This window comes from Pectobacterium sp. CHL-2024 (genome assembly GCF_044751765.1).
Taxonomy (GTDB): Bacteria; Pseudomonadota; Gammaproteobacteria; order Enterobacterales; family Enterobacteriaceae; genus Pectobacterium; species Pectobacterium brasiliense.
The window spans coordinates 1-48,519 of the sequence record NZ_JBIXKO010000020.1 but is presented as its reverse complement, the minus strand read 5'-3'; the positions used below and the strand labels follow the sequence as shown (position 1 = coordinate 48,519).

General features: G+C 52.0%; 38 protein-coding genes and 2 pseudogenes. 22 read left to right on the top strand and 18 right to left on the bottom strand.

Annotated features, from left to right (window positions below; genetic code table 11):
- Positions 1 to 370 precede the first annotated feature (370 nt).
- Complete coding sequence (locus tag ACIPUG_RS19410; RefSeq protein WP_205536949.1) at positions 371 to 1,207, bottom strand: MipA/OmpV family protein; 837 nt, start codon at positions 1,205 to 1,207, stop codon at positions 371 to 373.
- Positions 1,208 to 1,410: 203 nt separating this feature from the next.
- Between ACIPUG_RS19410 and ACIPUG_RS19405 the strand changes: the two genes are divergently transcribed.
- Positions 1,411 to 2,088 carry a response regulator transcription factor gene (locus ACIPUG_RS19405; RefSeq protein WP_014915965.1) on the top strand — a complete coding sequence of 226 codons (678 nt, stop codon included), beginning with the start codon at positions 1,411 to 1,413 and terminating at the stop codon, positions 2,086 to 2,088.
- Positions 2,088 to 3,476, top strand: coding sequence for a sensor histidine kinase (locus ACIPUG_RS19400; RefSeq protein WP_400339823.1), 1,389 nt, complete (start codon positions 2,088 to 2,090; stop codon positions 3,474 to 3,476). Before ACIPUG_RS19405 ends, ACIPUG_RS19400 begins: the two co-directional genes overlap by 1 nt.
- A gap of 90 nt (positions 3,477 to 3,566) precedes the next feature.
- Here ACIPUG_RS19400 and ACIPUG_RS19395 read toward each other — a convergent pair.
- Positions 3,567 to 4,142, bottom strand: a pseudogene (locus ACIPUG_RS19395) (SMP-30/gluconolactonase/LRE family protein); the annotation flags it as partial.
- On the opposite strand from ACIPUG_RS19395, the pseudogene ACIPUG_RS19390 reads away from it, so the two are divergent.
- Positions 4,135 to 4,377 (top strand): annotated as a pseudogene (locus tag ACIPUG_RS19390) (helix-turn-helix domain-containing protein); the annotation flags it as partial. The pseudogenes ACIPUG_RS19395 and ACIPUG_RS19390 overlap by 8 nt on opposite strands.
- 193 nt (positions 4,378 to 4,570) lie before the next feature.
- Here the strand turns inward: ACIPUG_RS19390 and ACIPUG_RS19385 are convergent.
- On the bottom strand, positions 4,571 to 5,152 hold the full coding sequence (locus ACIPUG_RS19385; RefSeq protein ID WP_180788455.1) for a TetR/AcrR family transcriptional regulator: 582 nt from the start codon (positions 5,150 to 5,152) through the stop codon (positions 4,571 to 4,573).
- A gap of 213 nt (positions 5,153 to 5,365) precedes the next feature.
- Here ACIPUG_RS19385 and ACIPUG_RS19380 point away from each other — a divergent pair, with 213 nt between their 5' ends.
- The 4 genes from ACIPUG_RS19380 to ACIPUG_RS19365 all read left to right on the top strand — a co-directional run bounded on the left by ACIPUG_RS19380 (position 5,366) and on the right by ACIPUG_RS19365 (position 9,425).
- The gene (locus ACIPUG_RS19380) at positions 5,366 to 6,151 is read left to right on the top strand and encodes an SDR family NAD(P)-dependent oxidoreductase (RefSeq protein WP_400339825.1); all 786 of its coding nucleotides are present in this window, start codon (positions 5,366 to 5,368) and stop codon (positions 6,149 to 6,151) included.
- A 104-nt stretch (positions 6,152 to 6,255) separates the two neighbouring features.
- A complete protein-coding gene (locus ACIPUG_RS19375; protein ID WP_400339821.1) occupies positions 6,256 to 7,068 on the top strand; it encodes an oxidoreductase in 813 nt (270 codons plus the stop codon).
- 178 nt (positions 7,069 to 7,246) lie between these two features.
- Positions 7,247 to 8,239 carry an MDR family oxidoreductase gene (locus ACIPUG_RS19370; protein WP_400339819.1) on the top strand — a complete coding sequence of 331 codons (993 nt, stop codon included), beginning with the start codon at positions 7,247 to 7,249 and terminating at the stop codon, positions 8,237 to 8,239.
- Between the two features lie 184 nt (positions 8,240 to 8,423).
- Positions 8,424 to 9,425: an NADP-dependent oxidoreductase gene (locus ACIPUG_RS19365; protein WP_205593564.1), complete on the top strand. Its 1,002-nt coding sequence runs from the start codon at positions 8,424 to 8,426 to the stop codon at positions 9,423 to 9,425.
- Positions 9,426 to 9,649: 224 nt separating this feature from the next.
- On the opposite strand, the gene ACIPUG_RS19360 is transcribed toward ACIPUG_RS19365, so the two are convergent.
- From ACIPUG_RS19360 to ACIPUG_RS19340, 5 genes are all read right to left on the bottom strand, one after another.
- Positions 9,650 to 11,704: a hypothetical protein gene (locus ACIPUG_RS19360; RefSeq protein ID WP_400339817.1), complete on the bottom strand. Its 2,055-nt coding sequence runs from the start codon at positions 11,702 to 11,704 to the stop codon at positions 9,650 to 9,652.
- A 103-nt stretch (positions 11,705 to 11,807) separates the two neighbouring features.
- Positions 11,808 to 12,725, bottom strand: coding sequence for an aminotransferase class IV (locus ACIPUG_RS19355; RefSeq protein ID WP_400339816.1), 918 nt, complete (start codon positions 12,723 to 12,725; stop codon positions 11,808 to 11,810).
- A gap of 22 nt (positions 12,726 to 12,747) precedes the next feature.
- A complete protein-coding gene (locus ACIPUG_RS19350) occupies positions 12,748 to 13,560 on the bottom strand; it encodes an amino acid ABC transporter ATP-binding protein (RefSeq protein WP_400339813.1) in 813 nt (270 codons plus the stop codon).
- A gap of 23 nt (positions 13,561 to 13,583) precedes the next feature.
- Positions 13,584 to 14,249, bottom strand: a complete 666-nt coding sequence (locus ACIPUG_RS19345; RefSeq protein ID WP_400339800.1) for an amino acid ABC transporter permease — start codon at positions 14,247 to 14,249, stop codon at positions 13,584 to 13,586.
- 8 nt (positions 14,250 to 14,257) lie between these two features.
- Positions 14,258 to 14,935 carry an amino acid ABC transporter permease gene (locus ACIPUG_RS19340; protein WP_095994981.1) on the bottom strand — a complete coding sequence of 226 codons (678 nt, stop codon included), beginning with the start codon at positions 14,933 to 14,935 and terminating at the stop codon, positions 14,258 to 14,260.
- 150 nt (positions 14,936 to 15,085) lie between these two features.
- On the opposite strand from ACIPUG_RS19340, the gene ACIPUG_RS19335 reads away from it, so the two are divergent.
- Complete coding sequence (locus ACIPUG_RS19335; protein WP_400339798.1) at positions 15,086 to 16,495, top strand: MmgE/PrpD family protein; 1,410 nt, start codon at positions 15,086 to 15,088, stop codon at positions 16,493 to 16,495.
- A 36-nt stretch (positions 16,496 to 16,531) separates the two neighbouring features.
- On the opposite strand, the gene ACIPUG_RS19330 is transcribed toward ACIPUG_RS19335, so the two are convergent.
- The 3 genes from ACIPUG_RS19330 to ACIPUG_RS19320 all read right to left on the bottom strand — a co-directional run bounded on the left by ACIPUG_RS19330 (position 16,532) and on the right by ACIPUG_RS19320 (position 19,577).
- Entirely contained in the window at positions 16,532 to 17,365 is an 834-nt protein-coding gene (locus ACIPUG_RS19330) for a transporter substrate-binding domain-containing protein (protein WP_039285588.1), read from the bottom strand.
- Between the two features lie 317 nt (positions 17,366 to 17,682).
- Positions 17,683 to 18,882, bottom strand: a complete 1,200-nt coding sequence (locus ACIPUG_RS19325) for a sensor histidine kinase (RefSeq protein WP_400339795.1) — start codon at positions 18,880 to 18,882, stop codon at positions 17,683 to 17,685.
- 5 nt (positions 18,883 to 18,887) lie between these two features.
- A complete protein-coding gene (locus tag ACIPUG_RS19320; protein ID WP_014915954.1) occupies positions 18,888 to 19,577 on the bottom strand; it encodes a response regulator transcription factor in 690 nt (229 codons plus the stop codon).
- Between the two features lie 152 nt (positions 19,578 to 19,729).
- Here ACIPUG_RS19320 and ACIPUG_RS19315 point away from each other — a divergent pair, with 152 nt between their 5' ends.
- The 3 genes from ACIPUG_RS19315 to ACIPUG_RS19305 are packed head-to-tail and all read left to right on the top strand — an operon-like array spanning position 19,730 to position 24,734.
- The gene (locus tag ACIPUG_RS19315; RefSeq protein WP_400339793.1) at positions 19,730 to 20,545 is read left to right on the top strand and encodes a MipA/OmpV family protein; all 816 of its coding nucleotides are present in this window, start codon (positions 19,730 to 19,732) and stop codon (positions 20,543 to 20,545) included.
- Positions 20,546 to 20,571: 26 nt separating this feature from the next.
- On the top strand, positions 20,572 to 21,654 hold the full coding sequence (locus ACIPUG_RS19310) for an efflux RND transporter periplasmic adaptor subunit (protein WP_014915952.1): 1,083 nt from the start codon (positions 20,572 to 20,574) through the stop codon (positions 21,652 to 21,654).
- Positions 21,654 to 24,734 carry an efflux RND transporter permease subunit gene (locus ACIPUG_RS19305; RefSeq protein ID WP_400339789.1) on the top strand — a complete coding sequence of 1,027 codons (3,081 nt, stop codon included), beginning with the start codon at positions 21,654 to 21,656 and terminating at the stop codon, positions 24,732 to 24,734. The genes ACIPUG_RS19310 and ACIPUG_RS19305 overlap by 1 nt, the downstream gene beginning before the upstream one ends.
- A 57-nt stretch (positions 24,735 to 24,791) precedes the next feature.
- Here the strand turns inward: ACIPUG_RS19305 and ACIPUG_RS19300 are convergent, their stop codons facing one another.
- The 5 genes from ACIPUG_RS19300 to ACIPUG_RS19280 all read right to left on the bottom strand — a co-directional run bounded on the left by ACIPUG_RS19300 (position 24,792) and on the right by ACIPUG_RS19280 (position 32,929).
- Complete coding sequence (locus ACIPUG_RS19300) at positions 24,792 to 25,973, bottom strand: mandelate racemase/muconate lactonizing enzyme family protein (protein ID WP_014915950.1); 1,182 nt, start codon at positions 25,971 to 25,973, stop codon at positions 24,792 to 24,794.
- Positions 25,974 to 26,068: 95 nt separating this feature from the next.
- Positions 26,069 to 27,568, bottom strand: coding sequence for a SulP family inorganic anion transporter (locus tag ACIPUG_RS19295; RefSeq protein ID WP_039275435.1), 1,500 nt, complete (start codon positions 27,566 to 27,568; stop codon positions 26,069 to 26,071).
- 182 nt (positions 27,569 to 27,750) lie between these two features.
- Positions 27,751 to 29,550: a translation elongation factor 4 gene (gene lepA / locus ACIPUG_RS19290; RefSeq protein ID WP_400339786.1), complete on the bottom strand. Its 1,800-nt coding sequence runs from the start codon at positions 29,548 to 29,550 to the stop codon at positions 27,751 to 27,753.
- A gap of 274 nt (positions 29,551 to 29,824) precedes the next feature.
- Complete coding sequence (locus ACIPUG_RS19285) at positions 29,825 to 31,129, bottom strand: lytic murein transglycosylase (RefSeq protein WP_400339783.1); 1,305 nt, start codon at positions 31,127 to 31,129, stop codon at positions 29,825 to 29,827.
- 330 nt (positions 31,130 to 31,459) lie between these two features.
- On the bottom strand, positions 31,460 to 32,929 hold the full coding sequence (locus ACIPUG_RS19280; protein ID WP_400339780.1) for an efflux transporter outer membrane subunit: 1,470 nt from the start codon (positions 32,927 to 32,929) through the stop codon (positions 31,460 to 31,462).
- Between the two features lie 87 nt (positions 32,930 to 33,016).
- Here ACIPUG_RS19280 and ACIPUG_RS19275 point away from each other — a divergent pair, with 87 nt between their 5' ends.
- The 4 genes from ACIPUG_RS19275 (at position 33,017) to ACIPUG_RS19260 (ending at position 39,236) form a co-directional block, all read left to right on the top strand.
- Entirely contained in the window at positions 33,017 to 33,631 is a 615-nt protein-coding gene (locus ACIPUG_RS19275; RefSeq protein ID WP_039497414.1) for a TetR/AcrR family transcriptional regulator, read from the top strand.
- 76 nt (positions 33,632 to 33,707) lie between these two features.
- On the top strand, positions 33,708 to 34,817 hold the full coding sequence (locus ACIPUG_RS19270) for an efflux RND transporter periplasmic adaptor subunit (protein ID WP_100016608.1): 1,110 nt from the start codon (positions 33,708 to 33,710) through the stop codon (positions 34,815 to 34,817).
- Positions 34,814 to 37,903: an efflux RND transporter permease subunit gene (locus tag ACIPUG_RS19265; RefSeq protein ID WP_400339777.1), complete on the top strand. Its 3,090-nt coding sequence runs from the start codon at positions 34,814 to 34,816 to the stop codon at positions 37,901 to 37,903. The genes ACIPUG_RS19270 and ACIPUG_RS19265 overlap by 4 nt, the downstream gene beginning before the upstream one ends.
- A gap of 115 nt (positions 37,904 to 38,018) precedes the next feature.
- Positions 38,019 to 39,236, top strand: coding sequence for a multidrug effflux MFS transporter (locus tag ACIPUG_RS19260; RefSeq protein ID WP_400339774.1), 1,218 nt, complete (start codon positions 38,019 to 38,021; stop codon positions 39,234 to 39,236).
- Between the two features lie 70 nt (positions 39,237 to 39,306).
- Here the strand turns inward: ACIPUG_RS19260 and ACIPUG_RS19255 are convergent, their stop codons facing one another.
- Positions 39,307 to 40,479, bottom strand: a complete 1,173-nt coding sequence (locus ACIPUG_RS19255; RefSeq protein WP_400339772.1) for a dienelactone hydrolase family protein — start codon at positions 40,477 to 40,479, stop codon at positions 39,307 to 39,309.
- Positions 40,480 to 41,105: 626 nt separating this feature from the next.
- On the opposite strand from ACIPUG_RS19255, the gene ACIPUG_RS19250 reads away from it, so the two are divergent.
- The 7 genes from ACIPUG_RS19250 to ACIPUG_RS19220 all read left to right on the top strand — a co-directional run bounded on the left by ACIPUG_RS19250 (position 41,106) and on the right by ACIPUG_RS19220 (position 47,670).
- On the top strand, positions 41,106 to 41,972 hold the full coding sequence (locus ACIPUG_RS19250) for a DUF6387 family protein (RefSeq protein ID WP_400339771.1): 867 nt from the start codon (positions 41,106 to 41,108) through the stop codon (positions 41,970 to 41,972).
- A 78-nt stretch (positions 41,973 to 42,050) separates the two neighbouring features.
- On the top strand, positions 42,051 to 42,257 hold the full coding sequence (locus ACIPUG_RS19245) for an AlpA family transcriptional regulator (protein ID WP_015730146.1): 207 nt from the start codon (positions 42,051 to 42,053) through the stop codon (positions 42,255 to 42,257).
- Positions 42,258 to 42,626: 369 nt separating this feature from the next.
- Complete coding sequence (locus ACIPUG_RS19240; protein WP_400339769.1) at positions 42,627 to 43,832, top strand: tyrosine-type recombinase/integrase; 1,206 nt, start codon at positions 42,627 to 42,629, stop codon at positions 43,830 to 43,832.
- A 1-nt stretch (position 43,833) separates the two neighbouring features.
- Positions 43,834 to 45,144 (top strand): tyrosine-type recombinase/integrase, encoded by a 1,311-nt coding sequence (locus tag ACIPUG_RS19235; protein ID WP_350001191.1) that lies wholly within the window; start codon positions 43,834 to 43,836, stop codon positions 45,142 to 45,144.
- The gene (locus ACIPUG_RS19230) at positions 45,144 to 46,763 is read left to right on the top strand and encodes a DNA-binding protein (RefSeq protein WP_400339766.1); all 1,620 of its coding nucleotides are present in this window, start codon (positions 45,144 to 45,146) and stop codon (positions 46,761 to 46,763) included. Before ACIPUG_RS19235 ends, ACIPUG_RS19230 begins: the two co-directional genes overlap by 1 nt.
- Positions 46,764 to 47,162: a hypothetical protein gene (locus ACIPUG_RS19225; RefSeq protein ID WP_400339764.1), complete on the top strand. Its 399-nt coding sequence runs from the start codon at positions 46,764 to 46,766 to the stop codon at positions 47,160 to 47,162.
- 97 nt (positions 47,163 to 47,259) lie between these two features.
- A complete protein-coding gene (locus ACIPUG_RS19220; RefSeq protein WP_400339761.1) occupies positions 47,260 to 47,670 on the top strand; it encodes a hypothetical protein in 411 nt (136 codons plus the stop codon).
- A gap of 238 nt (positions 47,671 to 47,908) precedes the next feature.
- Here the strand turns inward: ACIPUG_RS19220 and ACIPUG_RS19215 are convergent, their stop codons facing one another.
- On the bottom strand, positions 47,909 to 48,244 hold the full coding sequence (locus ACIPUG_RS19215; RefSeq protein ID WP_400339759.1) for a hypothetical protein: 336 nt from the start codon (positions 48,242 to 48,244) through the stop codon (positions 47,909 to 47,911).
- Positions 48,245 to 48,519: the final 275 nt, after the last annotated feature.

The following is a 48,519-nucleotide window of genomic DNA, read 5'->3' as shown; positions in this document are numbered from 1 at the left end:
TAGACTATGAATCACCCGCAGAGCGTTTTAACCAATGTGTTGCATCCATCGGTTGAACTCACAGCCAAAAACAGACGCTGTGAACATCACGGTGAGTTAGATCTGATTTGCCAAAAGCGGATGGGGTGGTTTGACGGGAGACTAACACTTCCGACAGAAAGCGTGACTTCAGGTCATCAGATGAATCTATTCAGAAAACCTTCTTTTGATGGGAACCCTGAGATGAGGCAGATGCTCTGAGTAACAGGGCATAAGCAGGGCGAGTGGGTGAGCTGAGTACCGCCCCATCATCTGAACTGGGGCGGTTCGAATGTGTATTGATTGACGGTGTATAGCCACAATCTGCCTGAAAGCACATGTCTAACAACGATCAGAAGCTATATGTCACCTTCAGGCTTCCGGTAGGCGATGCCTTTCGTTGAACAATTGGGCTATTGCGCGCATCACCAGTCAACTGCGTAAAGCCTGCTGCGGCAATCATGCTCCAGTTTTGGTTGAACTTGTGCGTCCAGTCAGCATTCAGTGAATAGGCATAAATCCCAGATCCGACATCGTGTTGGGCAAACCCCGATGCGGCCGACTGGGATGCATTTACCCCGTAGTAAGTCTGCATGTACTCGCTCGTCCCCCAACTGCCGGTCAGCGCCAGCGTGACGGAATTTTTTGATGACGTATAGAGCGGGCTGATAATGCCAAAATGCAGAGCTTCACCATTGCTTCGTTGAGAAACCGGCACCTCAGCCTGCACTTGTAAATTAAGCCAGTCCGTCACCTTATACCCCAGACCAAGCACACCGACAGCCGATCCTTTGACGTCACCCATACCTCGCAAGTGGTCGCTACCGTAGCTGATCGAGTCGCTGTCCACGTCACGATCCTTACGGCCTGCGCGATAGCTCAGCGCAGCGCTGTAATCCAACTTACCGATGCTGTTACCGTAACCGATACCACGCGTGGTGCTGACGAAGAAACCATTTACCATAGAGTAATCAATCACCAGGGCAGTCGTGACGCGGCTTTCATCCGAACCCGAATAACGTGGCGCAACATCCACGCCTCCCCCCAGAGTCAACTCGTTGCCCTGTTTCTGTTCTGCTGCCAGCGTTGGGGTAGCCAGTAATGCCAGGACCGCGCCCGACAATAGTTTTTTCAGGGCACGCCCCGAGAGCGAATGGAGGAACTTATGATGCAGGTCGATGTTTCTCATTAAAGAAGTCCTTGTGGATTCAACTGATTACGATACAAGCGGTTTTAAACACCAGAACGCCCAGTTTGAATGCTCACCCTGAAGTTCTCATGAGCCAAAAATGAAGAAATACTGAAGCAAGTACTGGGCTGCAAATCTGATAGATTTCCTGATACCGTTTTTTCTTCAGACGTTCTTCATGCACTGTTGATAAAGTAACTATTGTGAACATTCTCCTAATTGAAGACGACCTCGATCTTGGCAATGGCGTACGTATTGCCCTTGAAGATCAAGGATTAGATGTTATATGGGTGCGCCGTAAAGTGGATGCGCTGCATCAACTCGATCTCTGCGTGCCAGAACTTGTATTGCTCGACCTCGGCCTGCCCGACGGTGATGGCATGAGCCTGATGGCGAGCCTGCGTCAGCAGTTCAAGGGAATCCCCGTTATCATCCTGACTGCCCGAGGTACTCTGCAAGATCGTCTGGCTGGGCTGGATGCCGGTGCAGACGACTATCTCGTCAAACCTTTTGTTCTCGCCGAATTGTTGGCCAGAGTGAGGGCACTTGCGCGGCGCAGTTACGGTTTTCAGAATGAGGTGATAGAAATTCGAGGATTATCTCTCCATGTGCCGACGCGACGCGTGACAGTAGGGGCTCGTAATGTTGATTTGACGGCAAGTGAATACGCGCTGCTTGAAACGTTAATGTTGCGCACTGACCGCGTGCTTACACGACGGTTTCTGGAAGAAAAGATATTCGGTGCAAAAGAAAACATGAGCAATCCTCTCGATGTGCATATGGGCAATTTGCGTCGCAAAATCGGCGAGGGCTATGTGCGAACGGTGAGGGGCGTAGGGTATGTCATTGATACCGTACCGATTCAGAAGGGGGCAGGTTGATGCGCAATTTTTGGCGCCACCTAAAAATCCCAACGCTCGTGCGGAGAATTATGATCGCCCAAATGCTATTGCTTACACTGCTTTGGTGTCTTTTTCTGACCTACATTTTATGGGAGAACTTGCGTAGCCCCTCTATGCTATTGGGCAACAAGACTTACGAAACCATTCTTACAATGGTTGATCGTATGGGGGATCGTCCGCAGGATCTAACCGATGTGCTGGAAAAGTTCAGCAAGGCGTTGCAGGAAGGTTATGGCGGGGGAGAAGATCCAGAGCTGTCAATCAGCCTAATCGTTCGGAAGAATAAAGAGGTAATTTATTCATCTGATGGCGCGCCAGCAGAGGTGACAAACACCCGATATGGGAAAATTCAGAGTATTCAGAGTGACGGCCGCACCTGGACTAGCCGTACGCTAAAGTCCGGGAACTCCGACGCGGAGGTAACGTTGGTCACCCCTGCCGGAGGCTGGAACTTCTTTATATACCTGAACTCGCGCGGATACTACATATTGCCGCTGCTGGTCTGCATTCCTTTTCTTCTTTTTCCTGCGTGGCTGTCAATCCGCATTGCAATGCGACCCTGGAACAAGGTGGTAAATGAAATTGCCTTACGCACTCCAGAAGATCTCTCTCCCTTAAAAGAAGTCCCAAAGCACAGGGAGCTTCGCCAAATGGTGGACGCTATTAATATATTTCTTGCCAGGGTGCGAGAAAGTGCTGAAAGGGAACGGGTTTTCATTGCAGATGCCGCTCATGAGCTGCGTACTCCTCTGGCTGCGATGCGAATCAATGTTGAGGCTTTGCAGTCCTATATAAGCAGCGATAATCAACAGGCGTTGCTTGCAGGGATTATTCGCAGCAATAGCCGTGCTGCTCGTCTCGTCAATCAACTTCTGCTGTTGATGCACAGCGAAGCGCGCATTGATACGGTTATGGAGCCTGTGCCGCTGACGACGCTCATACAAGAGCGAATGGCCGCGTTGGCACCGCTAGCGGCTGGGCGCAGGATTGAACTTGAATTTTACTCCCATGATGAAATCTGGATTACCGCTGTTAGGGAACGCCTGATGTCGCTGATTGACAACGTCATTGAAAATGCCGTGAAGTACAGTCCTGAAGGCGGGCGGGTTGAGGTAGATGTACGATCATTAGATAAATCCACGCAGTTACGTGTCTCAGATGCAGGGCCCAGTATTCCAGTTGAATTGAGGGAGCGCGTGTTCGATAGATTTTTTCGCGATCCCAATCAGATGCAAAGCGGGAGTGGGCTGGGACTGGCAATCGTCAAAGCGGTTGCGCAGCAACACAACAGCAACGTATACCTAAGTACGTCTGCAGAAGGCGGGCTCATGGTAACGGTTGACTTTCCACACCATAATTCCGTCTGAAAGAAAACACAATGTTGTCCTTTTCCTTATTACTTGAGAAATCAGTCGCTCATTGCGGATCCAGCATCAGTGCCTCATCCGCTTCCGCCTTCAACGCCTGGATGAGATTAAGCCAAAGCGGCTTTCTGGCAATCCGGCAAAAAATGGTGATCGGATACTGAACAGTGCACCGTCATATGTGGTTGGTTCAGTAAGTCCAACACGTGCACTGGTGCAAAAAAGCGTGTTCAGTGACGAACCGCCGAGCACCGGGCAGGTAGTCTGTATGGCAGGAGCAGACAGAATACTGTGCGTTTCTCCCTCTGGGCTGTAACGAACAACCCGACTGCCGCCCCATTCGGCGTTCCACAGATAACCCTGTGCATCAATGCAGGAACCATCAGGCGCGCCGCCGCCTTCGACTTCCGTAAAGATTCGCTGATTGTCGAGCGAAGGATAATCACAGCAAAAGATTCGTCCCTGCATGGAGTCGCTGTAATACATCGTGCCCCCATCCGGGCTAAAGCAGATGCTGTTAGGAATGGCAACAGCGGGCAGGTCGAGTGTTTCCGTTTCCAGACTGACAGAATTCAGCCTGTGAAATTTACCGATGGGCTCCACCGGATAGCCGTCGTGCATCGTGCTAAATACGAAGTTTCCTGCGCGATCGCAGCGGCCGTCATTAATGGACATGGCTGATATTGCTAATATGTCGGAACGTACTTTTCCCCGCCGTTTTTTACATAACACAGGTTTCAGCTTCAGAATGTGGAAACAGAGAGCCAGAATATATACATCATTAGATCTTCTATCTAATGATGTATCCGTTAAACAGATCGCCTGCCAACTCGACTTTTCCTGTCCTGCCGCGTTTTCTGCTGCATTTCGTTCAGTGATAGGAACAACCCCAAGCGAGTTCTAATCTAGCTTTGAGTGTTTCTACTTAATAGATTCACTCGCTGGGGACGCAAATTTTCGCTTTTGCTCAGGGTGGAATTGATGAACCTGCCGTCTGCCTGCTTCGTGCCTGAAAACGCCGAAGAGCATTGCCATATTGGCTGCTCCGAACATGTTCGCGACCAGCCTAGCGGCAGGCAGTACTGCTGACAGAAAAGTCACTCACATACTGGCGTGTTCAGTGATGCGAGGATCTTGTCGCGGCAAACCGCCAAAATTTCATCGGCCAGTGGCGAATCGTCCGGGCAGGCGCGCGACATGACGATGGCACCAAGTGCATGTGCCAGTATGTCAAGGTATCTGGCTCGCGCATCGTTAGCGTCTGTCGAGTCAGGTGACATGTTTGCTTTACTCAGTTCGGCCAGCACACGTTCTATACCGGCCGCAAAAGTCTCTCGAACCGCTTCCGGTTGGCGTGCCGCATCCCCACTTAGCGCCGCTATCGTGCAGCCTGTTGAGCGAGCATCACGATGCTCACGTGAGAGATAGCCCCGTACGAGCTCCGATATATCTGAGCCAGCCGACAGTTCTGCTGTTTGAGCGAGGCCGCACGCTGCCGATTCCACCATCAGGTCAGCCTTAGAGCGGAAATGTTTGTAGAAGCCGCCGTGAGTGAACCCCGCCTCTGCCATGAGGTCGGCAATGCCAACCCCATCGTAACCGCGTTCCCGAAACAGGGTAGATGCCGTTTCAACAATGTGCGCCCGGTTTGCCTGCGCCTGTGCCTTAGTGACCTTCATATCTGTTCCATTGTGAATTTATGCCTTAAGGAATGGCGTCACTATACATTGATTATGATCATAATCAAAACATTGACAGTTTAGATTATGATCGTCATCATTGAGTCCGCCTACAACACCAGACGCTGAAATGACACGACCGAGAAAATGTTTTTCAGCGTGTGCAGCGGCTGAACTTGCCAACTCAAATGACGTATTCAAAGGAATAACATGATGACCAAGCCTGCAACTGTCCTTATCACGGGGGCTTCCAGTGGTATTGGTGCCACCTATGCCGCGCGTTTCGCCCGCCGTGGTCACGATCTCGTGCTTGTCGCACGTGACGAAACGCGTCTGAACACATTGGCCGCACGTCTGAAAGAAGAGTTCGGTATTGCCGTCGAGGTATTGCCGGCTGACCTGACGCAGTCTGTCGATCTTGCCGCCATCGAAACCCGTCTACGGGATGACACCCGTATTAGCATTCTGATCAACAACGCGGGGATGGCTCAGTCGGGCAGTTTTGTGCAGCAAACAGCAGTGGATATTGAACACCTGATTGGGCTCAACACCACGGCACTAACACGACTCGCCGCTGCGGTTGCCCCGCGATTCGTGCAATCTGGCTGTGGCACCATCGTCAATATTGGTTCGGTCGTCGGCTTTGCTCCCGAGTTCGGTGCCTCAATCTACGGTGCCACCAAAGCCTTTGTACTCTTTTTGTCCCAGGGCCTGCATCTGGAGCTTTCCCCCCACGGTGTCTATGTACAAGCAGTCTTACCCGCAACGACCCGCACGGAAATCTGGGAGCGCGCCGGTATTGACATCAATACGCTGCCTGAAGTGATGGATGTCGATGAACTGGTTGATGCTGCGCTGGTGGGCTTTGATCGACGCGAGTTGGTCACTATTCCACCGCTTCATGTTGCTGAACGCTGGGATGCGTTGGATGCGGCGCGTCAGGGTCTGATGTCGGATATCCGGCAGGTGCATGCCGCAGAACGCTACCGGCCCCAATAAGCATCGAAAGCAATGCATTCACAAGACATCACTCGTCCGGCGCGCGGCGCAATCCGCCACCCGGATGTCGGATAGCAATTTGCAAAAATGATCAGGAGCATGGAATGAAAAAAGATAGGCGTGTTGCCCTCATTACCGGGGCTTCATCGGGTATCGGGAGGGCCACTGCCGAGAAGCTTGCAAAGGCTGGCTATCGGGTCTATGGCACAAGCAGACGGGGCACTCAGGCAGGTCTGCACGCATTTTCTCTGCTGGTGATGGATGTGACAGACGATGAATCTGTTAACGCCACCGTCGGTGAACTGTTGCAGCTGGAAGGGCGCATCGATCTGCTGGTCAATAATGCAGGCTTCGGCCTTGGTCCTGCGGCAGCGGAAGAGAGTTCTATCGCACAGGTACGTGCGCTGTTTGAAACGAACGTACTAGGGGTCGTCAGGATGACGAATGCCGTTTTACCCATCATGCGCAAGCAAGGCAGTGGTCGCATCTTGAATGTGGGATCGGGGTTGGGGATTATTCCGGCACCTTACAACGCACATTACTCGACGACTAAGCATGCAATTGAAGGGTATTCCGAATCTCTTGACCACGAAGTACGCGAGTTTGGGGTGCGCGTTGCGGTGATCCAACCGGGTGTCACACGGACGTCATTTGACTCAAGTGTCACCGCATCTGATAAGCCTCTGCCTGTCTATAATATGAGCCGCCAGAAATACCTTGTCGCCTATGAGAGCGCGCTATCGGTAGCGGATAGTGCCGATAGCGTGGCCGAAACCATCGTTCTGGCGGCAAACGATAAGACACCGCATCTACGCTATCCCTCGGGAAAGGTTGCTCGCCAAGGGGCATTTGCCCGGCGATTTCTTCCTCGTGGTTTCTTCGACAAGATGCTGCACAAGCAATTTGGTCTGGGGTAACTCATGCCATGAATGGGCCGCGATACGGACACAGGTGATCGGTAGCCTTGCCCGGCCCGGCATAATGTTGAGGGCCGCGTAAGCGTTTCTTGCCTGTACGACGAATTGAGCATCTCTAGCACGCTTTTGCCCTTCAACATGATGACTCATCTACGAAATTTGTACTCACGGAGTAAAAATGAACACAACTTTTAATGCGCTGCTGACTACCAAGGCAGGAGACGCAATTTCAACAGCCCTCGTTGATTTTGATGAAGCCGACCTCATGCCGGGTGACGTCAGTATCGCGATAGGCTATTCAACAGTGAACTACAAGGATGCGATGGCTATCAGTGGTCGTGCACCTATCATCCGTCAGTTTCCGCTGATTCCTGGCATTGACTTCTCTGGGGTTGTCGAGTCCTCGTCGCACGCAGGGTTCAACGTTGGTGACCGTGTCGTCGCCAACGGTTGGGGGCTTAGCCAGACCCACCATGGCGGCTTGGCGCAGAAGGCACGCGTCAATGGTGACTGGCTGGTCAAATTGCCCGATGTTTTTTCGACGTGTGATGCTATGGCGATTGGCACGGCTGGGTACACCGCGATGCTGTCCGTGCTCGCATTGGAGCATGCGGGCGTGACACCGGACAAGGGGGACGTGTTGGTGACGGGAGCGGGTGGCGGAGCGGGCTCGGTGGCTGTCATCCTATTGTCTAAACTGGGTTATCGGGTTGTGGCCTCGACCGGGCGTCTGGAGGAAGCCGGATACTTACGCGAATTGGGCGCTGCCGAAGTCATTGACCGTCGCACGCTGTCCGAGCCTGCTGCCCCAATCGGTAAAGAGCGTTGGGCCGGTGCGATCGACTCTGTGGGCAGCCACACTCTGGCCAATGTGCTGGCGCAAACGCGTTATCGCGGCGCAGTGGCGGCTTTCGGGCTCGCACAGGGAGCGGATCTACCCAGTTCTGTGCTGCCTTTTATTCTGCGCAACGTGACGCTGGCTGGTATCGACTCAGTCAACACGCCGCAGGACGTACGGTTGCAGGCTTGGGCACGCCTGGCCACCGATCTGGACCTGGGTAAACTTGTACACGCCACGCAGGTCATCGGCTTGACCGATGTGGTGGGGCTTGTTGAGCCTATGCTCCAGGGGCAGGTGCGTGGCCGCACCGTCGTGGACGTCAATGCCTGATCGGATAGCCTAAGGATTCAGGAGGGATTGTCCGGTAGCCGTCGGTACGGGCCGCGACCATCGGGCGACCCTTGAACCGCAAGGTCATTCTCTGATCCTGAGCCTCTCCAGCTCTGAGCAAGGGGGGATTTATCCAAACCTCCGCCACGTCACATCAGTTAGTCAATATAGGAAGTCGAATCATATGAAAGCACTCACATTCAAACGCTATGGTAAATCGCCCGAGATTGGCTTAGCCGAGGTTCCCTATCCCACGCTAAAGCCTGACGAACTGCTCGTTGAGGTTTACGCCGCGGGGTTGAATCCGATCGACAACATGATTCCAACGGGTATGTTCAAACCTATCCTTAAGTTCCCACTCCCAGCCACGATGGGAAGCGATTTGGCCGGGGTGGTGAAAGAGGTTGGGAGTCGCGTGACCCGTTTCAAACCCGGTGATGCTATTTTCGCCAGTCTGTTCGATCTCGGCTCAGGCTCACTCGCCGAATTCGCCGTCGTGCCAGAGAATGTGGCCGCACTAAAGCCGAGCAATTTGAACTTTGTGCAAGCCGCCTCGATCCCAATGGTCGGATTGACCTCCTGGCAAGCCCTAAAGGAGCGGACGAACGTTCAGAAAGGGCAAAAGGTATTTATCCCCGCAGGGGCTGGCGGTATTGGCACTTTCGCGATCCAGTTGGCAAAACATATTGGTGCAAAAGTTGCAACGACGACCAGCACGGGCAATGTTCAGATGGTAAGTAACCTGGGGGCGGATGAGATAATTGACTACAAGACGCAGGCGTTCGAGAACGTGTTGCACGGTTATGACATGGTGCTGGGTACTCTCAGGGGAGATGAGATCAAAAAATCCATCGGCATCCTTAAACCGGGAGGCAAGATCATTTCACTGATCGGGCCGCTGGATGCCGCGTTCGCGAGCGCTCGTCGACTGAACGTCGTTCTAAAATTTGTCTTCGGTTTGATGAGCCGCAAGATCATGCGTCTTGCGGGTAAGCGCGATATCACCTACTCATTTCTATTTGTGCGTTCCGATGGGCGTCAATTATCTGAGATTGGCAGCTTACTTGAGTCTGAACATATTCATCCTGTCATTGATAAGGTCTTTCCGTTCGACCAGGCCAAGGAAGCGCTTGAATATCTTGCTCAAGGACGTGCCAAGGGCAAGGTTGTCGTTCAGCTCAAATAAGCGTTTAACGTACAGCTGTTGAAGAGGGTTTAATCAACTAAAAGCCCTCTCCCTGAGCCGTTACTCCATGATAATGACGTTTTCACTTAGCACGGCTTTGCAGAATCCACCTTGATTGAAATCGCAGAGGTAGGCCATTTTCCTCGTATTGACCTGCTTCTGTCCGCTGACCAACCAGAGCGTGCAGAATCATCGATTACTGAGCGTTTCTCCTGTGTGGGATCTCATTGTTCATATTCCCATTTCGGAATCACGCAGCCTTTAGGGCCGGGGGCGGTCTGTTTTCCGTTCTCATCGAAACGGGTTTCACAGCCTGTGGTCAGTCTGCCGTCTTTCCAGATTCCGCTGCTTTTGACTTTGCCATCGGGGTAATAACAGGCGCTTTCACCCTGACGCAGCGCGCCCTGATAATCTTTGTACTCTTTGCCATCGACCACCAACGGTTTGAAACCCTGCGCGCGACTAATGCATTGCATCTGGCCGTTAGGGTAATAGCTGATTTGGGTGTAGCTGTCATCGGTGCCGATACGCGTTTCATCCTGACGCTGACCGTTCGCATACCAGGTATTATTGGTTTGCTGGCGGTTGAACAGGTAATCGGCTTCGGTGAGCGGCGTGCCGTCAGGGTTGAAGGTTTGCTGTTTACCGCAGTAGCCGCGACCGCTCATCGACAGAGGGCAGTAATTGCGTTCGGTAATTTTGACGCCAGTGGCGGTAAATTCCTGCATCAGTCCGACTTCATAACCGCGGTCATAGGTCGATACGGACTTCGGTTTTCCGTCAGGGAAATTATAGATATTCGGGCCGTCGAGTTCGCCATTTCGGTAGCCGCGATCGGCGCGCACAGTGGTGCCATCGTCATAATATTCGATTTCACGGCCCTCCAGTTTGCCCATGACATAGTCAGCCTGATAAACCATTTTTCCGGCAGCGTTGAACTTCTGGTACACACCGTGAGGAAGATTATCTTTATAATGAATGAGTTGTGTCAGACGACCTTGCTTATCACTCCAGCGCAGTTCTCCCTGCTTTACGCCAGCGATCAGTTCGACCTGCTGGATCTCGCCGTCAGCCGTCTTGAGTTTCCACATCCCGTTAGCCACGCCTTTCACAAACGGGCCTTCGCCGTTTTCGGTGATCCACATGCCTTCAGGTTGGTCATCAACATAATCGCCCTTCGAGCGCAGCACGCCCGCCAGACGGCGTTCGCTGGGGCCATGACGCTGGCCATTGAGGTAAGTATCGAAGCCACTTAGCTCTGGTGTATTGCCATCCATGCCGTCGGCGATCTCCCAGCGGCCTTCACGTTCATCGTTTTTCATCAATCCCGTTGCCGTTTCTTGCCCGTCGCTGATGGTCCACTGGCCCTGCTGTTGTCCCGCGACATAGCTACCTGAACTGGCGAAGTTCTCGCCGACGGTGGTCCATTTTCCGTCAGGAACGCCATGTAGGAAAAAACCTTTTACTAAGCCATATTGCGGCGAGTAATAGGCATAAGGCCCATTCTCGCTGCCGCTGAATTTAGCCGGGTCAGCTTGCCAACTGATGGCTGTCGCGCGAAATCCGGGTGTTGCGCTGTCTTCCACACGACGGAAGGTTACGGTAAGAAATAAACCGTCTTTTTCCGCGAAGGTTTTTTTATAGGCGTAGACGTTGTCTGCTGGCTGTTTCGCTGCATGAGACGGTGTGCCATCGTCAAGATACCAGCCGACAACGTCGCCCTGAGTAAAGTCGATGTTATCGAAATCGTGATTATCGAACTTAGGGTACTGCGCGCTGTAGTCATAAGGTGGAAGCTTGGCGAGGGCGCGTTTTATCGACGTTGCATTGAGATCCTTATTTTCGCGAACCAGCTTGTCCAGAACCGGCTGTAAACTCAGTACCGGAATATAGCTGCCATCTTCAATGTAACGCCAACCGCGCAGGGCGAACTTGCCGTGGCTTTTACTCAACACCAGCGTGATTTGACCCGCCTGGTCTACGTCGACATAAAACACGGATTCGATGGTGGAATCGGGGAAGGTACCGAGCAGGTGGGGAAGGTGATCGGCACTGTGATCCTCTTCGCTACAGAAGCAGTAATAGCCTTTGACCACCTGGTTTTCCTGAATGAAAACCAGAAGGGCGCTGCTGTCGCGTGCGCCCGAAATAATCGGATGCGCCAGCGTTTTACCCGCGTAAAAAGGGGGGGCGGTGTCGTCCGGGGCGGCGATAGCCGTGCTGACCCCTATGACCATATTCAGTAGTAGGATGCCAAACAGTAACTTTACGGCTTTCATTCCCTGACCTGCTCTTTTGAAAAAGTGGCGCTTAGGTTACATGAAATGTTTCTGACGGTTAATATTTCGTTGAATCAATTCGTTGTTGAACGTAGAGCCTCAATCACTGCGCGTGCAGATACGCCTCATACCAGCGGCTGAGCTGCTCGGTTACCGGGCGGTGTTCGGGGTTAAACGGGCGGCCGTCCAGCGCTTTTACCGGGGTGATGCCCGCCAGCGTGCCGGTGACAAAGGCTTCATCGGCGGTAAGGGCTTCTGCCAGTGTAAAATCCTGCGCCTTGACCGTGAGTCCGTTGGCCTGCGCGAGATCGATAATGGTCTGACGGGTAATGCCGTTGAAGCAGTAGCGGCCCGACGACGTCCACAGTTCACCGCGACGGACGATAAAAAAGTTGGTGGAGTTGCAGCTGGCGACAAAACCGTGCGGATCCAGCATCAGCGCCTCATCGGCACCGGCCTGCAACGCCTGTAGCAGCGCCTGAATAAGATTGAGTCGACTGTGCGAATTCAGCCGCAGATCGAAGACGTCTGGCGTACTGGTGCGGTAGGTGGAAGTAAACAGCGTCAGCCCGCGCTTTTTCGCCGCCGTATCGACGACTTTATACTCCGCCACGCACACGATGGTGGCACCGCCGATAATAAAGCGCGGATCCTGATTCGGCGTATGCTTTTTCCCTCGGGTAATCATCAGACGAATATGCGCGCCATCGGTCATGTCATTAATGGCGAGTGTTTTATAGAGAATAGCGGTTAGCGCTTCCCAGCTATGGCCGATATCCAGTTGGATCGCGGCGGCACCGTCGAACAGGCGAGCCAGATGGGCATCCAGAGCAATCAGGCGACCGTTAACCAAACGCAAGCCTTCCCATACGCCGTCACCGCACACGTAGCCGGAATCAAAGATCGACACCACCGCGTTGTCGCGATGAACAAACTCCCCATTCACATATACCTGTACGTCGCTGTTACGTGGATCCTGCAAATAGGCCTGACTGCTCTGGCTGGATAAGGTGGGTTGCATCGTGCTGTTCCTGAATGATGAGTTAAAACGCTCGCTCGGCAAAACGAGCAAGGAAGGCTTGGGTACGGGGTTGCTGCGGATTTTTGAGCACCTGCTCGGCGCTGCCCATTTCGTGGATCACACCATTTTCGATAAAGATAACGCGGTCGGCGAAGTGATAGGCGAATCCCAGTTCATGGGTGACCAGCAGCAGGGTACGGCCTTCCTCCGCGAGCGCGTGGATGGTGTGCAGTACTTCACCCACCAGTTCTGGATCCAGTGACGATGTCGGTTCATCGAACAGCATGACTTCAGGTGACATCGCCAGCGCACGGGCAATTGCCACCCGCTGCTGCTGACCGCCGGACAGGCTACCGGGGCGCGCGTCTTGCTTGTTGCTCAGCCCGACCTTTTCCAACTGGACTTTGGCGATGACATCGGCGTCATGCCGAGACATTTTCTTCACCGACACCAGCGCTTCACGCACATTTTCCAGCACGGTCAGATGGGGAAACAGATTGAATTGCTGAAACACCATACCCACGCGTTCCCGCACGGCGCACAGTTGCTTTTCGGGATAATCACGCTGGCCTTGCGCGTTGGTTTTTCCCAGTACCACGCCATCGAGTTCGATGGTGCCGGTGCTGGGGATCTCCATAAAATTCAGGCAGCGCAGCAGGGTGCTTTTTCCCGATCCGCTGCCGCCGATGATGGCAATTTTTTCGCCGCGGCGTACATCCAGATCGATCCCCTTCAAGACCTCAACGGCACCAAAGCGTTTCTGGAGCCCGCGAATGCGCAGGACGATATCTTCATTCAAAGTACTGTTTTCATTCAAGGTAATAGTTTCACTCATAGCAATCCTGTGGCGCTGTCGGGCTAGGGGGTTGAACGGAAACGACGTTCAAGTCGTGCGGCAAGGTAGCTCCCCGGCCAGATCAAAACGAAATAGAGCAGCGCCACCACCGTCAGGATTTCCAGCGGACGATAATAGGTACTGCTCAGCAGCCGCCCCTGATACATCAGTTCGTTGACGGCCAGTATGGAAGCCAGTGAGGTCACCTTGGCCAGTTCGATCATCCGGTTGGTGAGCGCGGGCAACATGTTGCGTAACACCTGTGGCAGAACCACACGTCGCAGGATCAGCGCCTGCCGCATGCCCAGCGCTTTCGCGCCTTCCCACTGTCCGTGGTCGATGGATTGCAGCCCCGCGCGGAAAATTTCCGTACAGTACGCGGCGCTATACAGCGTCAGAGCCAGCGCCGCGGCGGCAAAGGTGCTGAACTGCACACCGACCAGAACCGGAAAGGCGTAATAAAACCAGATCAGCTGGATCAGGACGGGCGTATTACGGAAGATTTCGACAAAGCATCTGGCGGGCAGCGACAGCCAGCGTTTGCCGAACACGCGAAAAAGACCGAGAACCAGCCCCAGTGCGGTGCCCAGCACACCGGCCAGCAGCCAGAGTTCGAGCGTGACGCCAAGGCCTTTCAGCAGCACGGGAAGGTTGTGCCAGACCAGCGAGAAATCCCATTGATAGTGCATGATGTTCCTTACGCGAGCCGACGATCGGCCAGCGACAGCCGTTTCTCAATATGTTGACTGAACAGGCTAATCAGCAGCAGCAGGGTGAAATACATCACCGCTACCAGACTGTAGACTTCCAGCGGTCGGTAGGTTTGGCTGTTGATCTGCATCGCCTGATAAAGCAACTCGCTATAGGCCAGTGATGACGCCAGCGACGTGGATTTGATGAGTTCAAACGAGCGCTCAATGAAGGGCGGAATCATGCGGCGTAAGGCCTGAGGAAGAATGACCCGACGCAGCGCGGTTGATTTCGACATGCCCAGTGCTTTTGCCCCTTCCCATTGTCCCGCGTGAATAGAAGAGATCGCGCCACGGTAAACTTCGGCATAAAAGGCACCGGACTGTGCGGACAGCGCGATGACAGCGGCGGTAAAAGGCGAAAACGTTAAGGGCGTAATGACGGGCAGGGCGTAGTAAATCCAGAAAAAATGCACCAGCGCGGGCGTATTACGATAAAAGCCAATCAACATCGCGGCGGGCAGGCGCAAGAGCCGACGGGGCGACATTTTCATGGCGGCGAGCACCATGCCTGCCACCATCCCGATCAGGATGCTGGTGGCACCGATCTTTATCGTTCCCCATAGCCCCTCCAACAGCAACTGGTGATAGGGCCAGATGGCGGAAAAATCCCACTGATAAGACATAAAATAGCGCCCCTGGAAACAACCTAATTAGGAAATACGTTTCTTATTTTGTTAGAACCGATGCATCTTAGCAGGTCGAAAAAATGATAAATAAATAATAAAACGTGGTGCTAATATTCCTTTTATTTATAAAAGAATGGCGGAATGCCGATGCCCCACGCTATTGAACTTCCTCTGACGTTGCGCCTCGCGACCTTTGCTCATCGACTGACGATTCAGGATATTCCCGCCGCGTTAAGACGAAAAATCGTGCTGCATTTTATCGACAGTCTGGGCTGCGGCATTGCCGGTGCGAGTAGCCAGGTGGTGCGGGATTGCGCGCGTGTCACCCGCCTGCACTATGCGGCAGGCAACAGCCCGGCATTAGATGGCGGCGCGCCGTTGGCGGCCATCGGCGCGGCGTTTTTGAATGCGGCAGCGATCAATGCGCTGGATTACGATGATGGCTATGAGGTTGCCGGACGCGGTATGGGACACCCCGGCGCTTCGCTGGTTGCCGCCGCATTGGCGGCACTTGGACAACGCCCGATCGACGGCGAAACGCTGATCTGCGCGCTGGCTGCGGCGTATGAAATCAATGGCCGGATCATTCAGTCTCAGCAGCCGAGTCCTGCCCGTTTTCAGCAGGTTTATGGCGTGTGCCAGCATGAATCCATCGGGGCGGCAGTGGCCTACGGATTACTCACAGGGTGTGATGCCGCAGGGTTAGAGAATGCCATCGGTCTGGCGGCGTCGCTGACGCCGTTACCCAGCTTGCACAAATATAACTGGCAGCAGCGGCCGCTGGTTTCCTTTAAGGATTACAACGCGCCAGCCGCAGAAGCGGGCGTCCGTGGGGTAGAGCTACATCGCGGTGGGATTATCGGCCCAAGGGATGTGCTGTCCGGCGAGCAGGGCTTCTGGCGCATGATAGGGTCTGACCGCTTTGATGAAGCGGCATTGATTGCTGGCTTGGGAGAGGCGTGGGCGATCCAGCACGCCAGTTTTAAGGCGTATCCGGCCTGCCGCTGGATACATACCGCTCTGGAATCCTTCGAGCGCGTCCAGCACGATCTGGCGCTAGCGCCACAGGACATCGATCTTATTCAGGTCAAAGGCAGCCAGAGGCTGGCCGCTGATTTCATGGATACGCGACCGCAAAATGCGACGGATGCGCAGTTCAGCCTGCCGTTTGCGCTGGCGTGTCTGGCTTACCGTATTCCGCGTCATCGCTGGAGTGCCGATGACACCTTAACTAACCCGGAACTTCTGGCACTGGCCGATAAGGTTGACGTTGAGGTGTCTCCCGAGCTCGACCAACTGATGGCACAGGCGCGCCGGCCGGTGCTGCAGGTTGACGTTGTCACGCAGGGAACGGTGGTGAGCGGTGAGCGCATTGCGTTTCCGCTGGGGTGCGCAGAACACCCGCTGGCGGAAAGCCGCATCATGGCGAAATTTGCGGAGAATCTCTCGTCCCGGCTTGCCCCAACAACGGTTGCGGAGGCAACGGCGGCGTTATCCGAACTGGAACACTGTCAGGATGTCGCCGCGCTGCTGACTCCGCTAATCCAGATACCCTGACTCCGTTCAGGGCTGTCGCCTTTAACCGTTTCTGACTTATTTCCAGTCTTCTTTAATGACCGATGGCACTTTGCTGACGTCCACGCCGCGCAGTTTGAGAGCCTGTTCATAGTAGTGTTGCGTCTTGCCGGATTGATACAGCTTGGCAAACTCATCATTCAGGAAGTTATGGAAGGTCTGATCGGCTTCTTTACGGATTGCCCCGCTGGTGCTGACCTCAATAATCGGCTTCGGCAGAATCAGGTTGCCCTTGCCGACTTTAGCCTGTTGCAGCGCCAGCGCCGGGTGGAAATAGGACAGCGCATCGACCCGGCCCGCATAGAACGCGGCCACGCCTTCATCCATATTCGGGAAACGCACCAGCTGCGCTTTTGGCAGACGTTTGGTCAAAATCAGGTCCGGGCTGGAGCCCAGCGTGACGCCGATTTTAACATCTTCCCGATTGAGGTCGTCCCAGTTGGTCACCGTAATGCCATCACGAATCAACACGCCTTGCGCATACCAAAAGAAAGGCTGCTCAGGAAAATCGACCGCTTTTTTACGCTCTTCCGTTGGGTCGAGCACCAGCATGGTATCGATCTGACCAGTCTGTAAGGCGGCGATGGCGTTACCCCAGGTGGTTTCCACCGTCACCAGCTTGACCCCCAGATCGTTTGCCAGCTCTTTACCGATGTTATAGCCGATGCCATCCCATTCGCCGGTTGATGGATTTTTAAAATACCAGGGCTCGCCCTGTGCCACGCCGATGCGTAACTCACCGGTCTGTTTGATGTGTTGCCATGTCGAGGTTTGTGTGTCGGCGGCCTGACTGAAAAAGGAGGCGCTAATCAGCGAGATCGCCATGAATACCTGGTGAAGTGAACGTTTCATTATAATTACCTTGGTGATTGAGTTTTAATCGAGGCGATATATTTCGCTCATGCAGAGTAGCGAAATACTTATAGCGAAATTAGTTCTTTTCGCCTTATCTCATTCCAGATAAATATAACGATTCATTGAGAGAAAAATCACGCTGGCGTACGGTCTGCCTCGCGGTAGGGCGCGGCGTCTGGGGTTGTTCGGTTTATCTCGTCAGGTAGCCGATGAATATTACCGCTATTTACCGTGTTTTCCCCCTGCGGCAGGGCATAGCAATAATTTCGCTATGCTTTTTAACTATTGGCAATTACTCATCATGCACCGTTCTTTCAGGTACGACGAGGCAGCGTCATTATGATGACAAGTCCGCCGTTCTTGCCGCGTTCTGCATAAATCGCGCCGCCATGTGCCGTGATAATGGCTGAGGCGATGGATAGCCCCAGCCCGCTGCCGCCGGAGTGTCGTCCGCGGGAATGCTCGGCGCGCCAGAAACGGTCGAAAAGCAGGGGCAGCGATTCTGGCTCAATCCCCGGCCCGCGATCGGAGACGGTAATCTGCCAGCACGGCGTGTTTTCACGCAGCGTCGTTTCACGTACATCAATCGCCAGATAGCCGCCATCGCTGGCGTAACTTAAGGCATTCTCAATCAAAATAGAGAACACCTGTCCTAACCGTTCGCGGTCCGCAAGGCAAAAATCGCGTTGTTCGATATGCGTATGCGTCTGGAAGCCGGCTTGTTCTAGCTGAGGCCGATACCAGGTTAGTCGCTCGGTGATGAGTTCGTCGAAGTAGAAAGGGGTCTGGACCAGTTGCAGTTGTCCGGCTCTGGCGAGTGACAGGAAGTGCAGATCCTGAATGACGTGATTGAGCTGTTCGAGCTGTTTGATGACCATCGTCAGCTGTGCTTTATCACGCGGGAATACGTCATCAAGCATGCCCTGAACGCGGCCCATCGCCGCATTTAACGGCGTACGCAGTTCATGGGCCAGCGCCGCGCTGGATTCGCGCAGTTCCCGTTCGTAGCGCTCCAGCTGTGCGGTCATGTTGTTAAAGTCGTCCGCCAGCGTTACCAGCTCCATCGGTGCCTGCTCGACAAGCGGCGTGCGCGTATCAAACTTTCCCTGAGCGACGTCGCGTGCGGCGCTGGCAATATTGGAAAATTGCTGTGACAGCGGTCGAGCGCGCCACAGCACCACGACCACCATGGTGGGTAGAGCGATCAGCACCATAATCGCCAACACCAGCCAGTCGGTGCTGGCAATATTCGGCACAAAGAAATCCGGGCCGTAATACTGATTGATAATCTGCTGATAGCGAGGATTACCGTAATCTTCCTGTTTGCTTAACTGTTGAAACTCAGCCCGCACGGCGTCCGGCATCTGCTGTTCGACGTACACATTGTTGACGGCGAAGCGCAGCCACATCAGGGTAGCGATGATGAGCAGGGTTGCGAGCAGCAGAGAAATGATGCGAAAGCATAGCCAGCGCCACAGCGACATTTTTTCTGACAGAAAGATCGATTTTTTCATCTGGTTCACCGGAATCGATAGCCGACGGAGCGGACGGTGACGAGCACATTGATGATGTCGTACTGATTGAGCTTCTTCCTGAGGTTGTGAACGTGGGTATCCACCACACGCTCCAGCGCATCGCTTTCCGGCAGGCTGGCTTCCAGTAGTTCACCACGGGTAAAGGCGCGGTTTGGCGCTTTGAGCAGTGTCACCAGAATGTTGAATTCGGTCGGCGTCAGATCGAGCACCACGGATTCTGATGGCGATAGCGCGATGCTTGCCGTGACGGAGGTCGGGTCAACGGATAAATTTTCGAATGTCAGGATCGCCTCTTCCCGAATGGCGTAGCCGGTGCGTCGCAGCACGGCTTGTACGCGTGCCACCACTTCCTGCGGATTATAGGGCTTGACGACATAATCATCGGCACCGTAGCGCAGCGCGCCGATCCTTTCCGGCTCGTCGCCGATGGCTGTCACCATAATTACCGGAATATTACTGCGCTGCCGCAGGGCGGACAGCACCTCTGAGCCATTCATCTTCGGTAGCATGACATCCAGCAAAATTAAGTCGGGTTTGCTGGTGAGTGCCATGTGAAGACCCTTTTGCCCATCAGACGCGATAGACACCTGATAGCCATCGCGCCGCAGATAAGCCTCAAGCACGCTGGCGGCATCCATATCGTCTTCAATAACCAACACCCGTTTTTCTGCCATCGCACCCTCTTGATGAAATCTTAAAAAACCACAAAGCGTTTCTTGACTAAACGTCAGCATAATCCGCCGCGACGCTGAAAAGCCAACACCAATCACGCTGCGCCTGTCGGGAAACGTCACGGTGCAAGATTACCGCGTAAAAGAGGGGATGTATGAACATAACAAAAATTATTTTATCCACCAGCTTGCCTGCTATCGCGCTATCTGGCGCGGCATTCGCCGCGGAGCCAGAAGTATCATTGCCCTCGCTCTTGGGTGACCACACGGATGTGACCGTGGGTGTCGCCGTCCTGAATGCACCGCGCTATATGGGGAGCAAAAATCGTCAAACCACCGCGCTGCCTGTGCTGACCGTTCAGCGCGGCCCACTCTATTTCGATTCCACACGCGGTATTGGCTGGCAATACCAGTCGCCTTCCGGTTTCTATTTGGATCATGCGATTGGCTACGACCTGGGAAGGGATGACAAAAATAGCCAGTGGCGCGCAGGCTCAAACCGACTGAAAGGCATGGGCAAGGTGAAAGGCGCGGTAACGACCACCGTAACGGCGGGGTATCAGTTTGCGCCGTGGCTGGCGCTGGAAGCGAGCGGCGAATTTGCGCTGAGTGAGACAAAAAGGGGAAATCAGTACCGTGTCGGAGCAAAGAGCACGGTATGGCAGTCCGTGGAAAAAGACGATGTGCTGGCGCTGTCGGCGGACGTGCTGATGGGGGATGCCCGCTTTAACCAAACCTACTACGGCGTGACGCCGCAGCAGAGTCTGCGCTCTGGGTTCGCAGCCTATCATGCAGGAAAAGGCGTTTACGGCTATGCGCTGGGGGCGAACTGGACGCATCAATTTAGCCCCGCCTGGTCAACGAACGTCGGGGTGACCTCAACCTGGCTCACTGACAAGGTTGCCGATAGTCAGGTGGTGGAACGCCGGAATGATACCAGCGCCACGCTGGCCGTTCTGTATTCGTTCTGATGTTATCTGATGAGTGAGAGGATGCGATGATGGTCAGTCGTTTTGCCTTCTGTCTGCTGTCAGCGCTGCTGCTTAGCGGCTGCGACAGCGCCGATGATTTACCTGCGTCGCCGCCCGTCAGGCCGGTGAAAACGCTGGTGGTTATGCCTGCGATGAACCGGGAACCCGTGACGTTAACGGGGGAAGTTCGCCCACATGAAGAAACGGCGTTAGGTTTCCGGCTGGATGGCCGCATCCTTAATCGTCTGGTGGATGTGGGGGCGTCGGTGAAGCGGGGTGATGTGATTGCGACGCTCGATGCACGCGACAGTGAAAATCAGCTGCGCAGCGCGCAGGCGGATTTAGCCAGCGCCATCTCGGCGGAACGGCTGGCGAAAAGCAACTTCTCCCGCATGAAGGCGCTGGCGCCGGGCGGGGCGATTGCGCGGGTACAGCTTGATGAAGCGCAGGCAAACTGGGACGCGGCGGTTTCCCGTCGTGAAAGCGCGCAGGCGACGGTGAAAGGTGCGCAGGAACGCTTCGGCTACACGCAACTCACGGCCGCGCAGGACGGCGTCATCACAACGGTCAGCGCCAATCCCGGTCAGGTAGTGAGCGCCGGACAAGAGGTGGTGAAGCTGGCCTCTCTGGGTGGACGCGATGCGGTGTTTGACGTACCGGAGCGCTTGGTCAATCAGTCACTTGCCTCGCGCGTTATCCGCGTTTCGCTGCTGTCTGAGCCGAACGTTCAGGCTGAGGGACGCGTGCGGGATATCAGTCCGCAGGCCGATCCCGTTACGCGAACGTTCAGAGTGAGAGTCACGTTAATCTCGCCGCCCGCCGCGATGGTATTGGGTGCCAGCGTGAATGGCGCGATACAGCAGTCCGATGCGGCCGTTATTGAACTGCCCGCTTCTGCGCTCACCCGGCAGGGCGATCAACCTGCTGTCTATGTCGTGAATTCCGCGACTCAGACGGTACGTCTGCAGCCGGTTACCGTTGCCCGCTATAGCGATACGGCGATCTTCCTTTCCGGGGGACTGGAACAGGGCGATCGCGTCGTGATCGCCGGCGTCAGCAAGCTACGGCCGGATGAAAAAATTCGGCTGGATGAAGAGGGGCGTCGCTAATGGCACAAGAACAGCAATCGGCGGCACGCTTTAACCTGTCCGCCTGGGCATTAGCGCATCAGCAACTGGTCGCCTTTATGATGCTGGTGATTATGGCGGCAGGCGTGATGAGCTATCAACGTTTGCCCCGCAACGAAGATCCGGCGTTTACCATCAAGTCTGCGGTGGTCTCTGCCGCCTGGCCGGGCGCGACGGTGGGCGATACGGTCAATTTCGTCACCGATAAGCTGGAGAAAAAATTACAGGAAACGCCGTATCTCGATTATGTCGAGAGCTACACCCGTGCCGGGGAGTCGGTCGTTTTCGTTAACCTGCGTGATGACACGCCGCCGTCTGCCGTGCCGAATATCTGGTATACGGTGCGTAAGAAAATGACGGACATTTCCAGTTCACTCCCTGATGGCGTCAGTCCGCCCGCCGTTAATGACGAGTTTGATGATACGTTCGGGACGATTTATGGCTTCACCGCCGAAGGGTTCTCACCGCGAGAGCTGCGCGATCGCGTGGAGGATATTCGTTCGGCGTTACTGAGCGTACCGGATGTCGGTAAGGTCGACATGATGGGGGTGGAAGAAGAGCAGATTGTGGTGACGTTTTCTCCCCGACGTCTCGCCGGATTAGGGATTGATGCACAGCAGGTTATCGATTCGCTGAAAGCGCAGAATGCGGTCACGCCTGCCGGTATTATTCGCACTGACGATGAGAAGATCGCTGTGCGCGTCAGCGGGGCGTTTACCTCCGAGCAAAGCCTGCGTCAGATTACGTTGCGCATCGGCAGCAAGTTTGTCCCGCTGGTTGATATCGCCACGATTAACCGTGAAACGGCCGAGCCGCCGTCGCCGACGTTTCGGGTGAATGGCGAGAAGGCCATTGGGCTAGCGATCTCGATGGCTCCCACCGGCAACATGCTCACTTTCGGTCAGGCGATTCGCGACAAAATGAATACGCTCTCTGCGCAACTGCCGCATGGGATCGAAATGACGCGTGTGGCCGATCAGGCCGAGGTGGTGAAAGGTGCCGTCGGCGGCTTCGTGAAAGTGCTGCTGGAAGCCGTTGCCATTGTTCTGGCGGTGTCGTTTGTGTCGCTCGGCAGCCGCGCCGGATTGGTGGTGGCCGCCTCTATCCCGATTGTGCTGGCAATGACCTTCATCGGTATGGAAATCACCGGTATCGGGCTACAGCGCATTTCGCTGGGGGCGCTGATTATCGCGCTGGGGCTGCTGGTGGATGATGCCATGATTACGGTGGAAGCGATGGTATCGCGGCTGGAGCAGGGCTGGGATCGCAAACGCGCGGCGGCCTGGGCCTATGAAAGCACGGCATTTCCGATGCTGACAGGGACGCTGGTGATGATCGCCGGGTTTATTCCAGTAGGGTTTGCCGCATCCAGCGCGGGGGAATACTGCTTTTCGCTCTTTGTCGTGGTTCTGATTTCGTTGCTGAGCTCCTGGATTGTCGCGATTCTCTTTTCGCCATTGCTCGGCGTCTGGCTGTTGCCAAAAACGTTTAGCCACCATCACGACGAGCCGGGACGGTTGGGACGCATGTATCGCCAGTGGCTCCAGCACGCGTTGGCGCACCGGGGAATGACGCTGGCTATCACTCTCATTCTTCTGGTCATTTCGCTGTTTGGTGCCACCCGACTGGAGGGCGAGTTTTTCCCGGCTTCCGATAGGCCGGAACTGCTGGTCAGCCTGACGCTACCGGCGAATGCCTCACAGGCGGCGACGGAAACGCAGGCGAAACGGCTGGAAGCCGTGCTGAAAAACGATCCCGATGTTGACCATTTTTCCACCTATGTGGGCTCGGGCGCGGTGCGTTTTTATCTCCCGATGGATGTCTTGCTGAGTCACGAAAATATCGCGCAGCTGGTGGTGGTGGCAAAAAATCTGGAGGCGCGGGATGCGCTGGCAGCACGGTTGAATCAGGTGCTGGAGCGAGATTTTAGTAACATCGTCGCTCGGGTATCGGCGCTGGAACTCGGGCCGCCTGTCGGCTGGCCGCTTAAATACCGGGTGGCGGGGCCGGATAGTCAACGTGTCCGCGACATCGCGCAGGGGCTTGCCAGTCTGGTAGGGAAGCAAGCCGACGTTCGTGAGGTGAATCTGACGGCGGGTGAACCTGAGCGCACCGTGAACGTGGTGCTGAATCAGACGGAAGCGCGCGCCGTGGGTATCAGTTCGCAGGATGTGGCGAGTATGCTGGCGGCGATATTTTCCGGTTCGACGCTGACGTCGGTACGCGATGGCAATCGGTTGGTGGACGTGGTGATTCGCGGCACGCCGCAGGAGCGTAGAGACGTTGCGACGATCGCCAATCTGCAAATCCCGATTGCGGAGGGGCGCTCCGTCCCGCTGGGGCAGATCGCTACCGTGGCGTATGGCGTTGAGGATCCGATTATCTGGCGGCGTCAGCGCGAACCGTTTATTACGGTACAAATGGATGTCGCGCCGGGCGTGCGGGCACCTGCGCTGTCTGAAAAACTGGCACCCGACATTGAACGCTACCGTGCCTCGTTGCCTGCGGGTTACCACATCACGGAAGGCGGCGTTGCGGCGGAATCCGACAAGGGCAATGGTTCCGTGTACGCAGTGCTGCCGGTGACGCTGTTGGTGATGCTGGTGCTGTTAATGATTCAGCTACAGCGTATTTCCCGCATGGCGCTGGCATTTCTGACCGCGCCGTTCGGCCTGATCGGTATCGTTGCGGCCATGCTGCCGACGGGTACGCCGATGGGGTTTGTGGCGCTGCTGGGGGCGATTGCGCTGGCGGGGATGATCATTCGTAATGCGGTGATTCTCATTGGCGAGGTCGATCTGAACGTGAAAAACGGACAGCCTGCGACGGAGGCAATCGTGAATGCGGCCAGTCATCGCTCACGTCCGATTATACTGACGGCGCTGGCGGCGATTCTCGGCATGATCCCGATTGCGCATCAGGTGTTTTGGGGGCCGATGGCCTACGCGATTATCGGCGGGTTGATGGTGGCGACGCTGCTGACATTACTTGCCCTGCCTGCGGCGCTGAGTCTGCTTATGCAGTGGGAAGGGCGGAAAATGGCAAATCAGACAACGCCTTAAGAGCAACACGGCAGGTCGTGGCGCGATATCTGGTCGCCACGGCCTGCCGAAACGCGGTTATTGATCGACGACGGAACCGTCGACGTGCAGTCGGGTTTTCAGGCCGCGACGGCGATAAGGGAAGCGGTTCTCTAGATCGTCTGCCAGCTCGATACCGATGCCGGACTGCGTCGGGATCTCCATAAATCCATCCACGCATTTGAAGGTGTTCTTCACCACGTCTTTCTTCCGCACGCCGTTCTCTACGCCAGTCGCGCCAAATTTTTCCGACAGCGCCGGTTGGTCATCTCCCGGATATTCCAGCAGCGCGAAGTTGGGAATGCTGACGGCGATCTGCAAACAGGCGGCGGTAGACACCGGGCTGAGCGGGTTATGCGGCACCACCATCAAATCGTTGGCTTCTGCCAGCGCGGCCACTTTTTTCGCACCGGTAATCCCGCCGCACATGCAGACGTCAGGGCGCACATAGGCCACGGCGTTGCGGCGAATCAGCATCGCGAATTCCTGCGGGTTATTCAAGCGCTCACCGGTGGCGATAGGAACATTGATTTTGTCGGCCACTTCCGCCATCGAATCGAAGTTATCCGCGCCGATAGGGTCTTCAATAAAATAGGGATAAAACGGCTCAATGCCGCGAGCGAACACCACGGCATCGGCGGGTTTCAGACGACGGTGGACTTCAATGCACAGATCGACATCGTTACCGACCGCTTCTCGATAAAGGCCGATGCGCTCGATGGCTTCGCCGATCTCTTTGGCGTGAGTGGTGAAGTAGGGGGTATCGCGTGATTCATCCAGAAAAGGCGTCAAATGACCAATCGCGGTGAAGCCGTCTGCTTTGGCCTGTTTCAGGTTGGCGATGGTTTCTTCTGTGGTGCGCCCGCCCGCGTGGGCATAAACGCGGGCTTTGTCGCGGCAGCGTCCGCCCAGCAGGTTATAAACCGGCGTATCGTAATATTTTCCCGCGATATCCCACAGGGCAATATCGATGGCGCTGATGGCACCCATGATAGCGGCACCGCGGAAATGCCAGCAGCGGTACATATACTGCCAGTGATGTTCAATACGCAGCGGGTCTTGCCCAATCAGATACGTGCGCAATGCCTCGACGGCACCTTTAGAGGCATCGAGAAAGCCCCAGGCACCGGATTCGCCAATGCCCGTCAACCCCTCGTCAGTGGTGACCTCAACAAACATATATCGATTCGCGAGAATCACGCGCACGTCGGTAATTTTCATCAACCCTTTCCTTAAGTTAGCCTGCTTAGGATTGAGTCTAATCACAGAGGCGTGCGCGTTGTCAACGCCGGCGTCCGAGTCGAACGCCGGGTGACTTAGAGATGCCCCGACAGGCGCTGGTGGATTTTGGTGCTATGGGTATCCAGCCCGATAATCGTGACCTTCGCATCGTAGCGATGATAGCGGGTTTCGATCGCATCGAGTGCCGCCACACTGGAGGCATCCCAGATTTGGGCGTGCGTCAGATCGATGGTGACGTTTTGCGGATCCTGTGCATAAAGAAAGTGCTCGAAGAGATCGTTGCTGCTGCCGAAGAACAGCGGCCCACGTACCGTGTAGTGCACCGACTGCCCGTCTTCGCTCACCTGACGCTCTGCGTGAATGACGTGCGCCACGCGGCGGGCAAACAGCAGGATGGCAAAAATCACGCCGCCTGCCACGCCGATAGCGAGGTTCCCCGTCGAGACGGTCGCGACAACCGTCACGATGACCACCAGCGTTTCCGACAGCGGCATACGCTTCAGCGTCGTCGGGTGCAGGCTATGCCAGTTCATCGTTTTCAGCGCGACGATCATCATAATGCCCGCCAGCACCACCATCGGAATCTTCGTCATGATTTCGCTCAGCCCGGTCACCAGCAGCAACAGCACCAGCGCGGCGGCGAGAGTGGAAATGCGCGTGCGCGCTTTGCCTAACTCCACGTTGACGACGGTTTGCCCGATCATCGCACACCCGGCAATGCCGCCATAAAACCCAGCGAAGAGATTGGAAATGCCCAGCCCCCAGCATTCGCGACGCTTGCTGGACGGGGTATCCGTGATGTCGTCGACCAGTTTGGCGGTTAACAGCGATTCCATCAGCCCGACAAAGGCGATACTCAGCGCGGTCGGCCAGATGATGTGCAGCGTTTCAAGATTGAACGGCACTAGCCACTGGGTGAAACCCGGCAATCCGGGCTGCATGGGGCCAGCATCGCCGACGTTAGGCACTGTGATGCCGGTAAACATGGCAATCGCGGTCACCGTCACAATGGCAACCAGCGGTGCGGGAATGCTTTTCACCACATAAGGCAGCAGCAGAACAATCGCGAGCGTCAATGCAAACAGCAGCCAGACGAGCGAGGATTGCCCGTAAATATGCGGCACCTGCGCGGCAAAAATCAGGATGCCCAGCGCATTGACGAAACCGATCATTACCGAACGGGGGATATAGCGCATCATCCTCGCCAGTCCTGCCAATCCAAACAGAATCTGAACGATCCCTGCCATGATCACCGCAGGCAGAATATAGGCCACGCCGTGTGCGTGTACCATCGGGCCAATAACCAGCGCCACTGCACCTGCCGCCGCCGTAACCATCGCCGGTCTGCCACCGAGAAAAGACATGGTGAAACACAACACGATGGAGGCGAACAGGCTGACTTTGGGATCAACCCCCGCAATAATGGAAAAGGAAATCACCTCTGGGATAAGTGCCAGTGCGGTGATGGTGCCCGCCAAAACCTCGCGCATCAGCAGCGAGGGCGAGCGTAATACAGCAAGCGTTGACGTGGCAGAGGGCGCTGACGTCGGCGTTGCGTCGGGTGATGAGATCATAGATGCAGGCTCTTACTTTTTCTTATTTATCGGTCGATGACGAAAGGCGGGAGAGGATAAATTATCGGCAGTATAAAAGATACTGTCCGTCATCGGCAGGCAAGGAAAAGTCAGTAGGAAAACGAAGGGGCGGCTAACGCGTCGCCTTATCCGCCCGCTCGTTGTGTTCTCTCCGTCAGGAATTAGGCATCAATCGCCAGAATGGCCATAAACGCTTCGCGTGGAATGTCTCGTTTTGAGAACCCAACGTTGTGCTTTTTATTTTCCCGCTGTTTACGGATCAGTCGCTGTTTCTGCGACAGGCTGCCCTGAAAACCCTGCGCCAATGCGCTTTTGCGCAGCGGGGGAATATCTTCGCGCGCGATAACGCGATTACCGATTTTTGCCTGAGCAGGAACGGGGTACAGCTTGCGCGGAATCACGTACTTCAACGCTTTCACGATCTCGGTTGCCCGCGCCCATGCCTTATGACGGGCGATAATGAAGGAAAAAGCATCGATCAACTGGCTATCGAGGTAGATGTCGCAGCGTACTAAATCGGAACGCCGGTAGCGACCGGGCTCATAATCCAGCGTGGCATAGCCTTGCGTGAGCGATTTCAGGGCATCAAAAAAGCCGAAGATCATCTCGTTGAGCGGTAGCTCCCAGTGTAATATCACGCTGCCGTTATCGAGATATTGCATGTCGATAAACTCCCCACGGCGCGAGGCACAGTATTCCATCAACGTGCCGACGTAGGCGTCCGGTGTGTTGATGGAGCAGATAACATAGGGTTCTTCGACGAAGTGCAACACGTCCTCTCCGGGGAAATGTGCCGGATTATCGATCGTCAGGCATTGGCCGTTATGTAACGTGACGCGGTATTCCACGCTGGGCGCGGTGGCAATCACGGAGATGCCGTATTCGCGCCTGAGCCGTTCACGAACAATATCCATATGTAACATCCCAAGAAAACCACAGCGGAAACCGGCACCCAGTGAGGCGGAAACATCGGGAATCCAGTGCAACGCCGCATCGTTAAGTGACAGCTTATTCATGGCGTTACGCAAGCCTTTCAGATCGTCGTCCGCATCGGGATAGAGCCCAGAAAACACCATCGGCTTCATTTCCTGATAGCGAGCAACCGGTTCGGTAGCGGGGCGATCGGCTAACGTCAGCGTATCGCCCACCCGGATGGCGGCGGCGTCTTTTAGTCCCGCTGCGAGATAACCGACTTCACCGTTTTCTAACGCGGTACAAGGTTGACGATGGGGGAAAAAAGCGCCGGTTTCGGTGACCTCAAAACGTGTTCCTGATGACATGAAACGTAGCGTTGCACCAGCCTGAATACTGCCATCCACCACGCGTACATGCATGATGGCCCCCTGATAGGGATCGTAATGTGAATCAAACACCAGCGCGCGCAGCGGGGCATCGGTGAGCCCTGTTGGTGCCGGGAAATGGTGGGCAATCGCGTCCAGTACCTCGGCCACGCCCTCACCGGTTTTGGCAGAGACCGTCAGCACAGTGCTGATATTCAGCGAGGGAATCGTCGCCAATTGCTGCATCACCTGCGGCACGTTAGCCTGTGGGCTGTCGATTTTGTTCAGGACGGGCAGAATAGTCAGCCCTTGCTGTCGGGCGAGATTGAGGTTGGCGATTGTCTGTGCCTGAACGCCCTGCGTGGCGTCGATCAGAAGAATCGCACCGTCACAGGCGGCGAGACTGCGGGAGACTTCTGCAGAAAAATCGACGTGTCCCGGCGTATCCACCAGATTGAACTGATACCGCAGACCTTTCTCATCCCGATAACTCATGCGTACGGTTTGCAATTTGATGGTGATGCCGCGTTCCCGTTCTATCTCCATCGAATCCAGCAGCAGTTCGCGCATGTCACGTTGGGCGACGGTTGCAGTCAGTTCGATAAAGCGGTCGGCGAGGGTGGATTTGCCATGATCGACATGGGCAATAATGCAGAAATTACGAATTTGAGGTGTACACATAGAAAAGGCCTTTCACATCATGATGTCTGGCTCGGTATCGCGTGCGACGTTGAGAACAGACAGAGAAATTCGCGCTGAAAAAATTCAGCGAAGATGAAAATCAAAAGATGTAAAAGTGAATAGCCGCCGCGATGATAGCGCGTTTTATTTTGCGGCGGCAAGTCATGATGCTGATGTGGGTGGTTCCCCGAAAATGATTGCTCGATTGACGGCATTCCGCCGCCAGTCGTGTGCCATGCGCTCGGCGATACCCGCTCACATTGAGCGCCCGTGTTTACTGGCAGCGCAGCCTGTCAAGCAAGGCATGGTCGGGGTAGCCATCCGGCGGTAACCCTTCCTGTTGCTGGTAGGTACGGATCGCCTGCGTGGTGCCGCGGCCAATGTTGCCGTCAATCGCGCCCTGATAGAGCTGTTTTTCCTGTAGCAGAATTTGCAGCGCCTCGCGTTCTTTGCGTGTTAACGGCGTTTCCTGCCGCGGCCACGGTTTGCGTACCGGCGTATCGTGCTGGTAGTTATCCGACAGCAAGCCGACAGTAAGCGCATAGGAGACGTCATTGTTATACCGCAGAATGGCGCGGAAATTCCCTGTCACCAGAAACGCCGGGCCATTCTTCCCTGTCGGCAGCAATATCGAGGCTTTCTCCGAAGACAGCGCTGTCAGATCTCTGGGCACCGCGGCTTTTATCCCGAGCGCCTGCCAGTCAGCGATGGTTTTCTGGTTATCCATACCGGAAAGAGAATAATCAAAACCGGTGGGCAGATTCACTTCAAATCCCCAGGGGACACCCGCCTTCCATTTAGCCTGCTGCATATAGTTTGCCACCGATGCCAGCGTATCTGGGAAAGAAGTCCAGATATCAGGGTGGCGATCGCCATCAAAATCAACGGCGTATTGCAGGTAAGAGGCCGGTATAAACTGAGGCATCCCCATTGCTCCGGCCCAGGAGCCTTTTATTTGTTCTGGCCGCGCGTTGCCGTTTTGAATCATACGCAACGCCGCAATCAGATTCTGCCGGTTAAACGCGCGACGATAATTGTAGTAATCCAGCGTGGCCAGTGAGCGGATGACCGCTTTGTCGCCGGTATTGGCACCATAATGACTTTCAATGGAGAGAAAGGCGAACAGCAGTGGCGGATCTACCTGATAGCGCTGATTGATGCGCGTCACGACGTCCGCGTATTGCTTAAGCAGCGTTTTCCCCTGCGCAATATTTTCCGGCGTGACCCGCTGTTCAAGGTAGGTCCACACAGGGGTGACCAACTCAGGCTGTTTTTGCGTGGCGGCTATCACGTCAGTGTCCGGCGTCAGAGCAGCCAACGCGTTATCAAAGGTATCCGCCGTGATTCCCTGAGAAAGTGCTGCCTGGCGCAGCTCCGCTTTCCATTGCTCCATGCTTTTGTCGGGCACGGGGAGACCCGTGGACGTGTCAGTTACGCCGTGCGATTGTAGTAACCCGCTAATATCTTTGCATTCACGAGGCGTGTGAGCGCATGAACTCAACACACCGGAACCGATCATCAACACCATGACTCTCGACATCACCAGCATGGATGATGCCTGCGTTCTGTTATTGACCATGTGACTGTTCCATAAGAGAGATACCCATCACACCGCAGCTCGAATGATTTAGGGTATAGAGACGTATCGAAAGCAGGCCCGTAACGTCACAACCGAATCATCGTTGTCGGGCACCACCATGAAATCGTGCAACCTCTCTTAGAGTAATAGTGCAGCAACACGTCAGAATATACAGACAACCCTCGACACAAGTGTCACTAACCACACTCATCCGTAAGCATTACTTCTGTTTTCGTAACGGCGTATTGCCGCAGGCTTTGCTCCCCGCCGCGACACCTCGTTTAGTGTTGCGGTGTCCACCTTTTGAATGATCTCAGGTTCGTGCGCATCTTATTGTGCCTTCGCAGTGGTTTCTGGCGGCTGCCAGCCACCACCGAGCGCCTTGAATGTGGCGACGGCTGCGCGTGCCGATTCGGTTTGAGCCTGAGCCCTGGCATCGGAGGTTTGTAGCAGGGTTTCATCGGCGTGAAGAACGTCAATCAGGCTGCTTGTTCCTTTCTGGTAGGCGATGAAAGACGACTGCCGCGCGCTGGCTAACGCGGTCTCACCGGCGGTTAACGTTGTAGCCTGTGTTTCGCGATTGACCAGGGCCGAGAAGGCGTTCTCAACGTCTTCGGTCGCACGGAGTACCGACAGGCGGTAAGCCGCCAGCGCTTCGGCTTCCTGTCCCTTCGCCTGATCGATCTGGGCGTTAATGCGGCCGAAGTCGAAGAGTCGCCAGCGCAGCCCTAATACCCCCGCCGATTGGCTGGCACCGCTGGAGAACAGATTGCCGCTCGACACCGACGTTGCACTACCGAGTAAGGCGCTGAGCGAGAATTTAGGATAGTACTCGCTGATGGCTACCCCGATGCGTGCGTTGGACGCCGCGAGGTGGCGTTCGGCCACGATAATATCGGGTCTGCGGCGCAGCAGGTCGGCGGGTGTCCCTGTTGCTATGAGCGCAGGAGGTTGTGGAATGGCCTGTGAGCTGGACAACTGGGTCCGATGCGTGCCGGGAGGTGTGCCGAGCATAACGTCCAATGCGTTCATCGCGGCATCGATCCCGGTCTGGAGAGTTGGCACGGTTGCCTGAACCTGCGAAAGCGCGCCCTCCGTCTGACGAACCTGATATTCTGCGGCGAGCCCTTTACTGTGGAGCAGCTGTACCTTATCCAGCAGCTCTTGCTGTGTCTTGACCTGACTGTTGGTGATCGCCAGACGCGTTTGTAACCCGCGCAGAGTGATATAAATATCGGCAGTCTGAGCGGCGACGGCCAGACGTGTGGCCGCGACGCCCGCCTCGGAAGCCTGATAGTCAGCCAGTGCCGCCTGGCGGCCGCGTCTCAGTCCACCGAATACATCAATCTCCCAACTGGCGTTGAGATCGGCTTCATAAGCATTGCCGTAGCGATTATAGCCAGGAACCGAGTTGAGTAGCTGACCTTGTGGCGTTTCAATTGACTGGTAGGCGCGAGTGCCTTGTCCGCTGATGTTGCCCGAGGGCAGCAGCGCCGCCGTTGCTGCGCCAAGCCCGGCACGCGCCTGACTCATCCGTGCGGACGCCTGAGCTAAATCAAGATTCTGTGCGAGTGCCCTTGAAACTAACTGGCTCAGTAAGGGATCATTAAAGCTTTCCCACCAGACCGCAAGGTTGGCTGCCTGAGCTGCGCTTTCTTGTTCTGCAGACGGTTTTATGACGGATTTCGCCTGATAACGATCCGCGAGTGGCGCGTCCGGACGGTGATAATCCGGCCCAACGGCGCAACCTGCCATTAAGCTTGTGGTCACCACCAAGGAAAGGGTACGGAGGGATAACATAGGAATTCCTTGAGTCAAAAAGGTTGTGACCATATTACGTATTGGTCACTCGTTGTCAATCAGAGCTCGGTGAGCTAAGCTTGAGTAATGACTAAACATATGAATACACAGTCCCCACGCGGGCCGTCGGATCACAGCGTTCGAGATCAGGTTGTTGAAGCGGCGACTGAGCACTTCGGACACTTCGGCTATGAGAAGACCACCGTGTCCGATCTGGCCAAAGCGATTGGTTTTTCTAAGGCCTACATCTACAAGTTTTTTGATTCCAAACAGGCCATCGGTGAGATGATTTGTACTAACCGACTGGCAATGATTATGGATATTGTCAACGCGGCGCTGGTGGATGCGCCAACGGCTTCAGAAAAGCTGAGGCGCCTGTATAAAGCCTTGATAGAAGCGGGCAGCGATTTATTTTTTCACGATCGCAAGCTTTATGAGATCGCCGCGGTATCCTCGCGCGAACGCTGGCCTTCAGCCGTTGCTTATGAAGAAAAACTACGTCAGCTTGTTCAGCAAATTCTTCTTGAGGGACGACAGTCCGGGGAGTTTGAGCGCAAGACGCCGCTGGATGAGGCGGCAGATGCCATCTATCTGGTCATGCGTCCTTATGCTTGCCCTATTCAACTGCAATACAATCTGGATTCGTCAGCGTCCGCTGCGGTGTTATTACCGTCGTTAATATTGCGTAGCCTGGCACCTTAAAACTAGTGACCATTGACAATATTGGTCACTAGTTGGAGAATGCGGTTTCTGTCCTGCTCATTTAAGAAGGGAACCCATGCTTCGGCTAAAATCCACCACTCTTGCTGTTTGCCTGTTGCCTCTCGCCCTGGTGGCGTGTGGCGACGCTTCCGATGTCGACGATCCACGCAATCAGCCTCCTCTGGTGAGAGCGGCTACCGTGGTGAGCGCCGTTGATGCCTCTCGTGCCTTCACCGGTGTGGTTGTTGCACGAGTTCAAAGCGACTTGGGTTTTCGGGTGCAAGGCAAAATCCTTGAACGTCTGGTTGATACCGGCCAGACCGTGAAACGCGGCCAGCCTTTGATGCGTCTGGACCCTATCGATCTCAGCTTACAGGCACAAGCCCAGCAGCAGGCCGTTACCGCGGCCCGTGCCCGCGCCAGACAGGCGACCGATGACGAAGCTCGCTATCGTGGTCTGGTTGCCGCAGGTGCGGTATCCGCTTCGGCTTACGATCAAATAAAGGCAGCTGCCGAGACGGCGAAAGCGGAACTGAGCGCCGCGCAGGCTCAGGCTGATGTAGCACGCAATGCGACGGAGTATGCCGTGTTGCTGGCCGATGCCGACGGCGTGGTAATGAATACACTGGCTGAACCCGGTCAAGTGGTGAGTGCAGGACAGGCTGTTGTTCGGCTGGCGCGCGCGGGGCAGCGGGAAGCCATCGTACAACTGCCCGAAACGCTACGCCCCGCGGTTGGAAGCGAAGCGCAGGCAATGCGCTATGGCGCCGGAGAACAGCGTGTTCCAGCGAAACTGCGGCTGCTCTCCGATGCGGCCGATCCGTTGACGCGTACCTTCGAAGCGAGGTATGTGCTTGAAGGTGAGCTGGCGAGCGCACCGCTCGGATCCACCGTTACGCTCCACATCGCGCAAGATGACGTATCCCGCCAGATGCTACAGGTGCCTTTAGCGGCAATCTATGATCCGGGGAAAGGGCCGGGTGTCTGGCGTATTTCAGGCGATCCCGCCAAAGTATCATGGCAACCCGTTCAGATGTCTGGCCTTAGCGACGATAGGGCAAAGGTGACCGGGAATCTCAAACCGGGAGAGCAGGTTGTTGCCTTGGGGACGCATTTGCTGCATGACGGCGAGGCGGTCCGAGTGATTGAACAGCGCGATGCCAGTGTCGCCGGGAGCCAGCCATGAGCGAGGGAAGATTCAATCTTTCGGCGCTTGCTGTCCGTGAGCGCTCCATCACGCTGTTTCTTATTATCCTGATTACCGTCGCGGGCATTCTCTCGTTCTTTGAACTGGGGCGGGCAGAAGATCCACCGTTTACGGTCAAGCAGATGACCATTGTTTCTGTCTGGCCGGGGGCGACCGCTCAGGAAATGCAGGATCAGGTGGCTGAACCGCTGGAAAAGCGCATGCAGGAGCTCAAGTGGTATGACCGCAGTGAGACTTACACGCGTCCTGGACTCGCTTTTACCATGTTGTCACTGCTCGATAGTACGCCGCCTTCACAGGTACAGGAGGAGTTCTATCAGGCGCGTAAAAAGCTCGGCGATGAAGCCAGGAACCTGCCGGCAGGCGTGGTTGGACCGATGGTTAATGACGAATTCTCCGATGTGACCTTTGCGCTCTTTGCGCTGAAGGCGAAAGGCGAGCCTCAGCGTTTGCTGGTGCGTGATGCCGAATCGTTGCGTCAGCGTCTCTTGCATGTGCCGGGTGTGAAGAAGGTCAATATCATCGGGGAACAGGCTGAACGTATTTTTGTGTCGTTCTCGCATGACCGGCTGGCGACGCTGGGTATTGCTCCTCAGGACATTTTCTCCGCGCTGAATAGCCAGAACGAACTGACGCCTGCCGGCTCGATTAATACGAGCGGGCCGCAGGTCTTTATTCGTCTGGATGGCGCTTTCGACAAGTTGGACAAGATCCGTAAAACGCCGATTGTTGTACAGGGTAGGACGTTACAGCTTTCAGACGTAGCAACCGTTGAGCGTGGCGATGAAGATCCTGCGACCTTTCTGGTTCGCAATCAGGGAGAACCGGCGCTGTTGCTGGGTATTGTGATGCGTGAAGGATGGAATGGCTTGGATTTGGGGAAGGCACTGGATGCGGAGACGACCAAAATCAATGAAGGCATGCCGCTTGGCATGACGTTGACGAAAGTCACCGATCAGTCGGTGAATATCAGCTCATCTGTTGACGAATTCATGATCAAATTCTTCGTCGCGTTGCTTGTCGTGCTGGTTGTTTGCTTTATCAGCATGGGCTGGCGCGTGGGGGTTGTCGTTGCCGCCGCGGTGCCGTTGACGCTGGCTATCGTTTTTGTGGTGATGGAAGCGTCCGGTAAAAACTTTGACCGAATTACGTTGGGTTCTCTCATTCTGGCGCTGGGTTTGCTGGTCGATGATGCCATTATCGCCATCGAGATGATGGTGGTGAAAATGGAGGAGGGTTATAGCCGTGTTAAAGCCTCCGCCTATGCCTGGAGCCACACGGCTGCACCGATGCTGGCAGGTACGCTGGTCACCGCTGTGGGTTTTATGCCTAACGGTTTCGCGCAATCCACCGCCGGTGAGTACACCAGCAACATGTTCTGGATCGTCGGTATTGCCCTGATTGCCTCCTGGGTCGTTGCGGTGGTCTTCACGCCTTATTTGGGCGTAAAAATGCTGCCGGAAATCAAAACCGTAGAGGGGGGACACGCCGCCATCTACAACACCCGCCATTACAACCAATTTCGCCGTTTACTGACGCGTGTTATCTCGCGGAAATGGATCGTGGCAGGTACCGTGGTGGCTGCCTTTACCGTAGCGATCTTAGGTATGGCGCTGGTTAAAAAACAATTCTTCCCGACCTCCGATCGTCCTGAAGTGCTGGTAGAAGTACAGATGCCCTATGGGACTTCCATTGAGCAGACCAGCGCGGCAACGGCGAAGGTAGAGGACTGGCTGAAGAAGCAGGAAGAGGCAAAAATTGTTACGTCTTACATTGGGCAAGGTTCACCGCGCTTTTTTCTGGCTATGTCGCCAGAGCTGCCCGATCCGTCGTTTGCAAAAATTGTCGTGCTGACGGACAGCCAGGAAGCGCGTGAGGCGCTCAAGTTTCGGCTTCGTGAAGCGGCGGCCAATGGCCTGGCACCGGAAGCGCTTGTTCGGGTGACCCAGCTGGTGTTTGGCCCCAATTCACCTTATCCGGTGGCCTACCGTGTTATGGGGCCGGACCCGACCACGCTGCGTGATATTGCAGACAAAGTGAAAACGGTGATGCTGGCAAATCCCATGATGAGGACCGTCAATACCGACTGGGGGCCGCAGGTGCCGACGCTGCATTTCACGCTCGATCAGGATCGTTTGCAGGCGGTGGGATTGACATCGAATGCGGTTGCTCAGCAACTTCAGTTCCTGCTCTCGGGGGTTCCGATCACGTCGGTGCGTGAAGACATCCGCGCGGTACAGGTCATGGGACGTGCTGCTGGGGATATCCGGCTTGATCCAGCAAAAATAGCGGGCTTCACGCTCGTGGGGTCTGCCGGTCAGCGTATTCCTCTGTCACAGATAGGGGAGGTCGACGTGAAGATGGAAGATCCCATCCTGCGCCGCCGCGATCGCACACCGATCATTACTGTACGGGGTGATATCGCCGAAAATCTGCAGCCGCCGGATGTCTCTATGGCGATCCTGAAACAGCTACAGCCCATCATCGATACACTTCCGGCCGGATACCGTATTGAGCAGGCTGGCCCGATTGAAGAATCAGGAAAAGCCACTCAGGCGATGGTACCGCTGTTTCCTATCATGATTGCTATCACGTTACTGATCATCATCCTACAGGTGCGGTCAATGTCGGCAATGGTGATGGTGTTTCTCACTTCACCGCTGGGGCTGATTGGCGTGGTGCCAACGCTGCTGCTCTTCAACCAGCCGTTTGGTATTAATGCGCTTGTGGGGTTGATTGCGCTATCCGGTATCCTGATGCGTAATACTTTGATCCTTATCGGGCAGATCCATCACAACGAGCAGGAAGGACTCTCGCCATTCGATGCGGTGGTGGAGGCGACAGTGCAGCGAGCCCGACCTGTGTTACTGACCGCGCTGGCCGCCATTTTGGCGTTCATCCCGCTCACTCATTCTATTTTCTGGGGCACGCTGGCATACACGCTGATTGGCGGGACGTTTGGCGGCACCATCATCACGCTGGTGTTTCTGCCTGCGATGTACGCTATCTGGTTCAAGATACGTCCAGAGAATGAGAAGCACGTCGATAAACCCGCCGCGGTGTAAGCCGTCATTGATATGAAAACGCTCGTCACACAGGGTGGCGAGCGTTATCCAGTCTGCTGCGTGGCCATATTTCCACGTCGTCATTGTCATTAAAATCACCATGAGCACTGTCATTATGGCGAAAACGCATTCCTTCGAAAGCCCACGATTGACCGGAAAAATTGTCGCGTTATTAGCGGGGCTTTCGGCGATTAGCATCTTGTCTACAAACATTATTCTTCCGGCTTTCCCCGATATCGGAGAGCAGCTTGGGGCATCCCCCCGTGAACTTGGTCTGACGCTATCCAGTTTTTTCATCACGTTCGCGCTGGCCCAATTGGTTGTCGGCCCGTTATCGGATCGTTATGGACGCAAGATGCTCGTTCTGGGAGGGCTTTCCATCTTCATCGTTGGCACAGTTGTCGGTGGCCTTGCTGGTTCACTTGAAACGCTGATCGTCGGAAGAGTCATTCAGGCGCTGGGCATCTGCGCTGCGGCAGTGTTAGCCCGCGCAATTGCACGCGATCTGTTTGACGGTGAAACGCTAGCGCGGGCGCTATCGCTGACGATGATCGCGACAGCGGCGGCCCCCGGATTTTCACCGCTGGTGGGAAGCGTGCTGACGACGACATTGGGCTGGCGCGCGATCTTTATCCTGGTGGGGCTGGCCGCCTTTGTCATCGCCGTCTTCTATGCGCACGGACTGGGGGAAACGCATCCCGCTGAGCGTCGTGCACCGTACTCCATTCCGAGCGTCATCGTGGCGTACGGCAAGCTGGTTGTTGATGGGAAGTTTATCCTTCCGGCACTGTCGATGAGTCTGCTGATGAGCGGCCTGTTTGCCTCTTTCGGTGCCGCACCGGCGATTCTGATGGAGGGGATAGGCCTATCGTCATTCCAGGCCGGACTCTATTTCGCCTCCACCGTGTTCGTTGTCTTCGGGGCGGGAATGGCTGCGCCGCGACTGGCGCGTCGCTATGGTCCGAGAAGAGTGGCGTCGGTGGGGCTCGCTACCGCGTTAGTCGGTGGGAGTTTGCTACTGCTTGGGCCGGAAGCGCCAAGCCTCAGTGGGTATACCTTGTCGATGATCGTCTTCCTTTGGGGAATGGGCTTAGCCAATCCACTGGGAACGGCCATTACGATGGGGCCTTTCGGGAAAGAAGCGGGTTTGGCATCCGCGCTGCTTGGGTTTTTGACGATGGGAATGGCGGCGATAACAACCTGGTTGGGCTCGGTACTGACGTTTCCCGCTGTCACCACGCTGGGCGGTATACAGGTGACGGCCTGTCTGATAGCACTGGTATTGTTTCTCAGTGGCCCGCTGATGGGAACGAATACGCGCTCAAAGGCGTAATGCTGTAAACGTATCTGCTTGATTAACCCGATGCGGAACCCCCGAAGGGGTTCCGAATGACATTACAGATCTACTTTGTGACAACCTCATCATTGATGGCATAGGCCGTACAACTCGCGGCCCCTTTGCGCTGGTGTTTTTCACAGTTTTTAACGGCGATGTCAGCCGCCTCATGGCCGGTTCGCGCCCAGTATGCCGTACCCCATGCCCCGTCCTTGTTTGTCGCAAACGCTTTCTCATAAAGCCGCGCCGCTTCGTATTTTTTGAACGCCTTTTTGCCTGCAAGATTATTCAGGTCGGCGGGGGGCGTAAGATGTGTTACCGGTAAGGTCACGACTTCCTCGACTGGCAAGTGTTGCTGTGCAAGGAATCCCGCCACGGTTTTCCACCAGAAATCCTCCGGGGCTGTATCCATAAAGACGTGTCCATTTTTTTCAAAAGCAGGCATTTCGATAAATTCCGCTTTACCACCACCGCTGCGATAGGCGTCATAAAATGCTCTGCCCATTTCTGGTGTGAACGATTGATCATTGCTGGAATAGAGCCACAGAGAAGGAATGCGTGCGGTGAGGCCATACGTGGTGAATGTTTTAATCAGGCCGGATCTATCACAAAGTGATTTACCGTCGATGGAACCTCTGCCTCCGTCAAAATTGATGATAGCCTGAACGCCGGGAGGGTTAGCCGCACTGGTTGCCAGCACGGCAAAACCGCCCGCTGACATTCCTGCCAGTACTGCTTTATCCGGTGAGGCCCAGGGCTGGCGCCTTATAGCCTCAAGCGCGGCCAGCATATCTCGGGTGTCTTTTTCACCAGCCAGCTTATGCAGCGGTTGCTTACAGGAACCGCCTGAATATTCAGCTCCACCGCTTGAATAACCATACCCCTCTCGCAGAACGGTCACCGCGGCATAGCCGTGGCGCGCAAAGGCAAGCGCCGTTGACGATTCGCGGTTTGGATTCATTTCCCAGCGATCAAATTCGGCCGTACCTACGGTGCCATTCGTGATCACCACCACAGGGAGCTTTGTCTGGCTGATTGGTCGGGTGACGAAGGCATCGAGTACGGCGGGCTTACCATTATCCAGTGTGACCTGCAACGAAAGTGGTTCCCTGATTAGGCCTTCGAATTGCTGGTTTTTTAGTGAAGCATTTATTGGGGTGGCGATGGAGGAAAAGGAGAGACAAAACAATGCAGTAATGACGGTTACTCTGATGAATCTGGCTATAGAGTGATGTCGCATTTTTGTTAACCTTAGCAAGTGTTTGATGAGGTTTTTTCGTTCAACGCGCGTCGATGAATATCAGGTATTCATTACGGCCTCAATGGCAACAGAAAGTCTATTGAGCTGCGGTTTAAAGAAGGGGTGAACCGTGTGAATCGGAAACTTTGAAGGGTTTTGCGGATGGTTTTAAGTTGCGGAATTTTGCGTCGTTAAGAGACATTTGGAGGTCACTCCGTCATCGAACCGGAAAGACCCCAAATCTGACCACCAGATTCTCCCGATGCAGAGGGAAAACATAATGTGTACCGGAAAGACTTTTGCAGGCGAAGACATTGAATAAGATGATAAAAACAAAAATCCCGCTTAAGTTTCCTTAAGCGGGATTTTCTAAATTTGGCCCCTCTGACTGGACTTTAACATGCACCTATCTGGTTGTTTTTTCATGTTAAAAATGATTTGCTGGGAAGCGTCTACCAACAAATCTACCAATAACACTATCCGTTTTTAAAAAACAATGTCAACAGGAACTTAAGCTAACTTTTTGTAGCGGCTGTCAGTATTCAGATACTTGGCGCTTAGGAGTAACCGGTCAGTCTAAATCGACTATTCTTTTTCCAGGAAAGGACAATTGATAGGAGATTCATATGAAAAACTGGTCGGATAACCACACTAAAGAAATCGAAAAATGGCTGAATATCGATAAGTATCGTCAGTTTGAAAACATATCTCTTGAGCGGCTTTATCATGAGTTAGTGATGAGATCGTTATTTTTTAAATCTGATAATGCGAATACTGAATTCATGTTGGCAGAAATTTATGCAGGCAGTCTCTTTCGTGGTGATCCATTCCTCATTACAGATAGTCATATGGTTCAGCTTAAAACAGAAGACAGGCTTGCCTTATCCCCATACTTCTCTATAACAACGACCGGAAGGCTGGCAGATCTTTGCATTTACGGGATGGAGAAGTCGCTATTTGGCCTGCATGACGATGAATATTGGGTAGATGAAAAAATCTATAACATCCCTATTGCAGAGACCATGTCGACATTATTTAAACACAGTGTGATGATCGAGATAGATCTCACTGCTGGCACTGACGAAGAAATTGCTGAATCACTGAAAGCTCTGCTTCCTCAGTGGCGTAAAATCCGGGGGATTGAGCCAGAACTATCAGACTCTGTTCGCTTTGGCTATGGAACGATTAAGAAAATTATCAATTACAGGCTGCTCCCGATACTTGACATACTTATCTGGGCAAAGCGCAATGATATCCGGGTGTCAGATGATCGCCTTTCCACTCTGCTCCACAGCGATACTGATAAGGAAGATAAAACAAGAACGGGTAGTCGCATAAAGGATACCGACAAACCCCTTGCGATTAAAACAGTCAGTAAGTCATTCATTCTTCAGTTTCATCATTTCCTCAACAAGAATCCCCACTTGAGAGATATGAAAGTGTCTGGTGTCATGAAACTCGGAGATAAGGAGGCAGATAAGGAGAAAGATTAGGGAAGTCTGGAGGTGCTGAAGTTCGCTTGTTTCCCTGATTTTTTCATATAGTCTCTTCTAAAACCAATAGGAGAGACTATGAATACCCAGAATCGCCTTATTCGTTTCCCCGAAGTAATGAGAAAAACCGGCTTTGGAAAAGCCTGGCTCTATCGTCTTATTAGTGAAGAGCGTTTCCCCCAACCTGTAAAAATCGGTATCCGTGCTGTCGCATTTGTTGAACATGAAATTGATGAATGGATATTGTCCGCTATCGAAAAAAGAAAATGTAAAGAATTCCAGTGAGTGGAATTTATATTCTACAGGGAGTTTTACAGGTTATAAGAAGAATTTTATTTAATGGTTTTTTAGAGGGTTATTAATTTTCAGGTGAGCTTAATGATAAAAGTGTAAAGTTTATCTATGATGATTGATGTATTTTTTACAAAATACTTTACATTTTATCAAAGAGTCCTTTATTTAAAGGCTTCGCTCAATATCGGTATGGATATCGATTATTAGCCGTACCTGTTTATTATTCGTCAAATAAATTTTTTTAAAGTATTAATAAGTAAATGAATTAGTCCCTTTTATTTGTAAAAAATTTGATTTATTTAATTCATGAATATATTAGATAAGTCGGAGCGATATTAAAACGTAAAGTTTGAGGGAACAATGGGATACAAGATAAAAAAATTCATTACGAGTGGTGGAGAGCGAGGATATCTAATCCTTGATAAAAACACTGAACTGCCAGTTTACTATCAAAATCTTTTTCTTACTACAAATGTCAGGAATAAAAGTGCTACCGCTTCAACGATAGAGATAGTTGCAACTAATTTGCTGATTTTCAGTAGGTTCTTAGATAGCAGAAAAATAAATATAGTAGAAAGAATTGAGAATAAAGAATATCTTAGTCTTGCTGAAATCGATGATCTTATAAGATATGCAAGGCAAAGGTTCGACAAACAGAAAATGATAAATATAAAATTGATGAATAACACGTTTATTGCTAAGAGAACTTTTAGTTATAGGATACATGTTTTTTCACGTTATCTTAATTGGTTATGCGGACTAGTTCATTCGGAAAAGGGGATTAATGCAAAGTATGAAGTAGATTCATTTATTGAAAGTATCAGAGCACATATACCAAAACACAGTTCATTGAATATGAATGAAAGATCTGAAAAATCTTTAAATGAGGAAGAGATCAAAATACTTTTCCATCTATTGGAAATTGGCGGGATTGAAAATCCTTTTCATAAGGAAGTTCAGATAAGGAACAGACTGATATTCACCTTGCTCTTGAGTTTAGGTTTAAGGGCTGGAGAGTTACTCAATCTCAAAGTAGATGATTTTGATCTCAGAGACAACACGCTGAGCATTATTAGAAGGCATGACTCAAAGGAGGACAGAAGACCTTATCAGCCATTAGTTAAGACTGGTGAGAGAGTTATTCCATTATCTGATGAGTTAGCTAATGAAGTTCTTGATTATATAATCAATAGTAGGGAAAAGATGACTAAGAGAAAAAAACATAGTTTCTTATTAGTTACACACTGCACCGGAAAAACTGCTGGAGAACCTTTAAGTATTTCAGCTTATGAGAAAATCATATCAACCTTGAAGAGAGCAAGTCCAAAATTATCCAGTCTATCAGGTCATAGATTAAGGCACTCTTGGAATTATGTTTATTCAAAAGAAATTGAAGGGTCTCAATTGGAATATAGCAAAAGGAAAGACTTAAGAAATTATCTTATGGGTTGGTCGAAAGAATCAAAAATGTCTGAGAATTATAATTTCAAATACATAGTGCAAAAAGAAAAAGATGCCGTCTTAAGAGTTTATGATTCAGTTAACAAAATAATTAATGAGGCATAGCATGGAAATAAAATATATTGAAAATGAGACTGTCTTTTTAGCCAGAATGTCTGGCTATAGTTTCAAACTTTCCGATAGGAAATGGCAATTAGGCAAAGAAACCTGTGTATACCCTTATAAAGTGGTAGAAAAAATGCCCGAACGAATGAAGCTTAGCTACCTAAAGACACTGGCCTACTATGCTTCTGAATATAGTCCAAGTTATATTGAAAGTATTAATTACCTGTTCAATGAGTGGTTTGGGATCATGACCATCAAGACGATTGATGATAAGGCAGTATATCAATTGAATGTTCACTTAGGCTCAACGAAAAACTACAAGCTAAACACCATTAAGGCTTTTATTGCCAAATGGAAAGCGTTCAATTATCCAGGGGTAGAGGCAAGTGCTCTCAGAATGATGGAGAGAATAAAAATCATTCCGAAAAAAACTGGAGAAGCAGTCAAAAGACGAGATCCGAATGCAGGTCCATTAACTGAAACAGAATTCAATACCATTCTTAAAATCGTGGGAAAAAATTATAGAGAAAATAAAATTGATTGTTATTTATATTGCTATATTGTTTTGTTGGCAAAAACAGGAAGAAGACCAGTGCAGTTAATATCTCTTAAAGCCAAAGATCTCATCAAAGACGAGAAAGGACACTTTCTTAATATACCAAGAGTAAAGCAACGAAAAGATTTCAGAACAGAATTCAGTTTGAAAATGATAGATAGTCAATTGTATGAAAATTTATTAATTCTGATTAATGAAAATCAGTCTTTTGTTGAAGCTCAATTAGGTGCTGAGGTTTCTTACCTGAGAGATGAGTTGCCAATTTTTCTGGATGTTAAAAAAATGGCTGAAATAAAAGGTGTGGACAATTTTTCATCTTATTTTAAAACGGATTTTCTTCACATGAGAAATTCATTTATCTCAAGGAAGTTAAAAGAGTTTTCTGTTGAATTTGATATTAGATCCGAAAGAACTGATAGTTATTTAAAACTCAATGCAAGAAGATTCAGGTATACATTAGGAAGTCGTTTGGCTAATGAAGGTGCATCAATTGAGGTCATTGCTAAAGCATTAGACCATAAATCAGTAAATTCATCTGGAGTATATGTAAAAAATAGTCCTGACAATGTTCATGATATCGATAACAGGCTAAGTCCTTTTTTTAATCCCTTAGCTAATATATTCATGGGGGAGAAAAGTGAAGAAAACAAGGATCTGTTTATTAAGCATGTTTTAGATTCCTTTTTACTCATTGATGATGGGAAAGAGAAAGTTAAATGTTTAACTTGTAAAAACTGCCAACTCTGGAGTGCATAATGAGCAATATTTTTATATTTGAGCCAATTAATACTAATGATCCACACAAGAATACTGCTAAATTTATCGAGTTTTGCAAGACTACTATTTTTAATAGCACTTTAGTAACTTCATGGGAGAGTAATATATGGAAAAAATTTTACAGATTTAATAAGTTTGACATGAAAAGCAATTCAAACAGCCGGGAGCCTTTAGATGACTGTTTTATTGATTTTGCCAAAGCATACATGTTGCATGTGCATTCATTCAATAAAGCTAAGTCGAAACCCACAACATTAGCAATGTTGAAGATTGTTGAATTTGTTTTATTAAAATTAACCATGAAAGCCAATATAACTAATTGTAATAATTTGGTTTTTGATGAATGCGTAAGATTAGCCTCTGAAAAGTATTCAAAAGCACATGCATGTTTTATTGGAAAGGAGCTTGAAAATTTAAGCATATTTTTAAGTGAAAATAGAATGACTAATTCATCTTACTTATTTTGGGTAAATCCATTAAGGCGTAAGGTCACTCAAACCTGGAGTGGTTATGAGCCTTCACTGGAAGGCCATTCTAGATTGCCTGATATCAAGTCTGTTATAGCAATTGCGGAGATTTTTTCAAAGGATGATAAACAATTATCTCCCAAGGATATATTTACTACTTCTGTGCTTGCGTTACTAATGTGCGCTCCAGGCAGAATTTCAGAAATTTTAGGTCTACCAGAGGATTGTGAAATCACCGAAAATGATAGTAAGGGGATTCAACGATACGGTTTGAGATTCTTTTCAGCAAAGGGATATGAGGGAGATATAAAGTGGATACCTACTGCGATGATACCAGTAGCTAAAAAAGCTATTAGTAGATTAAGAAAGTTATCCAGTCAGGCAAGACTTTTGGCAATAAAAATTGAAAGTAATCAATCTGAATCATTGGAAAAAACACTCAGAGAAAATATACCAGAAGATTTTCCCTGGTATGATTCTGAGAAGAATATTAAATATTCAAATGCACTTTGTTTATTAAATGAAGGGCAGTTATGTAAAAGAAAATCCGTAAAATTAGAACGTTTGTTCAGGCCTACAACTCATTTTTTTATTGATTCAGCGAATGTCAAAGGAGAGCTTAATATATTTAAGAAATATCATTATTTGAATGAAGATGGTAGCCCATATTTATTGAGAACACATCAATTGAGACATCTACTCAATACATTTTCTCAAATAAATGGTATGGATGAATTTAGCATTGCTCGTTGGTCTGGAAGGAAACTTATTTCACAGAATGTGTCTTATGATCATCGGTCGCATCTTCAAATGTCTAAACTGATAAGAGATGAAAGATCGTCAGTGATCACGAATACTCACAGAGTGAAACAAATACCCGTTGTTGATCTAAATGAGTTCGATTCATTGAGTAGCGGGGCAATCCTCATTACCAAGTATGGGTATTGTAAGCATTCATATGCATTTAAGCCTTGCGATGCTTACCCTTTTAAAGAGTCTGGTATGAATAATGAGAGCTTAGCTAAAATACACAATAAAGTTATAGAAAGAACACTTTATGATAAAAATGATGGAAATATCCATGCTGAGAAATGGTATGAGTTTCAAAATAAAATAATAAAAGGAGAGTAAATGGCTAAGCATATAAATGGTTATCATGAAAAGAAGATAGTAGATTTAATTAATACATGGCCCATAGATAACAAACTAACCTGGGATATTTTATGTGACAAGTTAATTGGAGTCATTGGAAAAAGACCATCGAGACAATCTTTAAGTAGTCATGTAAAGATCGCCGAAAGCTTCAATGTAAAAAAAACCATTATCAAATCTGGTGAAGTCCACACGGTAAAACCTGCTAATTTAAAAGTAGCATCGCAAAGAATTAGGAGGCTTGAAGCAGAGAATGAAGCGTTGAAAGCACTGAATTCCCGATATTTAGAACGGTTTGAAATATGGATATACAATGCTCATCTTAAAAAAATAACGCTTGAAGAACTCAATAATCCCTTACCTGCAAAATATCTTTAGTTGATAGTTTTTAGCTATTGACATGGTTAAATATTATGGTATTTCTTTATTTGTCAGGATGACAATATTAATCATTTGAATGCAAGGATGCATAGTTATGAAAAAAATAAATATGAGTTTGATGGAAATGTATCTGCTGTTGCTCGACAGGTTCGTTGATAAACTTAACGAATCTGGTTTTTCAGAATCAGAAATCACCGAGCAGTCTTATCTTTTTTGTGCCGGGTTTTACATTAAATACCAGCAAGACATAGAAAATCTGACGTTCTCAAACCGAGAAGTGGTGTTGAGCTTTTTGCTTCTCTCTTACTATAGCCATGTCGAAAAAATCAGTGATGATTTGATAGATAAACCACGACTGAACAAAGTCTTCCACTCCATCATCAGTTTCATCACCAACAACGGTGGAAGAACAGAACGGATCTACGTTCATGAGAAAAAGAAGTATGACGCCAACAAGCTGATAAGGGCTTCAGCGAGCCCCAGGAAGAGTGGTTGTCGATTGTGATGAAATGTATTAGCTAAGACTTGATCTGGCACTCTTGCTGCGCTGAATATGACAGGCAGATCTTGACGGAGCGGACGTTGCTAACAACAGGCTGAGTTGATCAACGGGGAGCAGGTCAGACGCGTTATCTATTAAACAGCGTTCATGTGAAAGTGCTTCACCTTTGGTGGCAAATTGCTTGCGAATTCGTTTGCCCCAAATAGATAACACTCGCTAAGCCATCTTTCCTGATGGGTGCTTACGAACGGTCACTCTGTTTCGTCTTCATGAGTAAATCCCGAATTTTCGCAAAGTTTGAATTTTCGGGGACTGAATCCATGTACGGATCGCGCTCAAACACTAATTGTTCAGACTCAACGAAAGCCTGCCACTCGGCTGGATCTAGCTCAAATTCCATCGCAGACATATCACTTTCATCTTCCCCCTCGATCCAGCGGACTAAATAAAACAATTCATCATCAGGAGAGTCATCATCGTCATCAACAATATCAACGTCGGTTACAGTGATGCGAAGGGTGGGATCGATTTTTGAGACATAAATCCCTAACTGCGGCATAGATGGAATATTATTCATGAAAATTCCCTTTATTGGTGTTTGCTATTTGAATAAAAATACGCCAAACAGAGTGCTTGCTGTGAATACGGCAAGAATCGTTGTAAGTATCCCGCTTAGACGTCCCATTCTCTTTTAGAGATCCTCTTGCATATGGATTATGTTACCTGAAAACGAACTTCCAGTCATCGCTCGCAGAAGACATACGGCTTGGTTGGCTGACCGCCTCGTGCTGTGAGTTCAACCGATGGATGCAACACATTGGTTAAAACGCTCTGCGGGTGATTCATAGTCTA

Coding starts and splice junctions, on each gene's coding strand:
- ACIPUG_RS19365 (WP_205593564.1), top strand. CDS start 8,424: ATGAAAGCACTCACATTCAAACGCTATGGTAAATCGCCCGAGATTGGC.
- ACIPUG_RS19245 (WP_015730146.1), top strand. CDS start 42,051: ATGAATACCCAGAATCGCCTTATTCGTTTCCCCGAAGTAATGAGAAAA.
- ACIPUG_RS19300 (WP_014915950.1), bottom strand. CDS start 25,973: ATGAAAATTACCGACGTGCGCGTGATTCTCGCGAATCGATATATGTTT.
- ACIPUG_RS19240 (WP_400339769.1), top strand. CDS start 42,627: ATGGGATACAAGATAAAAAAATTCATTACGAGTGGTGGAGAGCGAGGA.
- lepA (WP_400339786.1), bottom strand. CDS start 29,550: ATGTGTACACCTCAAATTCGTAATTTCTGCATTATTGCCCATGTCGAT.
- ACIPUG_RS19275 (WP_039497414.1), top strand. CDS start 33,017: ATGACTAAACATATGAATACACAGTCCCCACGCGGGCCGTCGGATCAC.
- ACIPUG_RS19345 (WP_400339800.1), bottom strand. CDS start 14,249: ATGCACTATCAATGGGATTTCTCGCTGGTCTGGCACAACCTTCCCGTG.
- ACIPUG_RS19250 (WP_400339771.1), top strand. CDS start 41,106: ATGAAAAACTGGTCGGATAACCACACTAAAGAAATCGAAAAATGGCTG.
- ACIPUG_RS19310 (WP_014915952.1), top strand. CDS start 20,572: ATGATGGTCAGTCGTTTTGCCTTCTGTCTGCTGTCAGCGCTGCTGCTT.
- ACIPUG_RS19260 (WP_400339774.1), top strand. CDS start 38,019: ATGGCGAAAACGCATTCCTTCGAAAGCCCACGATTGACCGGAAAAATT.
- ACIPUG_RS19320 (WP_014915954.1), bottom strand. CDS start 19,577: ATGGCAGAAAAACGGGTGTTGGTTATTGAAGACGATATGGATGCCGCC.
- ACIPUG_RS19330 (WP_039285588.1), bottom strand. CDS start 17,365: ATGAAACGTTCACTTCACCAGGTATTCATGGCGATCTCGCTGATTAGC.
- ACIPUG_RS19295 (WP_039275435.1), bottom strand. CDS start 27,568: ATGATCTCATCACCCGACGCAACGCCGACGTCAGCGCCCTCTGCCACG.
- ACIPUG_RS19315 (WP_400339793.1), top strand. CDS start 19,730: ATGAACATAACAAAAATTATTTTATCCACCAGCTTGCCTGCTATCGCG.
- ACIPUG_RS19225 (WP_400339764.1), top strand. CDS start 46,764: ATGGCTAAGCATATAAATGGTTATCATGAAAAGAAGATAGTAGATTTA.
- ACIPUG_RS19385 (WP_180788455.1), bottom strand. CDS start 5,152: ATGAAGGTCACTAAGGCACAGGCGCAGGCAAACCGGGCGCACATTGTT.
- ACIPUG_RS19280 (WP_400339780.1), bottom strand. CDS start 32,929: ATGTTATCCCTCCGTACCCTTTCCTTGGTGGTGACCACAAGCTTAATG.
- ACIPUG_RS19265 (WP_400339777.1), top strand. CDS start 34,814: ATGAGCGAGGGAAGATTCAATCTTTCGGCGCTTGCTGTCCGTGAGCGC.
- ACIPUG_RS19270 (WP_100016608.1), top strand. CDS start 33,708: ATGCTTCGGCTAAAATCCACCACTCTTGCTGTTTGCCTGTTGCCTCTC.
- ACIPUG_RS19305 (WP_400339789.1), top strand. CDS start 21,654: ATGGCACAAGAACAGCAATCGGCGGCACGCTTTAACCTGTCCGCCTGG.
- ACIPUG_RS19220 (WP_400339761.1), top strand. CDS start 47,260: ATGAAAAAAATAAATATGAGTTTGATGGAAATGTATCTGCTGTTGCTC.
- ACIPUG_RS19375 (WP_400339821.1), top strand. CDS start 6,256: ATGAAAAAAGATAGGCGTGTTGCCCTCATTACCGGGGCTTCATCGGGT.
- ACIPUG_RS19335 (WP_400339798.1), top strand. CDS start 15,086: ATGCCCCACGCTATTGAACTTCCTCTGACGTTGCGCCTCGCGACCTTT.
- ACIPUG_RS19255 (WP_400339772.1), bottom strand. CDS start 40,479: ATGCGACATCACTCTATAGCCAGATTCATCAGAGTAACCGTCATTACT.
- ACIPUG_RS19285 (WP_400339783.1), bottom strand. CDS start 31,129: ATGGTCAATAACAGAACGCAGGCATCATCCATGCTGGTGATGTCGAGA.
- ACIPUG_RS19380 (WP_400339825.1), top strand. CDS start 5,366: ATGACCAAGCCTGCAACTGTCCTTATCACGGGGGCTTCCAGTGGTATT.
- ACIPUG_RS19230 (WP_400339766.1), top strand. CDS start 45,144: ATGAGCAATATTTTTATATTTGAGCCAATTAATACTAATGATCCACAC.
- ACIPUG_RS19350 (WP_400339813.1), bottom strand. CDS start 13,560: ATGAGTGAAACTATTACCTTGAATGAAAACAGTACTTTGAATGAAGAT.
- ACIPUG_RS19370 (WP_400339819.1), top strand. CDS start 7,247: ATGAACACAACTTTTAATGCGCTGCTGACTACCAAGGCAGGAGACGCA.
- ACIPUG_RS19215 (WP_400339759.1), bottom strand. CDS start 48,244: ATGAATAATATTCCATCTATGCCGCAGTTAGGGATTTATGTCTCAAAA.
- ACIPUG_RS19360 (WP_400339817.1), bottom strand. CDS start 11,704: ATGAAAGCCGTAAAGTTACTGTTTGGCATCCTACTACTGAATATGGTC.
- ACIPUG_RS19235 (WP_350001191.1), top strand. CDS start 43,834: ATGGAAATAAAATATATTGAAAATGAGACTGTCTTTTTAGCCAGAATG.
- ACIPUG_RS19355 (WP_400339816.1), bottom strand. CDS start 12,725: ATGCAACCCACCTTATCCAGCCAGAGCAGTCAGGCCTATTTGCAGGAT.
- ACIPUG_RS19410 (WP_205536949.1), bottom strand. CDS start 1,207: ATGAGAAACATCGACCTGCATCATAAGTTCCTCCATTCGCTCTCGGGG.
- ACIPUG_RS19325 (WP_400339795.1), bottom strand. CDS start 18,882: ATGAAAAAATCGATCTTTCTGTCAGAAAAAATGTCGCTGTGGCGCTGG.
- ACIPUG_RS19400 (WP_400339823.1), top strand. CDS start 2,088: ATGCGCAATTTTTGGCGCCACCTAAAAATCCCAACGCTCGTGCGGAGA.
- ACIPUG_RS19340 (WP_095994981.1), bottom strand. CDS start 14,935: ATGTCTTATCAGTGGGATTTTTCCGCCATCTGGCCCTATCACCAGTTG.